Origin of the sequence: Tistrella mobilis, from assembly GCF_041468085.1 — a bacterium.
Lineage (GTDB): Bacteria > Pseudomonadota > Alphaproteobacteria > Tistrellales > Tistrellaceae > Tistrella > Tistrella mobilis_A.
Genome location: NZ_CP121015.1, coordinates 1 through 57,496 on the forward strand (window position 1 = coordinate 1; position 57,496 = coordinate 57,496).

The following is a 57,496-nucleotide window of genomic DNA, read 5'->3' on the forward strand; positions in this document are numbered from 1 at the left end:
AGCGGGATGCCGGGAAAGAGCCGCCGGGGCGTCAACTCCCCGGCGGCATGGACCGGTGAGACGTGGTAGTCTGGCCGCGGACACACCACCGCCAGCAGATGGGGACGGCCACCCCCGGCCGTCCGGAGACGCATGAAGCGACCGACCAAACGGACGGATACCCAGATCGACCTGTTCGTCGCACTGCCGGGCACCATCCCGACCTACGACCAGCAGGACACGATGGAGCTGCCCTTCTTCTCGCTGGCCAAGCCGACGCCGACGTCGCGCCGGTCGTCGATCGACTACCGGGCGACCGACGGCAATACCGAGATCCACATCAACGTCACGGCGCCCGAAAGCATCGGCGTCGCCACGATCTGGGATGCCGACATCCTGATCTGGGCCGCCAGCCAGCTGCGCGCCGCGCTGGACCGGGGGGAACCGACCTCGCCGACCATCCGGGTCTCGCTCTATGAATTGCTGCGCGGCATCGGCCGGCCGACCGGCGGCGACGAATATCGCCGGATCCTGAAGGCGCTGGAACGGCTGAACGCCACCTTCATCCGCACCAATGTCCGCAGCGGCCGCCGCCGCGACCCCAAGGGCTTCCACTGGCTGGAAAGCTATTCGGCGCCGCTGGATGAAAACGGCCGCTCGCTGGGCATCGAATTCACCATCGCCGACTGGCTGTACAAGGGCATCGTCACCGACCGGCTGGTGCTGAGCATCGACCGGTCCTATTTCCAGCTGTCGGGCGGAATCGAACGCTGGCTCTACCGCCTGATCCGGCGCTATTCCACGGCCAATACCCAGGGCTATGTCCTGCCGCTGCGCTTCCTGCACGAGACCAGCGGCACCACCCAGCGCTATGCCGATTTCGCCAAGGAACTGCGCCGCACCATCGCCCGCCAGCGCCTGCCGGGCTATTGGCTGGATCTGCGCACCCAGGAGGGCGTGGGCGAGGTGCTGTATTTCGTGGCCCGCGACCATCTGGCACCGGCCCTGCCGGCCCCGGAGGTGGAGGCGAACGGCCGCAAGCGCCGCAAGGCACCGGCGCCGGCACCCGAAACCGCCACCGATGCGCTGATGGAAACCACGGTGGAGATCCTGCAGCCCCCGGCCAGACCGCGCCGCAAGCCGGCCGCAGCCCGGCGTGGTGCGGGTGAGGATGGGGCAGGTGAGGGCGGGAGGGGCCAGGGCGGGACGGACCAGGCCGGGACGGGCCAGGCCGGGACAGTCAAGGGACCCGACGCCCCCGAAGCCGGCCGCTCCGCCCCCCGAAGCCGTCGCACGGCCGAGGCCGTTGCCGCACCCGCCGAAGGGGCCGAAACCCCGACAGACCGGCCGCTCACCGCCGATCTGCTCGACCAGGCGGTCACGGCGGCGGCAAAACCCGCGCGCAAGCCGCGCAGCACGACCCGTGGCACCACCGGCACAGGGGCCGGAACCCCGAAAAAACCCGCAACGACACGCAAACCACGTGCAGCCGGCGCAGCCAAGGGGGCGAAACCCCGATAGCCAGGGGCTTTCGCCACGCCGGGCCATACCGGCCGGCGGTGCCGTGTAAGATCTTGTACCTTCGGGATAAATTGCGTGCATCGGTCGCCGCCGCGCGGCGCGCCGCATCGCCGTCATGCACCGCCCGGGCCCTGCACCACACCTCTCACCGCCCGCAACGATGCCGGCCGGAGGGCCTGCCTGCGCGATCGCCATGCCCCTCAACCCCTTGAAGCAAAGGCAGCTTCCGGATATCGGCGGCATGCCGGGGGGCGAAACCCCGATAGCCCGGCGCCGGCTGCCACGACCGCCGCGCGCAGGATGTGGCGACGATACGACCATCATATGCAGTCACCAAAGACCGTTCCGGCGGCGTTCAGGGGCCGAAACCCCGATAGCCATCGGCCCGATATCCGGCATTCGGGGGCCGAAACCCCGGGAATCGGGGGTGGGGCAGGGGGGCGAACGGGGGCCGAAACCCCGGCAATTCCGCCGCGTCGGGGGGTAAAACCCCGTGTCGCGGGCCGATGGCCGCCCGTGGCGCCCCTCATCGCCCGAGCGGTGTGCCGGCCGCCGGACGGGTGAAACCTCTCTGTGGCCGCATTTTTTTTGCCGGGGGCCAAAACCCCGAGTCCGGTGCCACCGCGCCGGCGCCGCCCGCAGCGCGGCAAAAAACCGCCCCCGCACGGGCCGATTCGGGGTTTCGGCCCCCGGGGGCCATGGCCCCCCCCGTCCGGCCCGCCGACCTGCCCCCCGCGGGAGTCGGGCAGGAATCCAAGGCTCCCGCGCAAGGCCATCGGGCCGGGATCTCATACCCCCGCCATCAGACGCCTGACCACCCCGTGCCGGGGCGTTTCAAATGCAGCGAAGACTCCAGGGGCCGAAACCCCGATTCCTCTGGGGGCCGAAACCCCGATGGTTATTTGCGGAAATCATGTATTCGGGGCTTGACAGACGCGGGAAGGCATCCGGACTCGGCTTGACTCCAGGCTTTCGGGTGCGTTTCTCTTGTTGCTGACCGGAGTTGGACCGGTTTTCTCATGCGCGCCGTGAGTCTTCAGGGATGCCCCGGCATCCGGATGATTCCACATCAGGACCGTGCGGCCGCATATCACTGACGGGAGATCTGCCGATCATGACCCCGAAATGAGATAGTCCCGTTTACGAAGCCGCTTTGGGCGACACCGCAAACGGGACCGACCTCGACTGACAGACTGGCTCTCGCCGCCCTATCAGCACCGTGACAAGTCTGATTCTAGGCGGAATAGCTGCTGTTTTCAAGCGCTGACAAGGCGTTGACGGTCTTCCTTTGCCTGTCGTCCGGATGTGACACCGCGGATCACCAGATCCGGCCGGGAGTGTTTTGTCGTGTCCGACATGTCTGAACCGACCCGCCTCGGCTGGCTGCACAGGGTGCAGCGAGGCCGGGAGACGGATGTTTACGGCCTGGCCCTTGCCGCCAGCCTGAGCGTGCTTGCCGATGACGACCATATCGTGCGGGCCAGCCTGCGCGAGCTGGCCGAAACCGCCCGCATCAGCCCCAAAACCGCCGGCGACCGGCTGCAACGCCTGGCCGAAGACGGCCTGCTGACGCTGGTCGAAACCGGCGCCACCGGCGGCCATCAGCCGCGGCGCTTCTATCGGCTCGCCATGGCCGCGGGACTGGCGGCCGCCCGCGGGGTATCATGCCCCCACCCGCCTGCAACAACGCCGGCCGTGTCGGCGCCGAAGCCCACGGCACTGGCGGCAGATCCGGCGCCGATCGTCGATCCGATGATCCGCCTGGTCAGCCGCATTCAGCAGGCCGCCGCGGCCCCGGGCTGGAAGCGCGTCAAGGCCGCGGCCGCGGTGGCCGCCGCCGTGGAGACCGCCGGCCTTGCCGCCGTCGAGGCCTTTGCCGACCGTCTGGGCCAGGGCCCGAAGCGCCCGGCCTATGACATCGCGGTCGCGCTCTCGCAGCTGGCCGAGCCTGGATCGGCGACCGCGCCGCAGACCCCGGCCGATACCTGCGCCCCAGGCGGCGAGGCGGAGGCCGAGGCCGCCCCGCCCGCCCCGCCCGCCCCGCCCGCCCCGCCCGCACCTTCCGCACCGCCGCTGCCCGCCGCCTATCGGGCCGAAGCCGAAAGCCTGGTGGTCCTGGCCGGGCTCGACCCCGCGCGCCGGCGCACGCTGGATGCGCTGGTGACCGCAAGCGGCCGGCCGGCCCCCTGCTGGGGCCTGCGCGACGCCACGGTCACGGCCATCGGCCGGGCGCTGGCAGAGGCCGATGCCGGCCGCCTGACCATCCCCGCCGCCGCGGCCACCCTCCGCCACGACCTGCGCCCCAGACCCGCCTGTCAGGCCACCCTGGCGCCCATAGGACTCACCAGGAACAGGACTCTTCCTTCAAGACCTTATCCGGATCCGGATCCGGAACCCGACTGGATGAAACTGGCAGGAATGACCGGCCCCATCCGTGGTCGGCCAGCCATCGAAGGCTGGATCCCGGGATAAGGCCGATGGCTGTGACACCGGCCTTATCCTCCGGCCGGCCGCCCCGATATGCACGCGTCGGAGGACGCAATATCCTTGGGGTTGTTTATGTAAATCAATTTGAAATTTATGCGCTTGGTACCCTTACCGGCCTGCCCTAGACTGCCCGTGTCGGCCGCTTTTCCGGCGTGCCGGTCAGGCAAGGGCGATCCGCGCCCCGCCAATCACGGAGGAGTAGAGGCATGTCGGCTGGCCCGATCGAACGAACCGTCATCATCCGCCACAAATCCACCGGCCGCCTGCTCGGCCTCTCGACCCTTGAGGTTGCGCCCGGCCAGATGGTGTCGCTGATCGGCCTCACCGACGAGGATGGTGTGCGCAACAGGGCAGAGGTGATCTGGAAGCTGGTCGGCGAGCCGCCGATCTCGCAGGAACTGGCCCTGATCAACGAAACCGCCGGGGCCTATGTCGGTGTCGACCCCACGGTACACGACACCCATGAGATCCACACCCTCAACGCCGTGGCCATCGGCCTTGTCGCCGGGGAGGAGCCGCCCGCCTTCCTGATGGAGGTCAGCAGAACCGGCCAGCTGTTCAGCCTGGGCCACACCCAGTATCTCAACCTGCGCCGGCTGGGCGCGGTGACCGCGGTCTGGGCACCGATGGCCAGCCCGGCCGAGGAGGTCGAGGCGGAATTCGAGTGGGAGATCATCGCGATCGACTGACCGCGATCTGCCGGCGGCCTGATGCCCGGCACTCACGCCGCCGGCGGCACCTCATCCCCCCACAGCTCGGGCCGGGCGATCACCCGGGCGCGGAAGGCGGCTTCCGCCGCCGGCGTCAGCTGCCGGTCGGTATAGGTCTGATAATAGATCGGCAGCAGCGACAGGCGGACCGACATCGGCTCGCGGACGTCGAGGGCGTAATAGCCCATCTGGATGAAATAGAAATTCCGCGCCCGGATCTCGGCCTGCCCGGCATCGAAGCCGTGGTGGGCATACATGTCGACCAGGGCTTTGAGACGGGTCTGGTCGGCCGCGCGGATCGTATCCTGGATGGCCGGCATGCCGCGCGCCCAGTCGCGCACCGCGAAATCGAGCCTGGGGTCGAACCGCTCCGGATCCAGCCAGACCTCGAACAGCGCCAGGATGCAGGCTTCCAGCGTCGGGCCTGCCGTGGCCGCGCGCAGGATCGCATCGGTGTTCTTCAGGTTCCAGACCTCCAGCATCGCCTCCAGCAGCGCCGCCCGATCCTGGAAATGCCAGTAGAAGCTGCCGCGGGTCACCCCCAGCCCGTCGGCCAGCCGCGTGATGCGCACGGCATCGACCCCGCTTTCCACCAGCATCTGCAGCGCCTTTTCAAGCCAGTCCGCCCGGCTCAGGCGCGGCGCGCGTGCGTCGTCTTCGGGCATGCTCACCTGCTCGATCAGCCGGCGGTTCGTCATTGACGTCTCCATACAGGTCTGTATTGTTCAAGACATAAGTGTACGGTGTCGGGCGCTCTCTGGCCAGAGTCTCCATAACGAAGACGTGGCTCCACAACGAAGACGTGACACCACAGCAAAGACGGCAACCGGGGGGAAGGGAGAGATGACGGTGCAGGTGAAATCGCCACCCAGGGTGATGCGGTTCGACGGGTTGCGCTTCGAGCCCCGCTTCGCCTTCCCCGAGATGGCCCGCGTGGTGGAAGTGGCGGGGGCGGAAGACGGCAGCGCGCTTGCCGGCGGCTTCGCGCGCTTCTCCGGCGCCCGGATCGCGTGGCAGCTGCGGTATGACGAGCTGATCCTGGTGCTCGACGGCCGGCTTGTGGTCGAAACCGCGGACGGCCGGCTGGAGGCCGGGCCCATGGATACGATCTGGCTGCCGGCCGGCACCGATCTGGTCTACAGCTCGGAAAACGCGCTGGTCTGGTACTGCCTGCAGCCGGCCGGCTGGTCGCGGGAGATGGATGCGGCGGGGGGCCGGGCATGACCGCCATCACCCTGCTGCCCGAGAACGACCGCACGAACGGCTGGAGCGCCGATCTGCCGCCGCGCCGGCCGAAGCCGCCGCTCGGCCGCGACGTCACCGCCGATGTCGTGGTGATCGGGGCCGGTTTCGCCGGGCTCGGCGCCGCGCGCCGGCTGGCGGAGCTCAGGCCCGATGCGAAGATCGTGGTGCTGGAAGCGGGCCAGCTGGGCGAGGGCGCCTCGGGCCGCAATTCCGGCTTTGCGATCGACCTGCCGCATAATGTCGGCTCGTCGCTGGAAGAACTGGCCAAGGGCCTGGCCTATAAACGCCTCGCCCGTGCCGGCATCGCCTCGCTCAAAGACACGATCACCCGCCACGGCATCGATTGCGACTGGAGCGAAGACGGCAAATACCACACCGCCTCGTCGGATCGCGGCGCGGACGAGGTGCTGCGGCCGACGGTGGCGGAACTCGTCCGGCTGGGCGAGCCTCATGAATGGCTGGACCGCGCGGCGACCGCCCGCCGCCTCGGCACCCGCCATTTCGCCGCCGCGGTCTTCACCCCCGGCACGGTGCTGGTCAATCCGGCGGCGCTGACTCGCGGTTTGGGCGACAACTTGCCCGAGAATGTCGACCTTTATGAAGGCACCCCGGTTGTAGATGCCGAATTCGGCACGACCGTGGTGCTGAAAACGCCCGGCGGCAGCCTGCGCGCGCCCAAGGCCATTCTGGCGGTGAACGGGCTGGCGATGCGGTTCGGCTTCTGGAAAGGCCGGCTGCTCAACTTTGCCGCCCATGCCAGCCTGACCCGGCGGCTGACTGTGGCCGAACAGGCGGCGCTGGGCGATATCCGGCCCTGGGGATCAACCCCCGCCAATGCCTTCGCCGGCATCACCATGCGCTACACCAACGACCGGCGGATCCTGATCCGGCAGAACATCCACTACTGCCCGGGTATGCGTCAGCCCGATGCCCGCCGCACGCAGATCCGCACCAACCATCAACGCCTGTTCGACCAGCGTTTCCCGATGCTGAAGGGCGTGCAGATGGAACATACCTGGACCGGCTTCATCTGCCTGTCGCGCAACGGCGCCCCCGGTTTCGGCCGGGTGGCCCCCAATGTCTGGAGCGCGGTCTGCCAGAATGCGGTCGGCATCGCCAAGGGCACGATCGGCGGCCGGCTGGCGGCCGCCATGGCGCTGGGCGAGGACGAGCCGCTGATCGCGGACATGGTGAGCCTCGGCACCCCGAGCCGCTTGCCGCCGCGCCCCTTCCTCGACATCGGCGTGCGGTCGCGCTTCGCGCTCGAAATCTTCGCCAATCGTCACGAGGCCTGAGGCTGTGATTGCCTGCGCGCCCTGGACGATTCGTCTTTACAAGACCTGCGCCGTCGATCACCGGAAATTCGCGGCAGATCCAGGCCTTCTGACAGTCTTCACGCGGACAGGAACCTGGATCCCCGCCTTCGCGGGGATGACGGTATAGAGGATGTACACAGGTTGTCCGGTGCAGAAGCTGACAGGGGCGGGGGTTGAGAACATAGAACGGGTGCCGGATCTTGAATCGGATACTGTCGATGTCCTGAACGGCCACCGATGTTCTTTGCGCAACACTCACCACCGTCATCCAGGACGTCGGCAGGTGCGGGGCGGGAGAGGGGAGCCCGAGACCGGCAGTCGACGGCGTTGACCATCCACACAAAGACGATCCGCAACAGGATCGCATCCATGTGATCAGGGAGGATACCCGCATGACCATCAGGACGATGCTGGCCGGCGGCGCATTGCTGGCGCTGGCCGCGACCGGGCTTGCCGCAGCCCCGGCCCGGGCGGTGACGCTGAAGCTTGCGACCGATTCCGGGGCCAAGGGCTCGGATGCCGGCAATGCGATCGAGGCCTGGGCCGAAAAGATCAGGGCCGGCACGAAGGGTGAGCTCGATGTCCAGGTCTTCTACCAGAACGAACTGGGCGGCCAGCAGGAAGTCTTCGACCTGCTGATGGCCGGCGATGTCGACCTGATGCTGAACTGGCCGATGACCTCTTACGATCAGCGGATTTCGCTGATCTACACGCCCTATATGTTCACCGACTGGCCCGAGGCGCTGAAGGCCTATGGGCCGGGCGGCTGGCTCCACGCGGCCCTGGGCGACATCTATGGCGATATCGGGCTGCGCTTCCTGGGCGCCTGGCCCGAGGGCTTCAACGGCGTCGCCACCCGCGGCGGCCATGCCACCACGATCGAGGCCGCGAAGGCGTTCAAGGTGCGGGTGCCGCCGGTGTCGCCCTTCACCGAGACCGTGGCGGCGATGGGCTATCAGACCGCGACCGTCGATTGGGGGGAGCTGTATTCCGCCATCCAGACCGGCGTGGTCGATGGCGAGGCGGCCAATGTCATCTTCTACGACGTCACCTATTTCGGCGATGTGCTGACCGATTACGTCCACACCCGCCAGCAGTTCCTGACCGGCATCCTGACCGCGAACGAGGAAAGCTGGCAGGAGCTGACGCCGGCACAGCAGACCGTGGTGGCAGAGGCCGCGCGTCAGGTGATGGTGGCGCAGTTCGACGCGGCTAAGGCGGCGGACGAGGCCCATGTGGCCGCGTGGAAAAAGCTGGGCCATACCTATGTCGAACCCTCGGCCGAAGAGCTGGCGGCCCTGACCAAAGCGGTACGCGCCGCCGTCTGGCCGGGCATGGAAAAGGTGCTGGGGCCCGAGCTGATGGCCCGGGTGCGCGCGCAGACCGGCAACTGACCGGCGGCCCATCCCGCCCCTCTCGCCCCGTCCCGCCCGCCATCTTTGGGGGTTGTGCCCGTGATCACCTTCCTCGCTGCGCTGGACGGGGCCTTTGCCCGCGTCCTCAACCTGCTCGTGCTGATCACCAGCCTTGTCGTCACCGCCGCCCTGGTGCTGCTGGTGACGGCACGGGCCGGGTTCGACCTGCCGCTCACCGGCATGCACGAGGCCAGCATGCTGGCCGCCATGTGGCTCTACATGGCCGGCGCCACACTCGCCACCCGCAATGGCCGCCATCTGACGGTCGATTTTCTGGCGACCGGCCTGACCGGCCGGCGGGCGCGGGCGATCCACGGGCTGATCATCGCCGCGATCACCGCCGTGGTGGCGGGGTTCTTCTGTTTCTGGGTGTGGAAGATGTTCGCCTGGGGCATGAAGCGCCCGCAGACCATCCCGGTGCTGGGCCTGCCGCTCTGGCTGGCCCAGGCACCGCTGGCGCTGGCCGCCGTCACCGCCGTGCTCTATGCGCTGCGCGACATGGCGCGCGCCGTCTGCATCTTGGGCCGGCCGGGCGAGGGGGGCTGACATGGATGCGCTCGCAGCCCTTCTGCTCCTTCTGGTCCTGCTCGGCATCGGCCTGCCGGTGGCCTGGTCCTTCGCGGCGGTGGTGGCGGCGCTCGCCGTCATCTACGACGCCAATTTCAACACCCTGATGCTGCAGGGCTTCCGCTCGCTCGACGGGGTCATTCTGCTCGCCCTGCCGCTTTTCGTGCTGGCGGGCTATCTGATGCAGTCGGGCGGCATCGCCGACCGGCTGGTCGCCTTCATCGAACTGCTGGTCGGCCGCCGCCGCGGCGGCATGGGCAGCGCCATGGTGGTGACCTCGGGCGTGTTCGGCGCGATGGCGGGCACGGCGACCGCGGCGGTCGCGGCCATCGGCACGCTGATGATCGACCCGATGGAAAAGCGCGGCTATTCCCGCGGCTATGCCGCGGCCCTGCTCGGCATTTCGTCGCTGCTGGGCATTCTGATCCCGCCCTCGATCACCATGATTCTGTTCGCGGTGGCGACCCAGCAATCGGTCGCGGCCTGTTTCGCGGCCTCGATCGTGCCGGGGCTGCTGTTGATGGTGGGGTTGATCCTGTTCAACCGCAGCCAGATCGGCCGCCATATCCACGAGATCCGCAGCGATTGCCGGCAAAGCCCGGCCGAAAAGCTGGGCGTGTCGGTCCGCGCCCTGCCGGCGCTGTCGATGCCGGCGATCATCATCGGCGGCATCTATGGCGGGCTGTTCACGCCCACCGAAGCCGCGGCCTTCGCGGTGCTGGCCGCCGTGCTGATCGGTCTTTTCGTTTATCGCGACATGACGCCGGCAAAGCTCCGCCAGGCGACCATCGATGCGGCCGAGACCACCGGATCGATCATCATCATCCTGCTCTTCTCGTTCATCATCGGCCGGATGCTGGTCGCCGGCCGGGTGCCGCAGGATCTGGCGGCGCTGGTCGCCGCGGTGGTGTCGGATCCGGTGATGATCATGATCCTGGTGAACGTTTTCCTGATCCTGGTCGGCGCGCTGATCGACGACGTCTCGATCACCGTGGTGATCGCACCGCTGCTGCTGCCGCTGATGGTCTCGGTCGATGTCCACCCGGTGCATTTCGCCGCCATCGTCGGCACCTCGGTGGTGATCGGCGCCAACAGCCCGCCGATGGCGCCGCTGCTGTTCATGGCCTGCCGGATCGGCGGGGTTTCGGCCCAGCACGCCGTGGGGCCGGCGCTCAGGATGATGGCCTGGGTGGCCCTGCCGGTGCTGCTGCTGACCAGCTTCATCCCCGCCCTGTCGCTCAGCCTGCCGCGCTGGCTGGGGCTGCTCTGAACGGCGGTTCCGCGCCGCTCAGGCAGCATCACCCGCCGCCCCGCCATCGCGCTCCAGCCGCTGCTTCAGCGCCATCATCACCCGATGTGCGGTTCGCAGCTCGTCCAGGGTCAAGCCCTCGGCCAGGGCGTCGATCTGCGGGTCGTAGAGGCGGAGCGCCTCGTCATAGACCGCGCGGCCGCGGGGGGTGAGAACCACCAGCTGCGCGCGTTTGTGATGGGGGTTGGGCGCGAAGGCGACGATGCCCTCTTTCGCCAGATCATTGACGATCCGCTGCACGTTCTGGCGATTGGCGCCCAGATCGCGGGCCAGCCAGGCCACCGGCTGGGGCCGGTCGGCATAGACGATCGCGCCTAGAATCTGCCAGCGCGCGCTGGTCAGCCCCAGCGGCGCCACCAGCCGGTCGCCCCAGGCGAGCGTCAGATTGTTCACCCGGAACAAAGCCAGGATCAGATCGGTCAGGGCCGTGGCCCTGGCGGCATGCTGGTCATCGGACATGCGTCATCCTGCGAGCTGATTGACACTCTGCGCATTAATTGACATCATGATGTCAATTAGTCATGTAGATGACGCTAGCGCGTCTGCCCATCCCGGGCAAGCCCCGGATGCCGGCGGCGCCGATGGGGAGACCCTGTCCCGATGAAGGCCGCCCTGATGAAATCTGCCGCACTGGCACGCCGCATCCACCCGATCGCCGGCACCATCGCCCTGCTGACCATCGCAAGCTTCTGGCTGGCCACGGTCGCCGCCGAAATCTGGGGCAGCGCCGCCACCGTCGCCCTGGTCAAGACCGCCATCCCCTGGGGGTTCCTGCTGCTGGTGCCGGCCCTGGCGGTAACCGGCGGGTCGGGTATGGCGCTTGCGAAGGGGGGGCAGGCCGGAGGAGGGCTGGTGGCGCGCAAGCGCAGGCGCATGGCGATCATCGCCGCCAACGGCATGCTGGTGCTGATCCCCTCGGCCCTGTTCCTGGCCGCCCGGGCCGGGGCGGGGCGGTTCGACACCGGCTTCGTGCTCGTCCAGGCGATCGAGCTGATCGCCGGGGCGGTCAACCTCACCCTGCTCTGCCTCAACCTGCGGGACGGGATCCGGATGGCGCGGGGGCGGAAAGCCCTGCCGTCTGGTTGACTATGGCGGGCAGCCATCGCATATGGCGATCGGGGTGGGAACGGCACAGGGATGCGGCGATGGCTCCGGCAGTGGCTGCCCGGCGTGAGGGCGATACGTTTCAGGCACGCATCTTCTGGTTGCATGCCGCCCTCCTGCTCGACCCGGAGAGCGGGGTGAGCCGCGTGGGTTTCGAAACCGGGCCCAAAAGTTTCGACGATATCCGGATCGTCTATGATCCGGCGCGGTGTCCGAACGATCATTACGGCAAGCCAGTGCTGCGCGAGCACATCCAGTGCAAATGGCATGTGACGCAAGGAAGCTACGGCTATGCCGATCTCGTCGACCCGGCCTTCATCAATGCGAGCACGCGATCATTCCTGCAACGCGCCCATGACGCCCGGCGTATGGTCGGCTCTGAAGGCATCGGTGCCCCCGAAGACGTCGGTATCCGCTTCAAGCTGCTCAGCAACTGGATGCTCGAAAGGACCGATCCGCTGCGCGATCTGGTGAGCCAGCGCTCCGGCGGCATCCGGCGGGAGACGCTCTACAGCTCCCGCACCGACAACAGCCGGTTCGGCAGGGTCCGCAAGGCCTGGCGGGAGCATCTGAAAATCAAAGAAGATGAGCTGTGGTGTCTGGCGCAGACGCTCGCCTTCGGGTACGACCCCCGAAGCCTCGACGAACTTCGCGGCGATCTGGACGAGCGGTTCGCCCGGGTCGGGCTGCGCCGGATCCCGGCCAACGAGAACGCCTTCCCTTATGATGATCTGGTCTTCCAATGGCTGGCCCAGGGACGCCGCGATTTCGATCGCGCCGGCTTTCGCGAGGCCTGCGCGCGCGAGGATCTGTTGCGCCCGGCCCAGGGCGGGCGATCGGTCTATGGCGTGAAATCCTTCGAACACGACTTCGACCGGCTTGAGGAACACTGTCATGCGGTTCTCGACCTCGTGCCGGCCTTCGACGCGCGGTATATCCGGCAGGACGATGACTGGAGATCCACTCTCTACCCCAGGCTCAAGACCTTCCTGAGCGATGCGGCCAGGGCGGAGCCGCGGCTGAGGCTGGCGCTGGACGCCCACACCACCCTGGCCTTCGCGGCGGGATCGATCATTCACGTCAAGGCGGGGCGCGAGGTGGAACTGGAGCAGCGGGTCGCCGGCCGGCAGATCTGGGCCGCCGATGACCAGGCACCCGATCCGGCCTGGCCGACATTTGCGACCGAGACGGTGGAGCTTCGTCCGGATCAGCCCGATATCGCGGTCGCGCTGGGCCTGACGCACGATGTTGCGGCAGACATGCGTGCCTATGTCGAGGCCAGCCTGCCCCAGGTGGGGCGATTGCTGATCCTTCGGCCGACGACAGGGCCGGGCAGGCAGTCGGTTGCCTGTGGTCGTCACGCGGCCGGGCTGGCCGATGCCGCGACGGATGCGGTTCGTGCCGCAAGGGCCGGCGGCGGCGGGCTCGTCCATCTGTTCATTGCAGCACCCAACGCCTTCACCTTCTTTCTGGGCCAGCGCCGCACGGCGCTCGGCACCGTGCGGCTCTACGAGTTCGATTTCGATGGTGACGGCAACCGATCCTACATGCCGGCGCTGACATTGCCCCTGTCGTCCGCACCCTCTGCCGGCGATCCCGCCAGCGCCTCCAGCGCCATGCGGCGATAGGTGGCGACCAGGCGGTCGCCTTCCTCTGGGGGAACGGCGATGGCAAGCCGCATGGTCGCCTCGCCCAGATGCATCACCAGGAAGGCGGTGGCCTCCACCGCGGCCGGGTCGGCCCCGGGGCGGATGCGGCGGATGGTGTCGGCCAGAAGGCGGGCGTTCAGCCGGCTTTCCTCGATTTCCATCTCGCGCAGCAGCTTGTCGGCCTGCATGCCCGACCAGATGTCCGAAATCACCGGATCGGCCCGGAACAGGCCGTAATATTCATCGATCAGCGCGCCGAAGGCCGCGAGCAGGCCGGCTTCGTCGGCGACGGGTTCCAGCCCGGCGCGGATGCAGGCCCGGCTCTCTTCATTGCAGCGCATCGCCAGCATCCGGATGATCGCCGCCTTGTCGGGAAAGAACTGGTAAAGCGAGCCGATCGGCACACCCGCGCGTTCGGCCACCTGCGCCATGCGCAGCCCGTCGGTGCCGTCGGCGGCGATGATGTCCCGCGCGGCCAGAAGCATGCGCTCCACCCGCTCGCGGCTGCGCTGCTGGGTGGGCATGCGCCGTGGCGCGGCGCGGTCTGCCGTGGTCGTCACCGGGTTCCGCTCTCCCTCTGATTTTCCGGCTTGACCCAGAATACGAGTCTGGCTCATGTTTTTCAATATGAGAGTTACTCATGTTTTGGGGAGAGGCGACCATGACCACGAGCGGGATGACGCATGAGGGGATCGTCGCGGACCGGCGGCCGGTGCTGGTGACCGGCGGTACCGGCAAGACCGGGCGGCGGGTGGCGGCGGGGCTGCGGGCGCGGGGCTGGCCGGTGCGGATCGCCGCGCGCAGCGTGGTACCCGCCGCAGATGCGGTGCGGCTGGACTGGGCGGACCGGGCCGGCTGGCCGGCGGCGCTGGACGGCGTGGGCGCGGTCTACATCGCCTATGCGCCCGATCTGGCGGTGCCGGGGGCGGTGGACGACATCACCGCCTTCGCCGCGGCGGCGCGGGCGGCGGGTGTCGGCCGGATCGTGATGCTGTCGGGCCGCGGCGAGCCGGGGGCCGAGGCCGCGGAGCGTGCGCTGGCTGCGGCGGGGCAGGAGGGGGCCGGCCGGGATGGGGCGGGCTTCGCGTGGACGGTGCTGCGCGCCAGCTGGTTTGTGCAGAATTTCACCGAAGGCCTGCTGGCCCAGGCCCTGGCGGCGGGGGAACTGGCCCTGCCGGTGGGCGATGTGCCCGAACCCTTCATCGATGCCGACGACATCGCAGAGGTCGCGGTGAAGGCGCTGACCGAAGACGGGCTGGGCGGCCGCATCCTGGAACTGACCGGCCCCCGATCGCTGAGCTTCGCCGCGGCCATGGCCGACATCACCCGTCTGACCGGCCGGCCGATCCGCTATCGCCGGATCCCGCTGGTCGATTTCCTGGCCGGGCTTCAGGCCCAGGGCGTGCCCGACGACATGCGCGACTTCCTGGCCTGGCTGTTCACCACGCTGTTCGACGGCCGCAACAGCGCCACAACCCCCACCGTCGCCGAGGTTCTGGGCCGGCCGGCGCGGGATATCACCGACCGAGCTGCTGCCGGATGGCCCTGAGCGTCGCCCGGCCATAGGGCGGTTTCAGCCCGGCCAGTTTCGCGATGTCGAGCCGCGACTGGCGATAGATCGCGCGGGCATGGCTGAAGGTGCGGAACCCGTCCCGGCCGTGATAGGCGCCCATGCCCGAGGGACCGATGCCGCCGAAGGGCAGGTCTTCCTGGCCGATATGGAAGATCACATCGTCCAGCGTCACACCGCCTGAGACGGTGCGGTCGAGCACGCGCCGGCGTTCGGCCGCATCGCTGCCGAAATAATAGAGGCCAAGCGGCCGGTCGCGGCGGTTGACCTCGGCGATCGCGCCGTCGATATCGCCATAGCGGCGGAGCGGCAGGATCGGGCCGAAGATCTCTTCCCGCATCAGGATCATGTCGTCGGTGACGTCGCGGACGATATGCAGCGGCATCTTACGGCTGTTGGTGGCAGTGAAATCCTCGCCCGCCGGGTTCACCGTCTCGATCCGTGCGCCCTTGGCCCGGGCATCCTCCAGCCAGTCGGTCAGGCGCTGGTGATGGCGGTCGTTGATGATGGCGGTGTAATCGGGGTTGTCGATCAGGCGCGGATACATCGTGGCCGCCGCCCGCTTCAGCCCCTCGACCACCTGGTCCTCGCGGTCTTCGGGCACCAGCATGTAATCGGGGGCGAGGCAGGTCTGGCCGGCATTCATCATCTTGCCGATCACCACCCGTTCGGTGCTGCGGGCGATATCCGCCGACGCCCCCAGGATCACCGGCGATTTGCCGCCCAGTTCCAGCGTCACCGGCGTCAGATTGCCGGCGGCGGCATGCAGGACCTCGCGGGCGATGCCGGTGGCGCCGGTGAACAGCAGGTGGTCGAAGGGCAGGGCGGCGAAGGCCCGGCCGGTCTCGGGCCCGCCCGACATGAAAGCCAGCTCGTCGGCGGCGAAATAGCGCGGGCAGAGCGCGTCGAACAGGGCGGCGGTGCGCGGGGTGAATTCGCTGGTCTTGACCATCGCCCGGTTGCCGGCGGCCAGCACCCCCGCCAGCGGTGCCATCACCAGATTGACCGGATAGTTCCAGGGCGCGATCACCCCCACCACGCCCTTGGGCTGGTATTCGACCCGACCGCTGCCGCCCAGCAGGCCGAGCGGAAAGGTCACCTGCCGCCGTTCCGGCCGCATCCAGCGCGCCAGATGGCGGCGCGCGTGGCGCAGGGCCATGACCGAGGCCATAATGTCGGTCATCATCGACTGCTCGCGGCTGCGATGGCCGAAATCCTCGCTCATCGCCGCACAGAAGGCGTCGGCATTGTCGGTCACCAGCGCGATGGCGCGCGTCAGCCGGTCGCGGCGGATATCGGCCGCGACCGGCAGGGCGGCCGCGAAGGCCGCTTTCTGCGCCTGGAAGATGGTGGTCGGATCGGACATGGGGGTGGCCTCTCACGGCGGCAGGGGGCTCCATCTTCCCTGATCGCAGACGAAAGGCCAACCCAACCTATGATTGGGGGGTGCCTTGTCCCCTCAGGCGGCACCTCCCGCCAGCTGCGACGACAGCGAGCTGCGCAGGCGGCTGTTCTGGCGGGCGAATTCCTCGTCGAAGGATCGCCGGCTGCCCACCGGGTCTTCGAACCGGCGCAGCGACGGGGCATAGGGCTGGGCGGCGGCGGTGCTTTCGGGGGTGGAGCCGCCGAGCGTGGCTTCGGGCTGGCCATTGCCGTTGGCGCCGCCGCTGGTGCCGGTCTGGCCCGCACTATTGGCCAGGTCGATACTGCCGGCGGCAATGAAATAGCTGCCGAGCACCATATTCGCGACACCGGTGATCGATGCCCACCACTTCGAGTCGATGCCAAAGAAGGTTTTGGTGGCGGCCGTCGCGGCCGCGGTCACCCGCTCGCCCGTGTTGGCGGCCGAGAAGGCGGCGGTGCCGGTCAGATCGGCGAGGGCGATATCGACGCTGGAGACTTCCGAGAGGCCATAGAGCGTGACGCTCCGCGTTCCCTGATAGGCCTTGTAGGCGCCGCCGATGGCCGAGGCCGCCGAGGTCACCACCGAGGCGACGCCGAAGGCGAGCGAGGCGATGTTGAGATTGCGGATGGTCTCGGACCGGTCCCAGCCATTGGCCTCGTCGACCACGGTCATGATCGCGCTGGTCAGGCCCAGTGTGGCGCTGACGAAGCCCAGCCCCGCCCCCACCATGCCGAGTACGGCGAGCGCGCCGATCGAGGCGCCGCCGGTGGGGATCGCCGCCACCACCAGCACGGCGGCCAGCAGGAAGCCCAGGATGGCGAGGCCCAGATTCCAGCCGCTGCTGAGCAGGCCGCTCGGGTCCGACAGGTTCACCGGGTCGCCGCGGCAATAGCCATAGGCGTTGTAGCCGGCGCCGCCGAACACGGCATAGGGGTCGGGGCTGAGGAAGACCATCAGTTCGGGGCAATAGGCCCGCCGCCCCTGGCCCAGATGGTAGAGCCCGGCCATGGCGTCCAGCCGCTCGCCGTTGAAGGCGACGCGGTTGCGATCGATCAGCGGGGTTGCCGCCGTCACCCCGGCCGGGCCGGCGCCGCCATAGGGGGTGTAGATGATGCCGGCCGTCGCGCCGCCGTCACCCACCGATCCGATGACGCCGCCGGTGGTGTCGAGCAGATTTTCACGCAGCTGCGTGACGCCGTCCCGGGTCAGCACCTGGCCGCGGGTGGCCGCGCCCTCGCGCCGATAGCGCAGGGTATTGCTGCCCTGGCGCTCGGCGATCAGCCCCTCTTCGCCGTAATCCAGATGCAGCGGCGGCGCCCCGGGGGCCGTCTGGGTCACCAGCCGGTTTTCGGCATCATAGACATAGCCGCCCGCGGTGGAGCAGGCGACCAGCCGGCCGAAACCGTCCCAGGTGAAGCGCCGGCCGGCGCCGTCATCGGTCATATTGCCGTCGGCATCATAGGAAAGCCGTCGGGTGCCGGCGGGGTTGGTGGTGCGGATCTCGACCAGTTTCGTGGGGTTGGTGGTGGCGAAGATCCGGTCGGCGCGGTTGCTGCTGCCGTCGGTGAAGCTGGTGGTACAGCTGGTGATGTTGTCCAGCGCATCGAAGGTGAAGCTCTGCGCCGCGATCGCGCGGCCCTGGGGATCCCTCGGATATTCGCTGCCGGTGCACGCATAGCCGGTCAGCCGGCCATAGGCGTCGTAGGTGAACCGCTCGTCGGCGATCGTCGCGCCGTTGCCGGCGGTGGTCAGACGCCGCGACAGATTGCCGTTCTTCAGATAGCTGCGGCTCACCCGGCGCTGCAGCGTGCCGTTCAGCGTGAAATCGCGAGAGGCCTCGCGGCCGTAACCGTCGAAGGCAAGGGTGGTGACCAGGGTGCGGCCGCCTTCGGTGATGGTGGAGGCGAGCGGCCGGCCGTGGCTGTCATAGCTTTGGGTGATGGTGCTGCCGCCGCTGGTGATCTTCACCAGCCGGCCGGCGCTGTCATAGCTGCGGGTCTCGGCATCGCCCACCGGCGCCTCCATCCGGGTCAGCCGGCCGCCGGGCGACCAGGTGAAGCGGGTGATGGTATCGGTGCCGTCGGTGTTCACCGTCTGGCTGGTCGGGAATTCATAGCCGTCATACGACCGGTCGCGCCGGGCGCTGGCGTTGGTGCTGCGGGTCAGCCGGCCGCTGGCGGGGGCATAGGCGTAGTCCGAGCTGCTGCCGTCGTCGAGCGTGATCCGGGTCAGTGCCTTCTGCGCCGGATCATAGGTGTAATGACGCCGGGTACCGGCCGGCGTGGTGCGGCTGGCGGGTTCGGGATTGACGCCGTTATAGGCAAGCGTGGTGACACCGTCGCCCAGGCTTTCGGCGACCAGCCGGCCGACGCCGTCATGGCTGCGGGTGCCGAGCCGGGTGCCGTTCACCGTGACGGTGGCATGAAGTTCAGCGGCGCTGCCCGGGGCATAGCCCAGCGTCACGCTGCGTGCCGCCGTGCCGTCGGCGGGGGTGGTGGTGCTGCCGGTCATCCGGTCGAAGGCGTCGTAGCTGTAGCGGGTGACGTTGCCGTCGACATCGGTCAGGCTGATGCAGCGGCCGAAGCCGTCATAGCCGCGGGTCAGGGTCTGCAGCCGGTTGCCGGCCGTGTCCACCTGCACCACGCCGGCCGGCTTGTCGAAGCCGTTGAAGCTGGTCACCGTGGTGTTCAGCCCCTGTGTGCCCGTGGTCATGGTGTTGGCGACCCGGTCGCGCACCGACAGGGTCACGCTGCCATCGGGATTGGTGGTGGTGACCAGATCGTTCCAGCCGTTATAGCCATAGCGGCTGACGAGCGACAGCTGTGCCGCCCCCGGCGGCTGGTCGAAGGTGGTTTCGCTCGCCTTGCGGCTCAACCGGTCCCAGGTGGTGGTGCTGATCGGCCGTTCGCCCCCCTGCTGGATCTCGACCGAGGCGACGATGCGGCCCATGCCGTCATAGCGGCTGACATAGGTCTTGCCCAGCGCATCCACCGTGCGCAGCTCGGCCGGTGTCGATGCCACCCCGCTCGACCAGGTGGCGAAACGATAGGTGTACTGGCGGCTTGCCGCCGCAGCGGTATCGGGGGCGGTGGTTTCCGACGTCACCCGGCCGGCGGCGTCGTAGGTATAGCGGATGATGGTGCCGGAACTGGCCTGGGCTTCGATCAGCGCATCGACGGCGGGCAGAAGGCGCCGGGACGAGACGGCCTTGGTGCCGTCATGGCCGGTGATGATGCGGGCCTCGGTCAGCTCGGCGCCGGTGGCGGCATACATGAAGTCGGTGGTGGTGGTCCGCCCGTCCAGCACCGTCACCTGCCGCTGGGGCCGGCCATGGATCAGCGGTTGCGCGCTGTTGCCGATCATGGTCCAGGTGATCGTGGCGCCGCCGCTGACGCTGTCGGTCAGCGGCTGGACATAGCTGCCGCTGCCGCCCAGCCGGGTGATCTGCTGATAGGTGGTCGCAACCTCGCGCGCGGTGCCGCCGCCGGCCGGTACGGCACGTTCCACCGCACGGAAGCGCACGAACAGCCCGTTCGGCTCGGGCGGGCAGCGCCCCGGCGTGCCGCCGACCGGATAGTAGTCATAGGCCAGCTGCAGCCCCGACGGTTCGGTTTTCGACAGCAGGTTGCCGTAGTCGTCGGTCGACATCAGCGTGGTCTCGGTCCGCGAGGCGCCATTGGCGCCGAAGGTCGTGACCGTGCTTTTCGCCAGCTGCAGATTGGCCGGCTGGTTGACGAAATTGGTGTTCGGCAGCTCGTTATAGGTGATGTCGGTGGTCTTGGTGACGCCGGCCTGTTCCTGGTGTTCCCGCGTCATCAGATGGAATTTGTTGTAGGTGGTGGTCACCTTGCTCAACACCGCATTGCCGGCATCCGGATCCACCGTGCTCGCCTCGCACCAGTAGCTGTAGACGCCGGGCACCCGGTACAGATTGTCGGTGCCGGCGACGAAGCCGCCCGAGAAAGGATAGCCGGTGAAATTCGTGGTCGTGCTGTAGCGATAGCGGGTCACCATCGCCGGCAACCCCGCCTCCTGGCGGCCGCCGGCGGGCTGGCGCTCCCAGACGGTGACGGCCGGCAGATAGGTGTTGTTGTAATAGGGCAGGCCACGCTCCAGATAGGTCACCAGCTCCAGCCCGCCCATCGGGGTCTCGATGCGGGTGATGCCGCGCATGCCGTTGGCGAATGTCTGGTAACGGTAGCGGCGCACCTGTTCGGGGGCGGCCGCCGCATCGAAGGGCATGGAAATCTCGGTCAGCTGACCGTTGGCGACGGTGAAGGCCACCGCACTCCGCCGGCCGCCGGTGGCCATGGTGGTGACGCGCGAGATGGTGCCCGAGACATAGCTCGCCTCAAGGAACACGGTGCCGGTCTGCTCGCCGGTCACCCGGGTCAGCCAGCCGCCGGTCGAATAGTCCAGCCGCTGGCTTTCGCCGCTCTCCCAGGTCAGCCGGGTGGTGCGATAGGGGCCGGTGCCGGTGGGCCGCGTCAGGGTTTCGGTCACGCCGTCGGCATACATCACCTCCAGCGTGGCGGTCGCCGTGCGCCGGACCTCGACATTCTTCAGCTTCTTGTCCTGGAAGGTCAGCAGCTGGCCCACCGCCGGCAGCGGGTTCGCCTTGTAGCGTTCGCCCGTCGACAGGCTGAGCACCAGATTGGCGATGTCGAAGCTGGTCACGTTCAGCGACCAGCCGATGCCATAGCCGTCATTGCTGGTCTTGGCCATGGAGAAGGTCAGGGTCAGGTCGCGGGTGCCGGTGGCGCCGCCGCCTTCGGGGCGCAGCGTCACCAGCGTCACCACGGCGCTGTACTGGCCGGTGCGCATGTCCACCCGGCCATCCTGATAGGAACTGAAATTGAAGGCGTTGGAATAGATCTGGTCGGTCATGATCGGGCTCCTCCCCCCGCGGCGCGCAACGACCGGAAAGGGCGGGGCAGGCGCGGGACCGGCCCCGCCCGCCGGGTCAGGCGTTGCCCAGCGTCAGCGTGTTGCCGGAATCGCTGTTGTTGGCCTTCAGCGTGAAGCGGCTGACGCAGCCCAGATTGTCGGTGATCGTCCAGTAGAGATAATTGTCGTAGGTGGGCGTGCAGCTGTGGCTGTCGCAGAGATAGCGCGCCGCCCGCATCAGCCCGGCGCCGTTGGCGAGCGGCACCTGGGTGCCGGCATAGCCGCTGTTCGGCAGGTTGCCGATATCACCCAGCGTCAGCGAGGTGACGGTATAGCGGATCGCCATGCCCAGCCGGGTGGAGCTGTCATGGTTGATTGCCGACGCATAATACAGTTTCGACGTCCAATAGCCGGCATTCGAGAAGGACTCGTCATAGATCTTCAGCGACGAGGGCAGCGTCCAGTAATAGACGTCGACGTCGATATAGTCACCCTTCTGCCATTCGGTGTTGTAGGCGTCGTCGCGCCGATAGGCCATCTCACCCACGGTGATCACATAGGGCCGCTGGGGGGCGATGGTGATCTTGGATTCGAACACCGCCCCGCCGCCATCGTCGAAATGGGTGGTGTAGGTCTTGCCGTCGTCCAGGCGGATGCGGGCCATGAACTGGTAGTTCTGCAACGGGTTGACCCGGCTGTCGCAGCGCAGATAGCGCTTCACGACATCGGCCGCCCGCACCTCGGGCATGGCGGTGGCCTCGGCGCGGTAGCTGCTGCCGCGCAGGCCCTGGTCATAGCGGTTGGCGGTGGTGTCGCAGAACCAGCCGACCGGCAGGCCGGCATTGATGTTGGCGGAATATTCCACCACCGTCACGCTGTTGGTCTCGGACGAACTCAGCGGCGTGGGGACGCCATTGACCAGCTTCTGCACGTTGACGGCCACCACCACCTGCTGATTGCCGTTGGCATAAAGCGCGCTGGTATAGCTTTCGTTACCGCCGATGATGTTGATGGTGAACAGGCTCAGGGACATGCTCATCGGGTGATCTCCTCAGAGCAGCTTGGAGACGAGGGTGAAGCCGATGAACGGATCGGCCAGTTCCTCATGCACGCGCAGATCGTAGCGGTCGGCCAGATCCTCGGGCAGCGGATGGAAGATCGCCAGCAGCATGGCCCGGGTCTCGGGCGTGGTCAGGAAGAAATACTGGTTGGCATGGGGCGCCGAGCGGTAATAGGTCAGCACGGCGCGCCGGATGGCGGCGGAAAACCGCTCGTGGTTCGACGGCCCTTCCGTGGCCGACAGGCGGCAGAGATTGCGCAGGTTCTGCCCGCCATCGGCCAGCGAGATGCGGATCACGCGGTGATCCAGCTTGGGCACGAAACTGCCGCCGCGATTGGTGGCGTAGAGGATGTTCTCGAAGGCGTCGACCTGGGTCAGAAAGGCCGGCGTCTCGAATTCCATCAGATAGCGCTGGCCGTCGAAGACGACCGGCACGGCTTCCAGATTGCGCGACAGCGCGTGGATCCCGCCGACCCACGTCGCACCATGGGCCCTGGCGAACAGATCGTCCGCCAGGCCCGTCCTCATCAGTCGCATCAGTCTCGGCTCCCCTCCGGGTGCGACCATCCATCGGCACGAGCAGGGGCGCGTGCCGGCAGCGGCCCGCCACGGGGTGGCGGGCCCGACATGTCGCTGATTGACGTCTTTGGTTGCATAAGAGGAGCCGCGGTCGCCTCAGTGGACAGGCTAGGCAAATCCCGCACGGCCGTAAATTGAAATATGAGGTTGTTTATAAACTTATTTTAGCGAAATCGGGCCGGTTGTGTGCTCTGCGCCAAACGTTTCTCCAGGCGGAACGTGTTGCATTCTGCAGCTATGCTGCCGGTGCGCCGAAGCGCAGCCCGTCGACCAGCAGGCCCAGCATGCGCTGGACATGCGCGGCGCCGTCCGGGCCCTCTGCGGCGGCAAGATTGCCGATCGCGCACAGAAGATCCCAGGCGGCGACATCGCCGCGGATCGCACCCGCCGCCGCCGCCCTTTCCAGCAGGGTGGTCAGCGCCGGCTCGAAGCGGCTGCGGAAATGGTCGGGCAGGGTGTCGAAGGCGGGGTCGCCCGACCGGAGCGCCACGGCCAGGCCCTTCTTGGTGTTGAGGAACGCGGCATAGCGCCGAAGCCACAGGGCCAGCGCCTCGCCCGGCGGATGGGCGGCAGCCAGGCCTGTGGCCTCGGCTGCGCAGCCGTCGACCTCGCGCCGGAAGACGGCCGCCACCAGATCGGCGCGCTTGGGGAAGCGGCGATAGAGCGTGCCGACGCCGACCCCCGCCCGCGCTGCGATCTCGCGCGCCGGCGCATCGACGCCCGCCGCGGCGAAGACCGCCTTTGCCGCCTCCAGCAGGGCATCTTCGCTGCGCTGCGCATCGGCGCGCAACCGCCGGCCGCTGCCGGTCTCTGCCGTCTCATCCCCGTTCAAACACCTGCCTCCACCAGCGGAACCGGCCCAGGGGCACAGCTTGCCGCTTGATAAACGGAACGCGGTTCCGTATATCTCGATCACAGACGGAACGTGGTTCCGTTTAAGCGGATCACCCTGCCTCTTCCTGTTCTACAGGCGGCGCCGCTGTCCCGCCACGTGCAACCTCACCTCTCCGCTGACCGAAGGTGTCCTGTCATGACCGATCTGATCCGGGCGGCCCGGCATCTGCCGGCGCGCGCGCCCGTGGCCACCCTGTCGGTGGCGCCGCTTCACATCCGGGTTCCCGGCCGGCCGCGGCCGCTGGCGCTGCGCGTCACCCTGCCGGTGCCCACCCTGCCGGTACTGGAAGGGGGGAGCGATCCTCTGCCGGTGGTGCTGCTGTCTCACGGCCATGGGCCGTCGCTCTATCTGTCGTCGCTGGACGGTTATGCGCCGCTGGCGGGCTTCCTCGCCGGGCAGGGTTTCGCGGTGATCCAGCCCACCCATGCCAGCTCACGCGCGGGCGGGCTCGGCGCCGATGCGCCGGGCGCGCCGCTGTTCTGGCGGATGCGGGTGGCCGAGATGACGGCGATCCTCGACCGGCTGGACGAGATTGCGGCCATGATCCCCGGCGCGCCCCCCATCCCCGGCGCTCCCCCACGGCTGGACCGGGACCGTATCGCCGCCATCGGCCATTCCATGGGCGGCCAGACCGTCGGCATGCTGCTGGGGGCGCGCCTGACCGACCCGACCGACCCGGCGGCGCAGGATGTCGGCCTGATCGAGCCGCGGATCCGCGCCGGTGTTCTGCTTGCCGCCCCCGGCCGTGGCGGCGACGCGTTGAGCGCCCATGCCGCCGCCGCCTGGCCGGCGCTGAACCCCGATTTCAGCCACATGACCACGCCCTCGCTGGTGGTCTGCGGCGACCGCGACGACAACCCGCATCTGACCACCATGGGCCCCGCCTGGCATGCCGACCCCTTCCATCTCAGCCCCGGCGCCCGCGCCCTGCTGACGCTGGCCGGCGCCGGCCACGGCCTGGGCGGCATCGCAGGCTATGATGCGAAGGAAACCGACGACGAAGACCCCGACCGCCTGGAAGCCACCCGCCGCCTGACGGCGGCCTGGCTGCGCTCCACCCTCGACCCCACCGACCCGGTATGGGAGCAGGCGGTGGCGGCGCTCCGCGCGCATGCGCCGGGGTTGGGGTGGGTGGAGGGGCGGTGAGGGCTGCACCGAAATGTCGCGCGGCGGAAAAATATTCTTCTGATATGCTTCTTTATGTCGCCGCGATCCGGAGCCTGCCCCATGGACGACGTGACCATCGCCCGCGCCCTTCACGTTCTGGCGGTCCTGCACTGGATCGGCGGATTATGGCTGGTGACCCTGGTGCTGCTGCCGGCGGTGGGGCGGATGGCGGAGCCGGCCCGGCGGCTGGAGGTGTTCGAGGCGATCGAGGGGCGGTTTTCGGGCCAGGCGCGGGTGTCGGTGGTGCTGGCCGGGCTGTCGGGGTTCTGGATGACCTGGCGGATGGATGCCTGGTGGCGCTTCGCCGAGCCCGGCTATTGGTGGATGCATGCCATGGTGGCGCTTTGGGCGGTGTTTGCGGTGATCCTGCTGATCGCCGAGCCGCTGGTGCTGCATGCCTGGTTCCACCGTGCCGCCGCCAGCCGGCCCGAGGCGGTGTACCGGCTGGTGCTGCGCGCCCATCGGCTGCTGGCGGCGGTGGCCGCGGTGACGGTGGCGGGCGCCGTGGCCGGCGCCCATGGCATGCTGTTCTGATCGGCGCGGGGGCGCCGGTCAATCCATCTCGATCACCAGCTTGCCGAAGGGCCCGCGGTCGAGATGGGCGAAGGCCTCGCGGATGGCGTCGGGCCGATAGCGCCGGGCGATGACCGGCTTGAGACCCAGCATGTCGACCGCGCGCACGAAATCTTCCAGGGCCCGCCGGTGGCCGACCGCGATGCCCTGGATCACCGGGGCCTTGGTCAGCAGCGGTTTGACATTGGCCGAGATTTCGGCGCCGTCGAGCACGCCGATCACCGAGATCCGCCCGCCCGGTGCGATGGCACGAAGCGAGGTGCCGAGACCGGCGCCGCCCGCCACTTCCAGCAGGTGGTCGACGCCGCGGCCGCCGGTTGCCGCCACCGCCGCCTCCGCCCAGTCGCCGGCGGTGCGATCGATGCCGTGATCGGCGCCGAGGGCGCGCGCCTGCGCCAGCTTGTCGGCCGAACCCGAGGTGACCAGCACCCGTGCGCCATGCGCCCGCGCGATCTGCAACCCGAACAGCGCCACCCCGCCGGTGCCCTGGACCAGCACGGTGTCGCCGGCGCGGATCCGGCCGTATTCGACCAGCGCCATCCAGGCGGTCAGCCCCGCCACGGGCAGGGTGGCGGCACCGGCATCGTCGAGCGTGGACGGCGCCGCCACCAGCCAGGCCTCGGGCAGCACGGCATGGGTGGCGAGCAGGCCGGGCATCGTGCCGGCCAGCGTGTCGAGCGGCAGCGGCCAGGCCGTGCCGGGCCTGCGGCCGTCGATCCAGTCGGGGATGAACTGGGCGATCACCCGGTCGCCGGTCTTGAAGCGCGAGACGCCGGCGCCGGTGGCCAGCACCCGCCCGGCCATGTCGGATGCGGGGGAGACGGGCAGCCTGAGCGGCAGGCCCATGCCGGTTTCCACCACCATCTTGTCGCGATAATTCAGCGCCACCGCGCCGATCTTCACCAGCACCTCGCCCGGGCCGGGGGCGGGGACGGGCAGGGTTTCGGGCTGGAGGGTGGCGATGTCGTGGGCGCTGACCGTCCAGCGGGTCATGGTGCCGGTCGTCATATCGGCCATGGGGCTGTCTCCATTGCGGGGAGGGGGGAGCCGGCAGGCTAGCCTGGAATTCCGGTCGCCAGTTGCGCCGATATGTCCGAAGATTGGCGCCATGACGGCAACAAAGAGGCTGGGCATGACAGACCGGTTGAGCGGCATCGGCGTGTTCGTGGAGGCGGCGGAGGCGGGCAGTTTCTCGGCGGCGGCCGAGCGGCTGGCCCTGTCGCGTTCGGCGGTGGCCAAGACGGTGGGCCGGCTGGAGGCCCGGCTGGGCGTGCGGCTGTTCCACCGCACCACCCGCGCCCAGGCGCTGACTGAAGACGGCCAGGCCTTCCTGGAGCATTGCCTGCGGGGGCTGGCCGAAATCCGCGCCGGAGAGGCGATGCTCGATCGCGGCCGGCGTGCGGTTTCGGGGCGTCTCAGGGTGTCGCTGCCGGTGCTGTTCGGCCGGCGCTGCGTCGCCCCGATCCTGACCGGGCTTGCCCGCGAGCATCCGGGGCTGGAGCTGGACCTGCATTTCACCGACCGGCTGGTCGATCTGGTCGAGGACGGCATCGATCTTGCCATCCGCAACGGCCCGCTGGAGGATGCGTCGGGGCTGATGGCGCGGCTGGTCGCCCGCCAGCGGATGACGATCGTGGCCTCGCCCGACTATCTGGCCCGGCGCGGCACGCCGGCCGATCTGGCGGCGCTGGCCGATCACGACTGCCTGGTCTATCTGCGCGGCGGCCGGGTGCGCGGCTGGCTGTTTCCGCAGCCCGACGGCAGCGATGCGGTGATCCGCCCGGCCGCGCGGCTGCGTTTCGACGATCTGGAGGCGCTGGCCGATGCGGCGGCGGCGGGGCTTGGCCTGACCTGGCTGCCCTGCTGGCTGGTCCGCGACCGGGTGCGCGCCGGCACGCTGGCCGAAGTGCTGACCGACCGGCCGGCGACCGTGTTCACCAGCCATGCGATCTGGCCGCGCAGCCCCCATACCGACCTGAAGCTGCGGCTGGCCGTCGACCGTCTGGCCGCGCAGCTGCCGGGTGCGGCGGAGCTGTAACGGCGCGGCGAAATGCCGTGCGCCCGGTCTGCACAGGCGACAGCCGTACCGCTTGCGGGTACCATCCGCCGCCTGGCCCGCCGGGCGGCGGGGGAAGCTGAAGAGAGGGGCGGATGCGCGACGACGTCCGGGAGTTCAAGCGGGCGCTGATCCTGAAGGCGGCGGCGGAGCTGTTCTTCACCCAGGGCTATGCCCGCACCAGGCTGGACGATCTGGCGGTGCGGCTGCAGATGTCCAAGGCCTCGATCTACGATCATTTCTCGGGCAAGGCCGAGATCCTGTCGACGATCTGCGAAGCCTCGGTCGAGGCGTCGTTGAACGTGGTCCGGCGGGTGGCGGGTGCCGGGCTGGACCCGGTGGCGCAGATCGGCGCGGTGGCCCATGGCTTCACCGGGGTGGTGATCGACAACCATCAGCAGATCGCCATCCATGCCCGCGAATTCGCCCATCTGCCCGAGGCGGGGCAGGAGCGGATCATCGCCACCCAGCGCGCCTTCGATGCGCTGCTGGTCGAGATGCTGGAGGCCGGCCGCGCGGCCGGCCGGCTGACGGTGGCCGACCCCCGGGTGACCGCGCTCGCACTCGCCGGCATGATCATCTGGGTCCATAACTGGTACCGCCCCGACGGCCGGCTGACCCGCGCACGCATTGCCGAAGGCATGGTCCGCAACGCGCTCGCCATGGTCGGCGCCGAGGCCGAGGCCGGGGCGGTGCTGGAACGGCTACGCTTTTCCGGCCTGGTCTGAGGGTGGGGAGCCGTCCGGCGCAGCCGGCGGCGGGGCCGGCCAGGCCGCGGCTGCGGCCCTGAGCGTCACCAGCCGGGCGCGCAGCCCGTCGAGACGGGCGACGGCATCGGCGATCGAGGTGGTGGCCAGGCAGTCCAGATCATCGTCGATCGCGGCCATGGTCTCGGCCGCGGCGGCCGCGGTGGCCGTATCGCCACGGACAAGTGCCGCCTGCCGCAGCTCGAATGCCTCCAGGCGTTGCCGTTTCAGATCGCGTTCGATGGTGGCTGCATCGGTCATGGCCCTGTGTCCCTCTCCCCGGAGTTCGGGCACCCGTCAACGTGTGCGGGTGGCCCTGACGGTTTCGGCCAGCACCCGCAATCCGTTGGCCTGATCGGCCAGTTCGGTGAAGCGGATGGCCGGGCCGTCGGCGGTGGCGGCGGCCACCGCCGCATCCATGGCGCGCGCCGTGCCGTCGAGCAGCAGCACCCAGCCGGCGAGCAGGCGCCGGTCCTGCTCCAGCGCCGTCTCCTGGTCGGGGGTGAGGCCCGAGGCCGTCTGGGCGCTGGTGTCGGGAGCGACGCGGGATCGTTCGAACACCCGGAACATGGCCGGTGTCGCCCCGCGCAGACCGGTCAGGATATCCTTCATGACCGGGTGCGCCGCCGCCAGTTCGGCCCGGAAGCGGTTGCGGGCATCGGCCGCGACAAGGCTGCCGAAGATCGGTTCGGCGATGCCGATCGCCCCGGCCAGGGCATCCTTGGTGGCCGGTGCGGCGACAGTACCGGCGGGGCCGAAGCCTGCGGTCAGGATGCCGCCCGCGGTGACCAGATCGCGCAGGATCCCGGCCGCGCGGCCGGCGAGCGCGTCGGCGGCTTCGCCATTGGCCAGCCCCAGAAGCGCGGCGTTGTAGCCGCCAAGGGCGGAGAGCGTGGCGCGCAACCCGGCAGTATAGGGGCCGTCGACGCCGTCCACATAATAGGCGGCCTTGTCGGGATCGAAGGGCTCGATGATGCCGGGCGTCCGGGTCTGGCGCAGGATCAGCCGCCGCTCGGCGATGGCGAAGGCATCGAGCACGGCATCGCCCTGGCGCTGCTGGGCGGCATAGGCTTCGGAATAGGCGGCGAATTCTGCAACCCCGCGCGTGCCGCCGCAGGCGGCCAGCAGGAGCAGCAACGGTAACAGGACGAGGATGGAACGCTGCCGGGCCATTCTGGCCTCCTTTCTGGCCGGATGACCATCAGTATACGCGAAAATGCCAGCATATGTTCACGCATTCGCATAAAAACCCCCGCCCGCGGCGATGCCGGGGGCGGGGTGGGATGCGATGGCGGGTTGGGGGCGGTTCAGCGGCCGGTGAAGGCCGGGGCGCGCTTTTCCACGAAATGGCTGACACCCTCGCGGAAATCCTCGCTTTCGAAGCTCTCCACCATCAGCCGGTTGGCCTCGTCCCAGGCGGTGGACAGGTTCTGGAACATCGCCCGGTAGACCTGGCCCTTCATCACGCCGATCGAGCGCGGCGAAGAGGTGGTGACCAGTTCGCGGGCATAGGTCTTCACGGCATCCAGGAAGCCTTCGGCCGGCAGGCTGCGCACCAGGCCCAGGCGCTCGGCCTCGTCCGTGCCGACCAGCCGGCCCGAGAACAGCAGTTCCAGCGCGTTCATGTTGCCGATCAGCCGCGGCAGCATCCAGGAACTGCCGTGTTCGGCGATCAGCCCGCGGCGGGCGAAGGCGGTGGTGAGCTTCGCACCCTCGGCCATGAAGCGCAGATCGGTGAACAGCACCATGCACAGGCCGATACCGGCGACCGGGCCGTTGATCGCCGCGATCACCGGGGTCTTCAGCTTCAGCATATAGCTGAATTTCTGGTCGAAATTATCGTCCGACACCGCCTCGGCCGCGTGCGGCTCCCGCGTGCCCTGGGTTTCCGCTGCGCCTGAAAGCAGGCCCATATCGGCGCCGGCGCAGAAGCCGCGCCCGGCGCCGGTGACGATGATCGCGCGCACCGCCTCGTCGGCCTCGGCGCGGAGCATGGCGTCGTGCATCTCGTCTTCCATCGCCTGGGTCCAGGCGTTGAGGCGATCCGGGCGGTTGAGGGTGATGACCGCAAGCGGTCCGTCGACCTCGTAGAGGATGTCGGTATAAGCCTGGGCATTCATCTGGGGGAGAACCTTCTTGAGACGGGTTCCGTGGCCGTTCATGCCCGGATCGAACAATGTTCACCAGATCATCTGATCGGGCGAGCCAAATAGATCAGGGCATGGGAACAGCGTTTGGAACGGGATTTGATCTGGCGGCGCCGAGTTTTTTCTTGGCAGGATCGTCTGCAACGGTTCTCGAAGTCTACGGGAGTGGCCGGGGCGGTCAAGCCTCTGCCTGCGGGTGCAGGCGGATGGTCGTTACCGTCGCGGCATCGACCGCAGCCCGGCTGTAGGGCATGGGCAGGGTGGCGGCCCGCGCCCAGCCTTCGGCATGGTCGGCCAGATGGGGGCTGGCCGGATCGCCCGACTGGCCGGGGCCGTTGATGAAGCGCGCCGCATCCCAATTGCCGACATCGATCACCATGCGGAACGACGCGCCGATCACCAGCCGCCCGTCTGCGGGGCGATAGGTGGTGTTCATCACCGTCATGCCCGACCCGCCCACCGGCAGCGGGCCGATCTCCGGGAAGCCCTGCATGCCCGCCTCGACCAGCGGGTGGACGAAGAGCGCATGGTGGAACCGCCCCCAATCCCAGCCGGCCGGATCGGCGCCGAAGCGGCGGCGGCAGTCGGCGACGGCCTGGCCCAGCGTCGGCAGCAGACAGGCGCGGGCGGCCGGGTCGGTGTCCAGCCGGTCGAGCAGGGTTTCGGCATCGCCCGGCTCCAGCATCCGGCGCAGCACCGGATCATCGGTCATGCGGTCGAGCAGCGCCGGGCGCAGATGATGCGTCCACCAGATCTCGAACAGCGCCGCCGCCGGTGTGTTCAGCCGCAGATGATGGTCCCAGCCGGCGAGCAGGGCCAGGCCGTCCTGAACCTCGCCGGCGGCTGCGGTGTCGGGCGCCGGCAGATGGCCGCAGACCCGTGCGGCCGGGATTGAGAACACATCGCCCTGCAACGCTTCGGCGGCGGCCGGATCGTGCGGCGGGCCATCGGCCAGCACCGCCTTGATCCGGTCGGCGCGGAAGGGTTCCAGCCATTCGAAGCCGAAACCCCGGTTGCGCAACGGCCCGTCCGGCAGGTTCATCTCGTTGGCGGTGGCGATGAAGCCGCGGGGCGGGTCGATCTCGCGCGGCAGGCCGGCCGGGTCGTGGAAGCCGGTCCAGTCGTATCGCCCGTCGCCCGGCACCGGCAGCAGCCCGTCCGAGGCCGGGCGCCGCGGCAGTTTTGCGCCCACGATCCAGGCGATCCGCCCGTCGATATCGGCATAGACATGGTTGGTGGAGGGCACCGACCAGTGGCCGAGGGCGGCGGCATAGGCTTCCGGTGACCGCGCCCGCATGCAGCCGAGCCCGGCCAGATAGGGGGCTGCCCCGGGTTCCGACCAGACGGTGCGCACCGCAAAGGCGCGGCGGCGGTCCGTATCGCGGAAGATGACCGGGCCATGGACGGTGAAGTGCAGCGCCAGTTTCTGCGCCGGGCAGCCCTTCACCGGGATGCTCTCTTCCACCACCGTCATCGGCACATAACCGTCGCCGTGGCGGTAGAGCAGCGGGTCCTGCGCGGCCGTCTCGCAGACGAACAGATCCTCCTGATCGGCGGGGAAGATGGTCAGCGCGAAGGCGGCATGGCCGTTATGGCCCAGCGAGATGCCGGGAATGGCGGGCTCGCCCGCACCGATCACGTCGAGGCCGGGGGCGGTGAGGTGGACCGCATAGCGCAACGACGGCAGGGCGTAATGGCGATGCGGGTCGCTGGCGAGCAGGGCGCGGCCGGTGGCCGTGCGCCCCGGCGCCACCACCCAGTTGTTGGAGCCTTCGGCCGCCGCCATCGCCGCCATCACCCGCCCCTCGGCATCGACGCGGGACCAGCGTGGCGCGTCGTTGAGGCCGGCGGCGAGCCGGGCGGGCTCGAAACTGACCGGGGCGGTGGCGAGCAGGAAATCATCCAGCACCCGGGCGCCGATATCCTCGGGGTCGAGGCCGTCGGGCACCCGGATCTCGTGCGCGGGCGCGATCGAGCGGCGGACGAGGTCCAGCGCCAGCGCCGCGGCGTCGTCTGCGTCCCGGCCCTGCTCACGGGCCAGGGCACGGGCACGCCCCAGAAGGCGGGCGCGCATCACTTCCGATGTCAGATTGCGCACCAGGGCATGGCTGCGGATGCGGACCACATCCTCGGGCGCCCAGCGCGCCGGCCGGGTGCCCATGGCGTGGAATTCGGGCGCGAGCAGCCCGGGATCGGCCTCGGTCAGCGCGATCCAGGCATTGATGCCGCGGGTGAAGGCGGCAACGATCCCCTCCAGCCCCGGCACCCCATAGGCCGCCCATTCCGCCGCCATGTCGCCACGATAGAGAAACAGCCGCGCGGCGCGGTCCTGCGCCAGATAGCCCGGCCCGAAATCGGCCGAGAGCAGCCCCAGCCCGCGCTTGCGCCAGAGATCGATCTGCCACAGCCGGTCGCGGGCGGCGTTGAACCCCTGCAGCAGAAACAGATCCGCCTCCGACCCCGCCCGCAGATGGGCCAGCCCGTGGCCATCGATCCGGATCTCGGCAGGGCCGTCGAGACCGGCCAGGATGATATCGTCGGGCATGCGATCGGCGGCCATGGGGCGAAGGATCCTCGCAGTCGGGTGGGGGAAGAAGGCGGGTGACGGGAAGGCGAGTGACGGGACAGGGGCGCATGAAGCGGGGGGTGGCGTCAACTGGTCGCCATCAATTAAGAATGAGACGCATTGTCATAGTCCATCCCGCCCGCTAGACTGGCGTCAGCCAGCCGCCAGTTTCATTCACCGCAGATCACCGATCAGGGGGGCGGGGAGGGGTGGCGACGCGCGCGCTCTCGATATCCAGGCTGTATGGACATGAACGCGATCGTCTGCGGGCGATCGCGCGGCGGATCCTGGGCGATCCGGTCACGGCCGAGGATCTGGTGCAGCAGGCCTTCGTCAACCTGCTGGGTCGCAGCGCCCATGCCGATCCGCCGCCGGTGAGCCAGGCCTATATCACCGCGGCGGTGCGCCATCTGACCCTCAATCATCTGCGCAATACGAAACGCCGGGGCGAGGTGGCGCTGGACGATGTGGCGCTGGCCGCGATCCCGGCGCCGGTCGCGAGCCCCGAGGATACCGTCATCCACCGGGCGGAGCTGCGGCGGCTGCTGAAGGCGATCGAGGCCCTGCCCCGGCGGCGGCGGCAGGTCTTCGTGCTGAGCCGGCTGGCGGGGTTGAGCTATATGGAGATTGCAGAGCGCATGGGCATCTCGCGCAACACGGTGATCTCGCAGATCGCCTCGGCCATGGTCGATCTCGACCGGGCGCTCGGCTGATGGCGGCCGCCATGGAGGGCGATGATCGGGCCGAGGCGATGCGCTGGTTCCTGGTGCTGAACGAGGAACCGGTGAGTGCCGCCGATCGCGCCGCCTTCGCCCGCTGGCTGGCCGGCGGGGAGGGCCGGGTGGCCGCCTATGCCCGGGCGGAAGAATTATGGGACCGTTACGGCGCGGTGAAACCGGCCTGGCAGCGGATGCAGGCCCGCCGTCGGGTCAACCGTCGGGCGGTGCTGACCGGCGGCGCGGCCCTGATCGCCGGCGCCGCCACATCGCAGCTGCTGGCCCCCGGCCGGCTGCTGGCCGACGAGACCACCGGCACCGGCGAGCGGCGCAGCCTGACGCTGGCCGATGGCAGCCGGGTGGAACTCGGCGGCCGGTCGGCACTCTCCACCCGTTTCGACGCCAGCCATCGCCTGGTCATGCTGGAGGATGGCGAGGCCTGGTTTCATCCCGCGGCCGATCCGCGGCCGTTCATGCTGCGCACCGGCCAGGGCCTGATCATCGCCGGAAGCGACCCCTTCGACGTGAAATGCCGGAACGGCCTGACCATCGCCGCCGCCCTCGACGGCCCCCTGCGGCTGCGCCCGGCCCGCGGCGCACCGGCCGATCTGGCGGCGGGGCACCGACTGGCTTTCGACATCCGTGCCGCCGGGGACCCCCATCCCTGCCGGGCGGCGGAGGTGCTGGCCTGGCGCCGCGACCGGATCGTGTTCGAAGACGAAAGCCTGGCCGCGGTGGTGGAGGATCTGGAGCGTTACCGCCCGGGCCGGATCGTGCTTGCCGGCGCAGGGGTGGCGGATCTGAAGGTGACCGCCGTCTTCGACCTGACCCGGCCGGAGCGTGCGCTCGACATTCTGGCCGAGACGCTGGCGCTCAGGATCCGCCGCCTGGCCGGGCTCGCCCTGGTCACCCGGGCGGGCTGAAAAAAAGCGCGCTCCCGCAAAAAAAAGCACAGGCCGGATCATAACCCCCCGCGTCCCGGGTGTCTGGATCATGAGGGCCGCCCGATGGCGGCCGATCATGGGACATGACCGACAGGGAAGGACGGCCGGGAATGCCGGATCATATGACGAGACGGTACCATATGGCGGGGCGTGGGGCGGTGACGCTGGTGTTCCTGATGACCGGCGCCGTGCTGCCGCTGGCGCCGGCACCGGTCGCCGCGCAGGTGTCGGCGGTGCGCGACTATGCGATTGCCGCCCAGCCGCTGGCTGCGGCGCTGGTCCGCTTCTCGGAAACCAGCGGCCGGCAGGTGGTGGCCGATGGCGAACTGCTGCGCGGCCGCACCACCGGCGGCGTCACCGGCAGCTATGCCGATGATGCCGCCCTGGTCCGGCTGCTGGCCGGCACGGGTCTCACCTGGCGGTTCAGCGGCGAGGCGGTGATCATCCAGGCGGCGCCCGAGAGCAGTGAGGCGCGGCAGCTGCAGCCATTGGTGGTAACCAGCGCCGTTCCCGCATCCGACAAGCCCTATGAGACCGCGGCGCCGGTGGCGCATATCGGGGGCGACACCATCCAGCGCTTCCGGGGCAGCAGCCCTGCCGACATCTTCCGCGGCGTGCCGGGCGTGATGTCGGGCGAGGCGCGCAACGGCGCCGGGTCGATCGACGTCAACATCCGCGGCATGCAGGGCATGGGCCGGGTGGCGACCACCATCGACGGGGCCGAGAATGTGGTCACCGTCTATCAGGGGTATCAGGGCGTCTCGAACCGCACCTTCGTCGATCCGGATCTGCTGGCAGAGGTGGACATCACCAAGGGCTCCGACGTCTCGTCGTTCGGAACCGCCGGCACGGTCGCCATGCGCACGCTGTCGGCCGCGGATATCGTGGATGAGGGGGAGGAATTCGGCGTCCGGCTGAAGGGCGGGTTCGGCACGAACACCTCCTCGCCCAAGGCGGGTGATACATCGGGCTATGCCTGGCCGTCGAATTCGCCGGCGGCCCCCACCGCCAGCCCGACGGGGCTGGACCGTCCGGGCTGGGCGGAGCCGACCAGCGGCTCGGGCAGCGCGGTTGCCGCCTATCGCGATGCCGATATCGACCTGCTTGCGGCCTATGCCTATCGCAAACAGGGCAATTATCATGCGGGCAGCCATGGGGCGGCCGCCACCGTCACCAATCTGGGGCCCGGCGAATACTGCACCAGCTGGGGCAGTTGCAGCCAGGTCGACGACCGTTACGAGAATGGCGGCATCGCCAATTACCGCGCCGGCGAAGAGGTGCTGAACACCGAGCTTGAGACCACCTCGTGGCTGGGCAAGGCGGGGCTGCGCTTCAGCGACGGCCATGCCGTGCAGCTGGGCTATACCAAATTCCGCAGCGAGGCCGGCGACCGCATCGCCTCGCGGCTGACCGGTGAGACTTCGCAGGCGGTCCAGCTGGGCCAGACCGCCGGCACCTGGCTGGATACCGGCACCGTCAATTATCGCTGGAAGCCCGAGGGCGAGCCGCTGGTCGATCTGAAGGCCAATCTCTACTGGTCGCATCTGGAACTGCGCAACCCCCTCCGCACCGGCTGGCGGCCACCCCAGCCGGGGGATTTCCGCGCCGGCTCCGACACCGATATGTGGGGGGCGGAGATCACCAATGTCAGCCGGGTGGCGACCGGCTTCGGCGACACCACCTTCACCTATGGCGTGTCCTATCGCGGCGAGGATACCGGGCCGAGCGACGGCACCCGCGAGGCGGAAACCTGGCTGGACTATCGCGATGCAAAACGCGAGGAGGCGGCCGGGTTCGTCAAGGCCGCGTGGGAGGCAACCGACTGGCTGACGGTGAATGGCGGCCTGCGCTATATGCATTTCCGGACCCGGGATCGCAACGACCCCTATCTCGAACGCGGCTATGACTATGACGCCCGCTTCAGCGATGGCGGCTTCAGCCCCTCGCTCGGCGTGACCGTGGAGCCCGTGGACGGCACTCAGTTCTATGTGAATTATTCGAATGTGATGCGGGCGCCGAGCCTGATCGAATCGGCCTCGGCCTTCACCATGGGTGTCAATCCCGACGTCACGCCGGAACGGTCGCGGAACTGGGAGCTGGGCGTCAATCAGCACCTGCGCGGCGTGCTGGACCCGGCCGACGATGCCATGGTCAAGCTCAGCTACTTCAACTGGGACGTGACCGACTACATCGCCCGCGAGTGGTATTATAATACCCAGCACAACTACTGGAGCATGCATATCTACAATATGGACCGGGCGAAATTCGAAGGCCTCGAACTCTCCGGCCGCTATCGCCAGGCCGGGTTCACCGCGGAGTTTTCGGCAAATTATTATCTGAACGTCGAATTCTGCCGCACGGCCGACAGCTGCGTCGACACGTCGCTTTATGGCGACTATTCCACCAACCATGTGCCGCCGGAGTATTCGGCCGATCTCACCCTCTCGCAGCTGCTGTTCGACGACATGCTGACGCTGGGCGGACGCGTGTCGCATATCGGCCCGCGGGCCATCGGCCATGGCGATCCCACGGCCCAGGGCGCGTCGCAGTTCATTTCTCAGGTGAACTGGAAGCCCTATACCCTGGTCGACCTGTTCGCGGATGTGGAGATCAACGAGAACCTGACCACCAGCCTGTCGGTGATGAACCTCACCGACCGCTATTACGTCGACCCGCTGGGGCTGGTGAACCAGCCGGGGCCGGGCCGGACGCTTTACATGTCGGCGACCGTGAAGTTCTGACAGGCAAGGCGGAAGGCAGGAGGCGGCTCTTGGGGCCGGCGCCGATCCGGTGCATGATGGGCCGATCCGCCTTCAACGCACCCGACCGACCGCCGGCCCCTGCGCACCGATGCCGAAACCCGCCACCGACGCCGAAACCTTCCGCTGCCTGTTGCGCCGTCCGGTGGACGATCCGGCGGTGCAGGCGCTGATCCGCGTCGCCCCGGAAGGGCTGGAGCGGGTGGACTGGACCGGCGTCGTCCGGTTGCAGCGCCACGGGGTGGCGGTGATGTTCAAGACCGCCCCCTGGGTCACGGGCGACGACGGCGAGACGCTGCATGTCGAGGCGATCCATTTTTATGGCCCCGGCCATGAAGGATCGCCCGGCTTTGCCGGCAGCCTTCCGGCCGGGCTCGCCTTCGGGGCCGAGGAAGCGGCGATCCGCGCCGGCCTGGGGGAGATCCGCAACCAGGGCGGCGGCATCTTCAGCCGCACACTGCGTCGCACCCTGCCGCGCTGGATCTCGTTCGATTTCGGACCGGATATCCTGCACCTCCAGTTCAGCGGCGCGGGCGGGCTGGAACTGGTGACGATCTATGTGCCGCTGCCGGGCGTGTGACCGGCCCGCGAACCCCAAGCCCCGGTAAAACCCCCGGGAGGTTCGCGCGGATCGCCTTTTTGCGGATCGCCTTTTTTCCGGCATCGGAGTCAGGGTATTCAAGAGGGGGTGGGTCGCACCCTTGCCGGCGCCACCATGAGGCGGATGTGGTTCAGGCTGTCCCGGTCCTCGACATCGGCGGCAGACAGTTGCATGCGCGGGTATCTGTGGACAAGCCGATGGCGTGATCGTTCTGGCACCATCCTTCCTGGTGTTTTGCCGTCGCCTTCATCGCGCTGACCGCACGACTTCGCCCTGGTGCGGACCGGCAGCCGGCCGAGTGGGCGGCGCGGTCCGCGGCGCCGGGCCGGATCGTCATCGACAATGCGAAGAAGATCCTGATCGCCCTGCCGCTCTGCAATGATCTCCACGACTGGTTCGGGGGCGAGATCGCCGAGGACGAAGTCGTCCTCGGCATCCATGCGTTTCAGTCTGCGCAGCCGCATTGGTCGCGGCGGCGGCTGCAACGGCCGGGCGATCTCTGACGACTTCGCGGCGCCCTCCGATCCCGGCTTCCGGTCATGGCCGGACCGGGCTATGCTGGGGCATTCCATCAGCGACAAGGCCAGCTGACGACATGTGGATGATGTGGGGCACCCGTCGAATTAGCTGCCCGGCCTGACCGTTCAGGCCGGGACAATCGCGTGCGCCATTCTGTCAGCCATCCGCCGTCGGCCGTTTTGCGGGGCATCTCTCGCGGGGGCCGGGGCCGTGTCCGGAGTTTTCCGACCCATGTCGTCCATACCAGTCCTGCATCTGCTCTCGGGCAAGATCGCGGCCGGCAAATCCACGCTTGCCGCCCGCCTTGCCGCTGCCCCCGCCACCGTGCTGGTCGCCGAAGACGCCTGGCTTGCCCGGCTCTACGGCCCTGAAATGGCCAGCGTCGCCGATTATGTGCGCTATTCCGCCCGGCTGCGTGCGGCGATGGGGCCGCATGTCACCGACCTGCTCCGCGCCGGCCTGTCGGTGGTGCTGGATTTTCCGGCCAACACGCTTGCCAATCGGGCCTGGATGCGCGGGATCTTCGAGGCCGCCGGTGCCGACCATCGCCTGCATCTGATCGACCTGCCCGATGAGATCTGCCGGGCCCGGCTGCGGCAGCGCAATGCCGCAGGCGGCCACGATTTCGCCGCCACCGATGCCCAGTTCGATCAGATCACCGCCCATTTTGTCCCCCCGGCAGCTGAGGAGGGGTTCCGGGTGGTGGTGCATGCGGGGCGGCCCGGCTTTGAAACCGGTCGTCGCGACGACGTCTGGCTCTGACGGAAAACCGCCGCGACCTGCAGGCCGCGGCGGTGACCAATCGTCGGAAGTCGCGGGCGGGGCAGCCGTTACGGCTGCTGTTCGGCCGCATCCTCGCGCATTTCGAACCACATCGCGTTCAGCACGGCGAAGGCGCAGGCGAGCGGCAGGCCGAGCAGCCAGGCGAAGTACCACATGGGGTTGTCTCCTTCGTGATGCTTGCGATCAGTAGTAGTGGCCGGCTTCCTCGCGGATCGCCTCTTCCTCCACCCGGCCCCACATGATGCGGTAGGCCCAGGCGGTATAGGCCAGGATCAGCGGCAGGAAGATCACGGTCACGACCAGCATGATGAACAGGGTCAGGTGCGAGGACGACGCATCCCAGACCGTCAGGCTGGAGCGCGGGTCGATGGAGGAGGGCAGGATGAAGGGGAACATGGAAAGCCCGACCGTCGAGATCACCCCGAAGATCGACAGCCCCGAGGCGATGATCGACAGGCCCCGGATCCGGGCGCGCAGTGCCACCAGGGTGACGGCGGCCCCGGCGAAGCCCAGCACCGGCGCGATCAGCATCCAGGGGTTGTTGGCGTAGTTCACGAACCAGGCGCCGTCGCCATGGACGACGTCTTTCAGCAGCGGGTTCGACGGGCCGTCGGCCGCCATCGGTGCCGCCAGCGCATAGCCGTCCACCCAATTGGCCAGCGCCAGCCCGCCAAGGGCGAAGAGGGCGATGGTGGCGACGGCGGCGACGGTGCCGAAATTCCGCGCCCGCTCACCCACCGCGCCGCCGGCCTTCAGGGTCAGCCAGACCGCGCCGTGCATGGCGAGCATGGCCACCGACATCAGCCCGCAGAGCAGGGCGAAGGGGTTGAGCAGGCCGAAGAAGCTGCCCTCATAGAAGGCGCGCAGCGTGTCGTCCAGCCGGAAGGGCACGCCCTGCAGCACATTGCCGATCGCGACACCGAAGATCAGCGCCGGCACGAAACCGCCCACGAACAGGGCCCAATCCCAGGCGCTGCGCCAGCCGGGCTCGATCCGCTTGGAGCGGTATTTGAACGCCACCGGCCGCAGGATCAGGGCCGCCAGCACCACGAACATGGCGAGGTAGAAGCCCGAGAACGACACCGCATAAAGCGGCGGCCAGGCCGCGAAGATGGCGCCGCCGCCCAGGATGAACCAGACCTGGTTGCCTTCCCAGACCGGGCCCACGGTGTTGATGGCGACGCGGCGTTCGACGTCGTTTTTTGCCACGAAGGGCAGCAGCAGGCCGACGCCCATGTCGAAGCCGTCGGTGGCGGCGAAGCCGATCAGCAGGATGCCGAGCAGCCCCCACCAGATCAGGCGCAGCGTGCCGTAGTCGATAAGCTCATGCAGGATCATGGCTGGTCACTCCGCCGGGAAGGGCCGGGCGGCGCCACCTGCGGCAGGCAGATGCGTCGCGGACGGGGGCGGGACGGGGTCGTGATCGGGCTGCGGCCCCTTGCGGATGGCGCGGAGCATCAGCCCCATCTCGATCACGAACAGCACGCTGTAGAACAGGGTGAACCCGGCGATCGTCAGCAGCAGCTCACCCGCACCCAGGCTGGAGACCGCCATGGCCGTGGGCAGCACGCCTTCGATGATCCAGGGCTGACGGCCGACTTCGGCCACGATCCAGCCCATTTCGGCCGCGATCCAGGGCAGCGGGATCGCCAGCACCGCGATCTTCAGCAGCCAGCGCTGTTCCCCCAGCCGGTTGCGGGCCGACTGCCAGAAGAACACGCCGGTCAGCAGGATGAAGAAGAAGCCGAGCCCGACCATGATCCGGAAGGACCAGAACAATGTCGGCACATGGGGCACCAGATCCCAGGCGGCCTGGTCGATCTGGGCATCGGTTGCAAGGCGCGGGTCGTCGACATAGCGCATCAGCAGCAGGGCATGGCCCATATTGCCACCATTGGCCTCGAAGGCCTCGCGCACCTCGGGGCCGACCGCATCGATGCTGCGGGCGGCGCGGATCTTCTGCAGCGCGTCATAGGCGATGATGCCGCTGCGGATCCTCTCCTTGCCCTTGTCGACCAGATCGTTGATGCCGGGCACTTCGGTATCGAGCGAGCGGGTGGCGATCAGGCCCAGCGCATAGGGGATGGTGATCACGTGATGGGTTTCGCGCCCCGCCTGATCGGGGAAGCCCAGCGCCGTGAAGCCGGCCGGTGCGGCTTCCGTCTCCCACATGCCTTCCATCGCCGCCAGCTTCATGCGCTGGTGTTCGGTCGCCATATAGCCGCTCTCGTCGCCCAGCACCACCACCGACAGCGAGGACAGAAGGCCGAACGAGGCCGCCACCGCCATGGAGCGTTTGGCCAGCAGCACGTGCCGTCCCTTCAGCATGTACCAGGCCGAGACGCCGAGCACGAAGATCGAGGCGGTCACATAGCCGGCCGAAACCGTGTGCACGAATTTGGCCTGGGCGACCGGGTTGAACAGCACGTCGAAGAAGTTGTCGACCTCCATCCGCATGGTCGCGGGGTTGAAGGCGGCGCCCACCGGGTTCTGCATCCAGCCATTGGCGATCAGGATCCAGAGCGCCGAGAAGTTCGACCCGATCGCCACCGCCCAGGTGGCGCAGAGGTGCTGAACCTTCGTCATCCGGTCCCAGCCGAAGAAGAACAGGCCGACGAAGGTGGCTTCCAGGAAGAAGGCCATCAGCCCCTCGATCGCCAGCGGCGCGCCGAAGATGTCGCCGACATAGTGGCTGTAATAGCTCCAGTTCATGCCGAACTGGAACTCCATGGTGATGCCGGTCGCCACGCCCAGCACGAAGTTGATGCCGAACAGCGTGCCCCAGAATTTGGTCATCTGGCGCCAGATCGCGCGGCCGGTCATCACATAGACCGTCTCCATGATCGCGATCACCACCGACAGGCCCAGGGTCAAGGGCACGAAGAGGAAGTGATAGAGGGCCGTCAGGGCGAATTGCAGCCGTGACAGCGATACGACGTCCAGTTCCATTCGAACAACTCCCGCCGGCCGGACCGGCATTATCCTTGGCCGCATCCCCGGCGACGGACGATACCGCCCGGGGCGGGCGGCTGCCGTCAGTCCGGGCGGAGCCTGTCGAGCGCTGCCCGGAACGCCGTCTCACCACGCCGGAGGTCGCCGGTGATCCGCCCGTCTTCCATGATCAGAAGCCGGTCGGCCAGGGCGGCCTCCCGCCGCAGATGCGTGACGACGAGTATCGTCTGCGTCTGCGGCATTTCCTTGACCGTTGTCAAAACCTCCGCGGCGGTCCGGGCGTCGAGCCCGTCGGTCGGCTCGTCGAGCAGCAGCAGCGGCGCATCACGCAGGAAGATGCGCGCCAGCGCCATCCGCCGCCGCTGCCCGGAAGACAGCCCTTCTCCGCCCTCTCCCAGGCGCTGGCCAAGCCCCGCCGGATGGTCGCGGACCAGCTGCCCCAGCCCCGCGCGGTCGAGTGCGGCCAGCATGCGGTCTGATGTCGCAGCCGGGTCGGCGAGCAGAAGATTGCCGGCCAGATCATCGGCGAACAGCTCGGTCGCCTGGCCGAGCAGGCTGTGCGGCAGCGCCCGGATCCGGCCCCGATCGGGCCGGCGTTCGCCGGCGATCAGCTCGACCAGGGTCGATTTGCCGGCGCCGCTCGGCCCCAGCAGCGCCACCCGCTCGCCGCGGGCGAGCGCAAGCGACAGCCCGTCGAACAGCGGCGCCGCCGCGCCGTCATGGGCGAAGTGCAGATCCTCGATCACCAGCGCCAAGGGCACCGGCGGCGGATCGGCAGCCGGCGGCGGTGGTGCGCCGCCTGTCCTGAGGGCGCGGGGCTTCAGCATGGGCAGCAGCCGGCGCGCCGCGATGACCGTGCGGCCCAGGTCGAGCACGCCGCGGCGGAGCGCCGCGAAAGGCTCCATCAGCGCCAGCGCCACCAGCACCACCAGCGCCGCCTGCGGCACCGTCGCGATGCCGGTCTGGACCAGCCCGCCCGCCGCGGCAAGGCTGCCCGCCAGCAGCACGGCGCTCGCCGCGCCGAAACCGCCGGCGGCGGCGGTGTCCAGCCGGTTCAGCCGGTCGTCGGCCAGGGCCAGCCGGTCTTCGGCCGCGGCGGCATGGTCGCGCGCCGCCGTGATGCGACCGGTCATCAGATGGTCGGTCTGGCCCGCCACCAGATCGACCGTGCGCATGCGCAGGGCCTCCAGCGCCGCCGCGCGCCGCCGGGCCGGCCGGTCGGCGGCCCGGGCCAGCGCCAGCGGCAGGGCGATGCCGGTCACCGCCACGCCCAGCCCCACCCCCAGCCCGAGCAGCGGATCGATCAGCGCCAGCGCCAGCGCCGCCAGCGCCGCGGTGATCACCGCCGCGGCCGCCGGCAGCAGCACCCTCAGGTAAAGATTGTCGAGCGCATCCACCTCCACCGTCAGCCGGTGGAGCAGCCGCGCCGGCCGGGCCTTCAGCGCCCGGGCGCGATCGGGGCGCGCATGGGCGCGGAACAGCCGTTCGCGCAGCTCCGCCAGCAGGCCCAGCGTCGCATCATGGGTCACCAGCCGCTCGCCATAGCGGCCGCCGGTGCGCAGCAGCGCCAGCATGCGGATGCCCGCCGCCGGCCGGAACACGTCAAAGGTGAGTGCAGTGGCAGCCGCACTGCCTGCGGCTGCAGTTGCGGTGATGAACCAGCCCGAGAGCCCAAGCAGCGCCACCCCCGCCAGCACGGTCAGCGCCGCCAGTGCGATGCCGGCGAGCAGCGGTTTGCGGCGCATGCGGAAGAACAGCGCCGCGGTGGCGGCGAGCGTCGCCATCCTGCCCTGTCCGCCCGGTCTCCGGCGCCGGCTCATGACCGCGGCTCCAGCCGGATCACCCGGTCGAGTGCCGCGGCCAGATCGGGATCGTGGGTCGCCACCACCAGTGTGCGGCCGGCGGTGGCCTCGATCAGCGCGGCGCGTACCCGGGCGGCGGTGTCGCCGTCCAGATGCGCGGTCGGCTCGTCGGCGAGCACGATATCGGCGGCGGGGTCGGCGATCGCCCGCGCGATCGCCAGCCGCACCGCCTCGCCGCCCGAGAGCCCGAACCCGGCCTCGCCCACCTGGCGTGCCGGGTCCACCCCCGGCAGCAGCCGGGCGAGCGGCGGGCCTGCCGCCAGATCGCGGCCGAAGCGGACATTCGCCGCCAGGCTGCCGGCGATCATATGCGGCCGATGGCCGATCCAGGCGATCCGCCGGCGCAGATCCGCCCGGGTCGATGCATCGAGCGGCGTACCGCCGATGGTGATCCGCCCGCCATCTGGCAGGGCCAGTCCGGCGATCAGCGCCAGCAGGGTGGATTTGCCCGAACCCGAGGGGCCGAACAGCGCCACCCGCTCACCGGGCGCCACCTCCAGGCCGAACCCCGCGGGGATCCCCCGGCCGCTTGCCGGATGGGCGAAGGTCAGATCCCTGAGCGACAGCGCGGGCGGGCCGGAAAGGTCGACGACCCCCGGCGCCTGGTCCGTGGCGGCCGGTGCCGCCCCCAGCGCGGTCAGCGCGTCATGCGCGGCCTCGCCCGAGGCGCGGTCGTGCCAGACCGCCGCCAGCTCGCGCAGCGGCTCGAAAAACGCCGGGGCCAGCAGCAGCACGAACAGGCCCTGGGCCAGCCCCATCCGCCCGCCCCAGGCGCCGAAACTCAGATCCCCCAGCAGGTGGAAGCCGACATAGACCGCAACCATCGCCACCCCCAGCGCCGAGAACAGCTCCAGCACCGCCGAGGACAGAAAGGCGATGCGCAGCACCGCCATGGTCCGCTGCCGCACGCCTTCGGCCGCGACCCTCAGGCGCCGCGCGGTCACGTCCACGGCATCCAGCGCCCGGATGGTGGCAAGCCCGCGCAGCCGGTCCATCAGCACCGCGTTCATGGTGCCGAGTTCGGCCAGCTGCGCCTCGCTCGCCGCCTTGGCGCGGATGCCGACCAGGGCCATGAAGAGCGGGATCAGCGGCGCCGCCACCAGCAGGATCAGCGCCGCCGCCCAGGACACCGAGGCCACAGCCGCCAGAAGCACAAAAGGAACGGTCACAACTTTCAGCTGTACCGGCTGGTAGCGGTGCAGCCAGGGCAGCACGGCTTCGGCCTGTTCCGCCACCACCGATGCCGCCGCCCCCGATGCGGCCCGGTCCGGGTCCAGCGGATCGCGGGCGGCCAGCGCCGCCAGCGCCCGGCGGCGCAACCGCCCCACCTCCGCCCGTGCGGCCCGGAACGCCATCCGGCTGCCCAGCGCCTCCAGCCCCGCCCGCAGCAGCCCCAGGGCCAGCACGGCGATGGCGGCGGGCAGCACCACCGCCGTTTCGGCGTCCATGGCCAGCCGCCCCAGCGCATCGGCAATGATCCAGGCCATGGGCAGCCAGACCAGCGCGGCGGCCAGCTGCACCAAACTTCCGGTGGTCGTGGCTCGGGGGGAATGTCTCGTCCGGTTTCGCATGTCCGCCTCGTGGAATCCTTAAGGTGAAGGGCACCACAGATTGACGCGACATGGAAGGGGGCATGGCTGCGACCTCATGCCCCGGCAGGCGGGAAGATGCAGACGGAGAGAAGAAGGGGCGAAGGGGAGGCGGATCGTCGCAGCTCTGAAATATATATTTAAGAGTCATCTTTCAGCGCCGATACTCCTCCCCACGAACCCGCCTTGCCGAAGGGATGATGCCATGACCCGCCCCGATCCCGCCACCGCCCCCGAAGAGGTGCCGGCGGCCGACATCGGCACCGACGCCCTGATCGACCATATCCTGGTCTGCTATCACGACGCCCATCGCCGCGACCTGCCAGAGCTGATCCTGCTGGCCGGGAAGGTGGCGCGGGTTCACGCCGGCAACCCGGCCCTGCCGCAGGGCCTCGCCGAGCTGCTGCGCGAGACCGCGGGCCTTCTGGAAATGCACATGAAAAAAGAGGAACTGATCCTCTTCCCCGCCATGCGCCGCGCCCCTTCGGCCCTGGTTGCGCAACCCATACGTGTCATGCGCGAAGAACACGACGATCATGGCGAGCAGATCCGCCGCCTGGAAACCATGACCGACGGCTTCACCCCACCCCCCGGCGCCTGCCGCTCCTGGACCGCCCTCTATCTGGGCCTCAGCCATTTCGTCGCGGAGCTGATGGACCACATCCATCTGGAAAACAATATACTCTTCCCGCGTTTCGAAGCCGAAGGCTGACATTCGAACCGCCGTGGTGGCCGTGTTGGTCTTCGATGGTGCTGCACCTGCCGACGCGTGCTATTCCTCCCCCCGCGCCAGCGCCGCCGCCACGGCCCGGATATCCGCATCCGACAACCCGCTGGCGGCGCGGGTCATCACCTCGGCGCGGGGGCCGCCGCCGCGGGTGCCGGCGCGCCAGAGCTGGAGCTGGGTGGCGAGATAGCCGGCATTCTGGCCGGCGAGGCGGGGGATGCCGGGTTTGGGATCGGCGCCGCCCGCGCCGTGGCAGGCGCTGCAGGCGGGTACGCGCGCCTCAGGCATGCCGTCGGCGATGATCGCGGTGCCGCGGGCCGGCTCTGCCGGATCGGCAGGGGCGGCGGGGTCCGGCTCCGGTTGCCGGCCCGCGTAATGGCGGGCGAGGCGCGCGATCATGTCGTCGTCGAGGCCGGCGGTTGCGACCTGCATGATGCCGCTGGCCCGGCGGCCGTCGCGGAAATCGGTGAGGGTGGCCGCCAGATAATCGGCGCGCTGACCGCCGATCACCGGCACCGCGCCGCCATGGGAACCGCCGTCGACGCCGTGGCAGGCGACACAGCCCGCCCGGGCGGGCAGGCTGCCGCCCGCATCCGCCGTGGCGGCGCGGCCGGAAAGCCGGGCGTAGTCGGGCCCCGCCATCTGCGGCAGGGCGCGCAGGAAGGCGACCATCGCCCAGACCTCGTCGTCGCGCGCGGGTGCGGGCCAGGCGGGCATGCCGCTGAACTTGACGCCGTGGCCGACGATGCGGAACAGCTCCGCCGGGCTCCAGGCATGGGCGGCGTGGCCAAGCCCGGGCGGGCGTGGGGTCATGTTGAAGGGCAGGGGCCCTGCGGGTGCGCCCGGGGCGCCATGGCAGAAGCGGCAGGCGGTGTCGAAATGGCCCGCGGCGCGGCGCACCAGCACCGGGTCGTCGACCTCGTCGGGCGGTTCGACGAACAGCGCATCGGTGCGGACGGAATTCTGCATCACCCAGTGCAGGGCCCAGGCGGTGATCCGCCAATGGCCCGAACTGGCGGTGACCGGCATCAGCCCGGCCCAGAGCGCCACCAGCGCCGCGGCGGCGAGCCCGGCCAGGCCGTAGAGCAGGTGGCGGAGACGGATCTTCCGGTTCATGGCGTGGTCCTTCCGTGCCGGGTATCACGGAACGCCCCGGCATCCCGGAACAGCCGCGCCATCAGCGCCACACCGCCGATCAGATAGGCGAGCCCGCCGCCCAGCAGCATGATCACCCCCCCGGCCTGCTGGTCGGCGATCAGCTGCGCCGGATCGACCCCGGTGCCGTGCAGCCCGGCAAGGCCGTGGGTGTAGAGCGGCCGGCCGGCGAAGGCGATCAGCGCACCCAGCAGGGTCATGTGCATCGAGGTCAGCAGCAGGCCGACGGTGCCGAGGGCGGCGCGGCGGGACCGGCCATCCGTCTCACCGCCCGCCAGGCCGTGGCCGAGGCAGGCGGTCCAGACCCAGAGCCCCACCGCCAGAAAGCTTGCCTGTTCGGCGGCATGGGCAAGCGCATCGGTGCGGGCGGCGGCATGCAGCGCCGGCAGATGCCAGCCCCACACCGTGACCAGCTCCGCCGCCGAGGCGATCAGCGGCCCGAAGATCAGGGGATGGCGGTCCGACAGGTCGAAGCGCGTGCCGGCGATGCCGGCGGCGAGCAACGGTGCCACCACCGCCACCAGCCCCATATGCACGGCCATATGGGCGGCGAAATCCTGGTGCGAGGCCCGCATCAGCGGCCCGCCCCAGAGCAGCGCCAGCAGGACGAGCCCGGCGACGACCAGCCCCCGGCGCATCACCGGCAATCCGCGATGAACGCGGCCGGCAGGCCGGTGAAGACCACCGCCACGAAGCTCAGGGCGGCGACCAGAAAGGTGGCCGCCCCCATCTGGCGCATGCGGGAGGCACGGGTCGGGTCGTCATGGGGGGGCGTGTCGGCGGTGAAGCCGGTATGGCGGTGGGCCGCACGGGCGGCCAGCACGATGAAGACCAGCGCCGCCGCCGTGGCGGCCGCAATCACCAGCCGCACGCCGCCCAGATCCCACCCCTTGGCGCAGGCGATGGCGGCCAGGATATAGGCGGTCAGGAAATGCAGCGCCCAGACGGTGGGCGGGGCGAGCAGGGTGACGATGGTGGCGCGGTCGGGGCGGGTCAGCATGGATGGCTCTCCCTCAGCCGCTCGCCAGCGGAAACAGGCCGATCACCGCCATGGTGACGGCAAGGGTGCCGGCGGTGAAATGCCAGTAGAGCGCGACGTTCCGGATGTCGATGTCGTGCAGCGGCGTCATATGGCCGGCGAGGCTGCGCGCCAGGCAATAGAGCTGCATCAGCACGCCCGCCGCCAGGTGCAGCGCGGTCCAGATCACCAGCACCCAGACGGTGGCGTCATAGACATGGACCACGGGGTCGAGCCCGGTGGTCAGGATGGCGGCGGCTCCGGCGGCGATGGAGGCGATGGCGAGCCCGGCACCCGCGATCAGCGCCAGCCGGGCGATTGCCACCCGGCCGGCCCGGTTGGCATGGCGGGCCGCCAGCACCGTCGCCCAGGCGGCAAGCCCGGTTGCCGCCGCGATGCCCGGCCAGGCGAGCCCCGGGCCGGTGGCTTCCGGCGGCGGGAATTCGGCATGGATGGTCCAGTAGAAGAAATAGCCGAAGACCAGGCTGATGAAGGCGGTGGCATCGCCGACCATGGTGATGCACATCGCCCACCACCCCACCGAGCGCGGCCCCGAGGCATAAAGCGGCAGGGTCAGCCCGCGGCCTGCATCCATCATGGCGGCTTCGGGCGGGCGGGCGGTGCCGGTCCAGAGCCAGCCCAGGATGACGCCGATGCCGATGATCCCGCCGGCCGTCGCCAGCCACCACCATTCGAAGGTGGCGGCGATGAAACAGGTGCCGATGAAGACGGCGGCGGCGAGCGGGCGGAAGGAATTGGTCGGCAGGCGCTGCACCTGTTCAGGCGTCGCATCCAGCACGCCGGTGATCAGGGTCTCGCGCCGGCCGGCCGCGGCATCGGGCAGATAGCCGCGGCCCTGATCCATCTCCTCTACCAGCCCCGGCTGATCCCACAGCGGATAACGGCTGGAAATCTGCGGCACCGAGCGCACGCCCCAATTCTCGTCGCTGGTTTCCACCGTCCATTCCAGCGTGCCGGCATTCCAGGGGTTGCGCGGTGCCGGCCGGCCATGGCGCAGGGCGCGGACCACGTCCACAACCACTATAAGTACCCCGATTGCCATTATATAGGCACCAAAGGTAGAGATCAGATTCAGCCAGTCCCAGCCATGGCCGGCGGGATAGGTGAAGACCCGCCGCGGCATGCCGCGCAGTCCGGTGAAATGCATCGGCAGGAAGGTGATGTTGAAGCCGGTGAAGATCAGCCAGAAGGCCCATCTGCCGAGCCGGGCCGACAGCATGCGCTTCGTGGCGAAGGGGAAGAAGTAATAGAGCCCGGCGATCAGCGGCAGCAGCATGCCGCCGATCAGGGTGTAGTGCAGATGGGCGACCACGAAATGGGTGTCGTGGGCCTGCCAGTCGAAGGGGGCCAGCGCCACCATCACCCCGGTCAGCCCGCCGAAGACGAAGACCGCGAGCGCACCGGCCGCGAACAGCATCGGCACCGAAAAGATCACCCGGCCGGTGGCCATGGTGGCGATGAACACGAAGATCTGCACGCCGGTCGGGATCGCCACCGCTTCCGACGCCGCCGAGAAGAAGCCCAGCGACAGCGCCGGCAGGCCGGTGGTGTACATGTGATGGGCCCAGAGCCCGAAGCTGAGAAAGCCGGTGCCGACGGCCGCCAGCACGATCCAGCCATAGCCGGTGATCGGCACCTGAGAGAAGGTCGGCACGATCATCGCCATCAGCGCGATCGAGGGCAGGAAGATGATGTAGACCTCCGGATGGCCGAAGATCCAGAACAGATGCTGCCACAGCACCGGGTCGCCGCCGCGATCGGGGTCGAAGAACGGCCAGTCGAACATGCGTTGCAGTTCGAACAGGATGTCGCCGGCGATCAGCGGCGGGAAGGCGAACAGGATCATCCCGGCCACGATCAGCACATACCAGCAATAGAGCGGCATCAGATGGATGCGCATGCCCGGCGGCCGGCATTTCAGCACGCCCACGATCAGTTCCACCGCCGCCGCGATCGAGGCCACCTCGATGAAGGACAGGCCGAGCAGCCAGATATCGGCGCCGATCCCGGCCAGATCCTTGTTGGTGGCCAGCGGCGGATACATGAACCAGCCGCTGGCCGGTGCCGCATCGAAAAAGATCGAGCCGGCGACGAAGGTCCCCCCGATCAGGAAGCACCAGAAGCCGAAGGCCGACAGCCGCGGAAAGGGCAGGTCGCGGGCGGCCAGCATCTGCGGCAGCAGCAGAATGGCCACCGCTTCGAAGATCGGCACGGCGAAGAGGAACATCATCATCGTGCCGTGCAGGGTGAAGGCCTGGTTGTAGAATTCCGGGCTGACCAGATCGTTCTGGGGCACCGCCAGCTGGGCGCGGACGATCAGCGCCAGCACGCCCGCAAACAGGAAGAAGCCGAAGGCGGTGACGATGTACCAGATGCCGACCTCGGTATTGTTCACCGCCGACCAGTAGCGCCAGCCCCGGGGATTGGCCCAGACATGGCGCAGCCGCGCCGCCTGTGCCTCGGCAAGCGTATTGCGGGAGAGATCGTCACTCATTGCAATCCCTCCAGATAGGCGGCAAGGGCCGAAAGATCGTCATCGGCGATCCCGCCATAGGCCGGCATCAGCACGCCGGGCTTGACCGTGGCGGTCGCCCGGATGAAATCGGCGATGTGCCGGGCCGTGTTGGGCAGAATGCCGGCGCCGATACCGTGCCGGCTGCCCAGATGGGTGAGATCGGGGCCGATCGTGCCCCGGGCATCGGTGCCGCGGATGCTGTGGCAGGCGCCGCAGCCCTCATCGTTGAACACCCGGGCCCCGCGCGCCGCCGCACTGCCCGGGGCGGGCGGGGCCGCATCCCGGCCTTCGGCGGCCAGCCAGCGGGCGAAGTCTTCGGCCGGCATCACCTCGGCGGTGAAGGCCATCAGCGTATGGCCGGTGCCGCAGAATTCGGCGCAGGCGCCGCGATAGAGGCCGGGTTTTACCGGCTTCAGCAGCTGGCGGGTCACGCGGCCGGGGATCATGTCGGTCTTGCCGGCGATCGACGGCAGCCAGAAGGAATGGATCACGTCGGGGCTGGTCAGCTCCAGCTCCACCACGGCACCTGCGGGCAGGCGCAGCTCGTTGGCCGAGACCACCGGCGGGCCGTCTTCCGGCAGATAGGTCACCCGCCACCAGAACTGTTCGCCCTGCACCCGGATCTTCAGGTCGCCGCCGCCCGCGCGCAGTTCCGGCATCAGCCGGAGGCCATGGGTCAGCAGCAGGGTCAGCACGAGGGTGGGGAAGACGGCGCCGGCGCCGATGATGAACCATTGCGCCCGCTTCTGGCTGACCGGCGGCCCCTTGCGTCGGGCCGTGGCGATGGCGGTGGCCATCACGCCGGTCCAGATCACGGCGGCGCCGGCCAGCATGATCCAGAACAGCGTTGCCACCCGGTCGGCCGCCTCGCCGGCGGGATCGAGCGTCGATTGCATGCCTGAGCAGCCGGCGAGTGCGGCGCCCGTGGCGGCGATGGCCCAGCCCCGCGCGGATCTGCGGGCGGCCGGGGCGGCCGGGGCGCGTCGTCCGAGCGTCACGGCGGTCAGCCTCCCTCGTCGCCGCCGCCGGCGGGCGGCAGGGCATAGGCGATGATCGCATCCCCGGCTTTGGTGCCGAGCGAGCCATGGCCGCCGGCCACGACCAGCAGATATTGCCGGCCGTCGGGCCCCCGATAGGACATCGGCGTCGCCTGGCCGCCGGCCGGCAGCCGGTCTTCCCAAAGCCTGCGGCCGGTCGCCATGTCGAAGGCGCGGACGTAATAATCGATGGTGCCGCTCATGAAGGCGACGCCGCCGGCGGTGATCAGCGGCCCGCCCAGATCGGGCACGCCCATTTCGAAGGGCAGCGGCACCGGGGCGCGGTCGCGGACCGTGCCGTTCAGATGCATCCAGGCGATGTCGCCGGTGCGCAGATCCGCCGCGGCGACATAGCCCCAGGGCGGCGCCTGGCAGGGCAGGCCCAGAACGGGGGAGAGCATCGGGCCGATATCGACCGCGAAGGGCGCGCCGAAATTCTCGTTGAGCCCGGGCTCGCCGTCGGAAACATAGCGCCGCTCGTCATCCGTGCGCCGGATCAGCCGGATGACGAAGGCGAGGTAAGAGGGGGTGGCGAAGACCACCTGACGTTCCGGATCGACCGCGACGCCGCCCCAGTTGAACACGCCGAAATTGCCCGGATAGACCAGCGTGCCCCGTTCCGAGGGCGGGGTATAGGCGCCCCGATAGTCCAGGCTGCGATAGCGGATCCGGCAGGCGAGCTGATCGAACATGGTGGCGCCCCACATGTCGGATTCGGCCAGCGGCGGCGGCCGGAACGACAGGGCGGAGGCGGGCTGGGTGGGGGCGGCGTGGTCGCCTTCGGCGGCACCCTGCGGTGCGGGTTCTTCGGTCACCGGCAGCACCGGTTCACCGGTGCGGCGGTCGAGCACGAAGAGATCGCCCTGTTTGGTGGGCTGAACCAGCGCCGGAACGGGGCCGCCGGGCAGGTCGAGGGCGGGCATGTCCAGATCCACCAGTGTCGGCTGGGCCGGCACGTCGCGGTCCCAGAGATCGTGATGCACGGTCTGGAACACCCAGCGCACCCGGCCGCTCGCCAGATCCAGCGCGGTGACGGAAGACGAGAAGCGTTCGGCGGCCTCTGACCGCGCCCCGCCCCACTGGTCGGGCGGCTGGTTGCCGATCGGCAGATAGACCAGCCCCAGCTCTTCATCGGCGGACGCCACCGACCAGACATTGGGCGAATTGGCGGTATAGCTGGCGCCGTCCGGCAGGGGGGCGGTCGCCTCGGGATTGCCGGTGTCGAAATTCCACACCAGCGCGCCGGTCTCGACGTCATAGGCCCTGACCACGCCCGAGGGCTCGGCCACGGACACGTTGTCGTTCACGGCACCGCCGATGATCAGCAGATCGCGGGTCACCACCGGCGGCGAGGTGGAATAATAGAAGCCCGGCTCGACATTGGGCATGCCGCGCCAGAGGTCGATCTGGCCGTTCTGGCCGAACCCGGTGCAGACCCGGCCGGTGGCCGCATCCAGCGCGATGAGCCGGGCATCGGCCGTGGGCATGAAGATCCGCCGCGTGCAAAGCGTCGCGGGATCCGCGCCCTCGCGGGCATGGTACGACACGCCCCGGCAGGTGAGGTGCTGGCGGTTGATGTTGTCGGGCACCCGGGGGTCGAAGCGCCAGCGCTCCCGGCCGGTGCCGGCATCCAGCGCGATGACGTAATTATGCGGCGTGCACAGATAAAGCGTGTCGTCGACCTTGAGCGGCGTGACCTGATAGGTGGTCTCGACCGGATCGCCCGGCCGGCGCATATCGCCGGTGTGATAGGTCCAGGCGACCTCCAGCCGGTCGACATTGCGGGGGGTGATCTCGCCGAGCGGGCTGTAGCGCTGACCGGCGGCGGTGCGGCCATAGGCGTGCCAATCACCCGCAGGAACGCCTTCGCCCGCCGGGACGCCGCCGTAATCAGGTGCGAGCTCCGCCACCCGCTCCATGGCAAGCCTGCCCGAAATGCCGTGAGAGGGGGTGGCCATCGCGATCCCCGCCACCACCACCGCCAGCACCAGCGATGCCGCCAGCGGCAGACCGCCGGGGGCAAGGCTGCGCGTGCCCAGCCGCCGGGTGATCCAGGGCATCCAGAGCCAGAGGCCCAGCACCACGATCACATCGCCGCGCGGCGCCAGCTGCCACCAGTCGAAGCCCACTTCGACCAGCGCCCAGACCAGCGTGCCGGCCATGATCGCCGCATAGACATGCAGCGCGGCCGTCCGCCGCCGGTACAGCAGCCAGGCGGTGACCAGAAAGCCCAGCCCGGCCGCGAGGTAATACCACGACCCGCCCAACCCCACGAGCCAGCCCCCGGCGCCGATCAGCCCCAGCGCGATCAGCAGGAACAGGATCGCGGTGGCGGTGATCAGCCGGGACCGCGTGCGTGTCTGAGGCGTCGGCTCGGCCATGGGGTTCCCTCCGTGTCGAACTGCCGGCGCCGGATCAACGCGGGCAGGGGGCGAAGGTTCCATGTCATGGGCCGTCAGGGGGAGGCGCACATCGCGATCTGCCGCCGCCCGATCCCGGGAGCCGCAACCAGCCTGAGCAGCGTTTCTCCGCCCCGGTTCCGCCGCGGCCGCGCGTCATGGATCCGGAGGGATGGCAGGGGGGCAGGTCAGCGCCTGTGCGCGACGGCGGGGATGACGGTGCACATGTCGCACAGGATGTCGGCCGGTGGAGATCCTGACATGAGCGCCGATCCCTGGCCCGGAGACTGTCGGTGTCATGAACAACCGCCGATGGTCCATGCACAACGCTCACCACGGCCAGCCCCGCGAAGGGCAGCTGTCAGCCCAGACGCCGAACGCCCTGAACCCGGCCCTGACCGGGCATTCCCCCTGATGGCTGACGGCACGGCTCCCGCCAGGGGATCACCGCCCGATCCTGTAGGGGCCGACCTGGATCCCGGCCTTCGCCGGGATGACGGGATTTTCTTTCAGGGACAATGGGTCGGGTCTGATTGTGCATCAGGCGGCGGGGCGACGGAAGCGAAGGCTCCCGTTGCTGGGGGGCGCGGTTTCGGTCTGCGCGCCCGTAAGGGTGCGACCGGAAGGGACCGGCGTCTGGTCCCAGGCACTTGGTTTCAATCCACGCACCCGCAAGGGTGCGACCGGTGTGGCATGATGCCCATTGTCAGACTCAAGAGCTTCAATCCACGCACCCGCAAGGGTGCGACGCGCGGCAGAATCCGCATCCCGTCGTCGCACGAGTGTTTCAATCCACGCACCCGCAAGGGTGCGACTCGGCCAGCGCCACCTCAGCCTCTGCCGATGCCCGTTTCAATCCACGCACCCGCAAGGGTGCGACCGCCCTCACCGGCCCCGCTTCCGCGCCGGCGCGGTTTCAATCCACGCACCCGCAAGGGTGCGACTCCAGGCCGCACCAGGCCGCCAGACGGGCCTGTGTTTCAATCCACGCACCCGCAAGGGTGCGACGTGCCGGCACCGGAAGCTGACCCGGTCGACGTCAAGTTTCAATCCACGCACCCGCAAGGGTGCGACTGGTGAGATCAACCATTGCGCTACCTTCCGAACGGTTTCAATCCACGCACCCGCAAGGGTGCGACTCTTTAACGGCTCCGACCCTGGGGCAGCTGTACCACGGTTTCAATCCACGCACCCGCAAGGGTGCGACCCGGCCAGTTATGTGGCGCAGACGCGGGTGTTGGCGGTTTCAATCCACGCACCCGCAAGGGTGCGACCGCTCGGGCGTCGCCAGTGCGTGGAGCGACAGCGTTTCAATCCACGCACCCGCAAGGGTGCGACGCTCCCGGGTGCCGCAAGGCACGCGCTACCGTGGGTTTCAATCCACGCACCCGCAAGGGTGCGACCGCGCAGCACTGCGGCTGACGGTGCCCGTGCTGCGTTTCAATCCACGCACCCGCAAGGGTGCGACGGGCTTGAGCAATGCTCTAGACCGGTCGCTTGCGTTTCAATCCACGCACCCGCAAGGGTGCGACTCACCCCCTCTTAATAGCCTGAATCCGCAGCCGGAAAAAGGCGATCTGCGCGAACCTCCGCTGGAGGCCATGCCAAAGTATGAACAAGAATAAATCGTGAAATTTAAGTCATTGAAAAAAGCCAGAAATTTTTTCCGCGAACCTCCCGGGGTTTTTACGGGAGCTTGGGGTTCGCGGGCGAGGCGGGGCGGGTTCTGGGGCGGTATTGGCGGTGAGAAGATCCCGTAGAGACGCCTCGTGGTTTCTGTCCGGGTCTATGGTCGCGCAGTGCTGCACAAACCCTCTGCCGTCCGTCCGGCGTGAGGGCTGACGGTTGCCTTTTGTGGGGATGACGGATCGGCCTGCCCCACAGCCCTTGCCCCGCGCCGTCCTCTCCCTTAATTTCCAAAGACCGGCTTGGAATAACGCTTTGGCATGATCCCGAAAGGGCGAGGACGCGGGTGACCGACCCCTTGAGAGACCCTTCCCTGAGACAGGCAACGGGCACGGCCGACCGGCTGCTGACCCTGATCAAGACCGGCGGGCCCGAGACCGCCGCGGCGCTGGGCCGTGCGCTGGGCACCACGGGGGAGAATGCCCGCCAGCAGCTGGTCAAGCTGGCGGCCGAGGGGCTGGTGGAGGCGCGGGCGGAGATCCGCGGCGTCGGCCGCCCGGCCCAGATCTGGCACCTCACCGATCGCGGCCAGGCCCGGTTTCCCGATGCCCATGCCGAGCTGACCGTGGCCCTGATCCGCCATGTCCGCGACCTGCTCGGCGAAGAGGCGCTCGACCGGCTGATCACCGCGCGCGAGGCCGAAACCCGCGCGGCCTATGACGCGGCGCTGGCCGACGCGGCCGATCCGGAGACCCGCCTCCAGGCGCTCGCCCGCCAGCGCAGCGCCGAAGGCTATATGGCCGAGGTCCAGCCCGCCCCCGACGGCGATGGCTGGCTGCTGATCGAAAACCACTGCCCGATCTGCGCCGCCGCCACGGCCTGCCAGGGCTTCTGCCGCGCCGAACTTGCCGTCTTCCGCACGGTGCTGGGGCCGGGATGCACGGTCACGCGCGAAGATCATATCCCGGCCGGCGGGCGGCGGTGCAGCTATCGAGTGCGGGTGGTGGCGGGCACCACCCGGTGAGCCGCCGGAGGGAACGACCTGGTGGAAATGCTATCTCTCTGATAATATTCTGGAAAATCCTCCCGGAGGCGGCGTTACATAACCTGTTATGCAGATCAGTGGGAGCCGACGGAAACGGCCCCTTTCACCGGCTGCTTGACAATGGGTTGGAAGGAGGGGAGTTCGAGGTCATGACCATTTGCTCCGGTCATGGAAACTCTAGTGCACCATCGCTGCTAAAAATCACCACGTTTGAGGTCATGACCATTTGCTCCGGTCATGGAAACCCCGCAACCCGGTCTCCCCGGGTTATCGGC

The 57,496-nt window shown here is 69.0% G+C and carries 47 protein-coding genes and 1 CRISPR repeat array; of the genes, 22 read left to right on the top strand and 25 right to left on the bottom strand.

Translation table 11 applies throughout. The features are described 5' to 3' along the window. Positions 1-132: 132 nt before the first annotated feature. From P7L68_RS03055 to P7L68_RS03065, 3 genes are all read left to right on the top strand, one after another. Entirely contained in the window at positions 133-1,500 is a 1,368-nt protein-coding gene (locus tag P7L68_RS03055; protein ID WP_371999638.1) for a replication initiator protein A, read from the top strand. Between the two features lie 1,356 nt (positions 1,501-2,856). Then, on the top strand, positions 2,857-3,972 hold the full coding sequence (locus P7L68_RS03060) for a winged helix-turn-helix domain-containing protein (RefSeq protein WP_371999987.1): 1,116 nt from the start codon (positions 2,857-2,859) through the stop codon (positions 3,970-3,972). 221 nt (positions 3,973-4,193) lie between these two features. Continuing rightward, entirely contained in the window at positions 4,194-4,676 is a 483-nt protein-coding gene (locus tag P7L68_RS03065; protein WP_371999640.1) for a hypothetical protein, read from the top strand. Between the two features lie 32 nt (positions 4,677-4,708). On the opposite strand, the gene P7L68_RS03070 is transcribed toward P7L68_RS03065, so the two are convergent. Then, a complete protein-coding gene (locus tag P7L68_RS03070; protein ID WP_371999641.1) occupies positions 4,709-5,395 on the bottom strand; it encodes a TetR/AcrR family transcriptional regulator in 687 nt (228 codons plus the stop codon). Between P7L68_RS03070 and P7L68_RS03075 the strand changes: the two genes are divergently transcribed. The 5 genes from P7L68_RS03075 (at position 5,361) to P7L68_RS03095 (ending at position 10,510) form a co-directional block, all read left to right on the top strand. Next, positions 5,361-5,921: a hypothetical protein gene (locus P7L68_RS03075; protein ID WP_371999643.1), complete on the top strand. Its 561-nt coding sequence runs from the start codon at positions 5,361-5,363 to the stop codon at positions 5,919-5,921. The genes P7L68_RS03070 and P7L68_RS03075 overlap by 35 nt on opposite strands. Further along, positions 5,918-7,237: an NAD(P)/FAD-dependent oxidoreductase gene (locus P7L68_RS03080; protein WP_371999645.1), complete on the top strand. Its 1,320-nt coding sequence runs from the start codon at positions 5,918-5,920 to the stop codon at positions 7,235-7,237. Before P7L68_RS03075 ends, P7L68_RS03080 begins: the two co-directional genes overlap by 4 nt. A gap of 413 nt (positions 7,238-7,650) precedes the next feature. Beyond that, positions 7,651-8,652 carry a TRAP transporter substrate-binding protein DctP gene (gene dctP, locus P7L68_RS03085; RefSeq protein WP_371999647.1) on the top strand — a complete coding sequence of 334 codons (1,002 nt, stop codon included), beginning with the start codon at positions 7,651-7,653 and terminating at the stop codon, positions 8,650-8,652. A gap of 60 nt (positions 8,653-8,712) precedes the next feature. Then, entirely contained in the window at positions 8,713-9,219 is a 507-nt protein-coding gene (locus P7L68_RS03090) for a TRAP transporter small permease (protein ID WP_371999648.1), read from the top strand. Between the two features lies 1 nt (position 9,220). After that, entirely contained in the window at positions 9,221-10,510 is a 1,290-nt protein-coding gene (locus tag P7L68_RS03095; RefSeq protein WP_371999650.1) for a TRAP transporter large permease, read from the top strand. A gap of 18 nt (positions 10,511-10,528) precedes the next feature. Here the strand turns inward: P7L68_RS03095 and P7L68_RS03100 are convergent, their stop codons facing one another. Next, positions 10,529-11,008: a MarR family winged helix-turn-helix transcriptional regulator gene (locus P7L68_RS03100; protein ID WP_371999651.1), complete on the bottom strand. Its 480-nt coding sequence runs from the start codon at positions 11,006-11,008 to the stop codon at positions 10,529-10,531. A gap of 141 nt (positions 11,009-11,149) precedes the next feature. Between P7L68_RS03100 and P7L68_RS03105 the strand changes: the two genes are divergently transcribed. Together P7L68_RS03105 and P7L68_RS03110 are read left to right on the top strand one after the other, a co-directional pair. After that, positions 11,150-11,635, top strand: coding sequence for a hypothetical protein (locus P7L68_RS03105; protein ID WP_371999652.1), 486 nt, complete (start codon positions 11,150-11,152; stop codon positions 11,633-11,635). A gap of 59 nt (positions 11,636-11,694) precedes the next feature. Beyond that, the gene (locus P7L68_RS03110; protein ID WP_371999653.1) at positions 11,695-13,281 is read left to right on the top strand and encodes an SAVED domain-containing protein; all 1,587 of its coding nucleotides are present in this window, start codon (positions 11,695-11,697) and stop codon (positions 13,279-13,281) included. Here P7L68_RS03110 and P7L68_RS03115 read toward each other — a convergent pair. Beyond that, positions 13,197-13,862 (bottom strand): TetR/AcrR family transcriptional regulator, encoded by a 666-nt coding sequence (locus P7L68_RS03115; protein WP_371999654.1) that lies wholly within the window; start codon positions 13,860-13,862, stop codon positions 13,197-13,199. The genes P7L68_RS03110 and P7L68_RS03115 overlap by 85 nt on opposite strands. A 101-nt stretch (positions 13,863-13,963) precedes the next feature. On the opposite strand from P7L68_RS03115, the gene P7L68_RS03120 reads away from it, so the two are divergent. Next, entirely contained in the window at positions 13,964-14,851 is an 888-nt protein-coding gene (locus tag P7L68_RS03120) for an NAD(P)H-binding protein (protein WP_371999655.1), read from the top strand. Here the strand turns inward: P7L68_RS03120 and P7L68_RS03125 are convergent. From P7L68_RS03125 to P7L68_RS03145, 5 genes are all read right to left on the bottom strand, one after another. Then, positions 14,820-16,238, bottom strand: a complete 1,419-nt coding sequence (locus P7L68_RS03125; protein WP_371999657.1) for a coniferyl aldehyde dehydrogenase — start codon at positions 16,236-16,238, stop codon at positions 14,820-14,822. The two genes, P7L68_RS03120 and P7L68_RS03125, sit on opposite strands and share 32 nt — an antisense overlap. 93 nt (positions 16,239-16,331) lie before the next feature. Beyond that, entirely contained in the window at positions 16,332-21,164 is a 4,833-nt protein-coding gene (locus P7L68_RS03130) for an RHS repeat-associated core domain-containing protein (protein WP_371999658.1), read from the bottom strand. 76 nt (positions 21,165-21,240) lie between these two features. Beyond that, positions 21,241-22,203, bottom strand: coding sequence for a hypothetical protein (locus P7L68_RS03135; RefSeq protein ID WP_371999660.1), 963 nt, complete (start codon positions 22,201-22,203; stop codon positions 21,241-21,243). 12 nt (positions 22,204-22,215) lie between these two features. After that, entirely contained in the window at positions 22,216-22,761 is a 546-nt protein-coding gene (locus tag P7L68_RS03140) for a hypothetical protein (RefSeq protein ID WP_371999662.1), read from the bottom strand. Positions 22,762-23,038: 277 nt separating this feature from the next. Next, on the bottom strand, positions 23,039-23,635 hold the full coding sequence (locus tag P7L68_RS03145) for a TetR/AcrR family transcriptional regulator (RefSeq protein WP_371999664.1): 597 nt from the start codon (positions 23,633-23,635) through the stop codon (positions 23,039-23,041). A 198-nt stretch (positions 23,636-23,833) separates the two neighbouring features. Here P7L68_RS03145 and P7L68_RS03150 point away from each other — a divergent pair, with 198 nt between their 5' ends. Next, complete coding sequence (locus tag P7L68_RS03150) at positions 23,834-24,844, top strand: alpha/beta hydrolase family protein (protein ID WP_371999666.1); 1,011 nt, start codon at positions 23,834-23,836, stop codon at positions 24,842-24,844. An 81-nt stretch (positions 24,845-24,925) separates the two neighbouring features. Beyond that, complete coding sequence (locus P7L68_RS03155; protein WP_371999667.1) at positions 24,926-25,399, top strand: hypothetical protein; 474 nt, start codon at positions 24,926-24,928, stop codon at positions 25,397-25,399. 18 nt (positions 25,400-25,417) lie between these two features. Here P7L68_RS03155 and P7L68_RS03160 read toward each other — a convergent pair whose 3' ends face one another. After that, positions 25,418-26,446: an NAD(P)-dependent alcohol dehydrogenase gene (locus P7L68_RS03160; protein WP_371999989.1), complete on the bottom strand. Its 1,029-nt coding sequence runs from the start codon at positions 26,444-26,446 to the stop codon at positions 25,418-25,420. 124 nt (positions 26,447-26,570) lie between these two features. On the opposite strand from P7L68_RS03160, the gene P7L68_RS03165 reads away from it, so the two are divergent. Both P7L68_RS03165 and P7L68_RS03170 read left to right on the top strand, forming a co-directional pair. Next, positions 26,571-27,476: a LysR family transcriptional regulator gene (locus P7L68_RS03165; RefSeq protein WP_371999990.1), complete on the top strand. Its 906-nt coding sequence runs from the start codon at positions 26,571-26,573 to the stop codon at positions 27,474-27,476. A gap of 113 nt (positions 27,477-27,589) precedes the next feature. Next, positions 27,590-28,222: a TetR/AcrR family transcriptional regulator gene (locus tag P7L68_RS03170; RefSeq protein ID WP_371999669.1), complete on the top strand. Its 633-nt coding sequence runs from the start codon at positions 27,590-27,592 to the stop codon at positions 28,220-28,222. Here the strand turns inward: P7L68_RS03170 and P7L68_RS03175 are convergent. The 4 genes from P7L68_RS03175 to P7L68_RS03190 all read right to left on the bottom strand — a co-directional run bounded on the left by P7L68_RS03175 (position 28,199) and on the right by P7L68_RS03190 (position 32,947). Further along, a complete protein-coding gene (locus P7L68_RS03175) occupies positions 28,199-28,501 on the bottom strand; it encodes a hypothetical protein (protein ID WP_371999671.1) in 303 nt (100 codons plus the stop codon). The two genes, P7L68_RS03170 and P7L68_RS03175, sit on opposite strands and share 24 nt — an antisense overlap. 36 nt (positions 28,502-28,537) lie before the next feature. Next, positions 28,538-29,413, bottom strand: a complete 876-nt coding sequence (locus P7L68_RS03180) for a hypothetical protein (RefSeq protein ID WP_371999673.1) — start codon at positions 29,411-29,413, stop codon at positions 28,538-28,540. 134 nt (positions 29,414-29,547) lie between these two features. After that, positions 29,548-30,360: an enoyl-CoA hydratase-related protein gene (locus tag P7L68_RS03185; RefSeq protein WP_371999675.1), complete on the bottom strand. Its 813-nt coding sequence runs from the start codon at positions 30,358-30,360 to the stop codon at positions 29,548-29,550. Positions 30,361-30,565: 205 nt separating this feature from the next. Then, positions 30,566-32,947, bottom strand: coding sequence for a penicillin acylase family protein (locus P7L68_RS03190; protein ID WP_371999676.1), 2,382 nt, complete (start codon positions 32,945-32,947; stop codon positions 30,566-30,568). A 215-nt stretch (positions 32,948-33,162) separates the two neighbouring features. Between P7L68_RS03190 and P7L68_RS03195 the strand changes: the two genes are divergently transcribed. From P7L68_RS03195 to P7L68_RS03210, 4 genes are all read left to right on the top strand, one after another. Further along, on the top strand, positions 33,163-33,666 hold the full coding sequence (locus P7L68_RS03195; RefSeq protein ID WP_371999679.1) for an RNA polymerase sigma factor: 504 nt from the start codon (positions 33,163-33,165) through the stop codon (positions 33,664-33,666). After that, on the top strand, positions 33,666-34,592 hold the full coding sequence (locus P7L68_RS03200) for a FecR domain-containing protein (protein WP_371999681.1): 927 nt from the start codon (positions 33,666-33,668) through the stop codon (positions 34,590-34,592). The genes P7L68_RS03195 and P7L68_RS03200 overlap by 1 nt, the downstream gene beginning before the upstream one ends. A 143-nt stretch (positions 34,593-34,735) precedes the next feature. Continuing rightward, on the top strand, positions 34,736-37,354 hold the full coding sequence (locus P7L68_RS03205) for a TonB-dependent receptor domain-containing protein (protein ID WP_371999683.1): 2,619 nt from the start codon (positions 34,736-34,738) through the stop codon (positions 37,352-37,354). A gap of 109 nt (positions 37,355-37,463) precedes the next feature. Further along, positions 37,464-37,952: a hypothetical protein gene (locus tag P7L68_RS03210; RefSeq protein WP_371999685.1), complete on the top strand. Its 489-nt coding sequence runs from the start codon at positions 37,464-37,466 to the stop codon at positions 37,950-37,952. Between the two features lie 98 nt (positions 37,953-38,050). Here P7L68_RS03210 and P7L68_RS03215 read toward each other — a convergent pair whose 3' ends face one another. Then, positions 38,051-38,413 carry a hypothetical protein gene (locus tag P7L68_RS03215; protein WP_371999687.1) on the bottom strand — a complete coding sequence of 121 codons (363 nt, stop codon included), beginning with the start codon at positions 38,411-38,413 and terminating at the stop codon, positions 38,051-38,053. Between the two features lie 310 nt (positions 38,414-38,723). On the opposite strand from P7L68_RS03215, the gene P7L68_RS03220 reads away from it, so the two are divergent. After that, the gene (locus P7L68_RS03220; protein ID WP_371999689.1) at positions 38,724-39,254 is read left to right on the top strand and encodes an AAA family ATPase; all 531 of its coding nucleotides are present in this window, start codon (positions 38,724-38,726) and stop codon (positions 39,252-39,254) included. 68 nt (positions 39,255-39,322) lie between these two features. Here the strand turns inward: P7L68_RS03220 and cydX are convergent, their stop codons facing one another. From cydX to cydD, 5 genes are all read right to left on the bottom strand, one after another. Beyond that, positions 39,323-39,430 carry a cytochrome bd-I oxidase subunit CydX gene (gene cydX / locus P7L68_RS03225; RefSeq protein ID WP_371999690.1) on the bottom strand — a complete coding sequence of 36 codons (108 nt, stop codon included), beginning with the start codon at positions 39,428-39,430 and terminating at the stop codon, positions 39,323-39,325. Positions 39,431-39,458: 28 nt separating this feature from the next. Further along, positions 39,459-40,613, bottom strand: a complete 1,155-nt coding sequence (cydB, locus tag P7L68_RS03230; RefSeq protein WP_371999692.1) for a cytochrome d ubiquinol oxidase subunit II — start codon at positions 40,611-40,613, stop codon at positions 39,459-39,461. Positions 40,614-40,619: 6 nt separating this feature from the next. After that, positions 40,620-42,224, bottom strand: a complete 1,605-nt coding sequence (locus P7L68_RS03235; RefSeq protein ID WP_371999694.1) for a cytochrome ubiquinol oxidase subunit I — start codon at positions 42,222-42,224, stop codon at positions 40,620-40,622. 86 nt (positions 42,225-42,310) lie between these two features. Then, the gene (locus P7L68_RS03240; RefSeq protein WP_371999696.1) at positions 42,311-44,011 is read right to left on the bottom strand and encodes an amino acid ABC transporter ATP-binding/permease protein; all 1,701 of its coding nucleotides are present in this window, start codon (positions 44,009-44,011) and stop codon (positions 42,311-42,313) included. A gap of 32 nt (positions 44,012-44,043) precedes the next feature. Continuing rightward, entirely contained in the window at positions 44,044-45,660 is a 1,617-nt protein-coding gene (gene cydD, locus P7L68_RS03245; RefSeq protein WP_371999698.1) for a thiol reductant ABC exporter subunit CydD, read from the bottom strand. Between the two features lie 223 nt (positions 45,661-45,883). Between cydD and P7L68_RS03250 the strand changes: the two genes are divergently transcribed. After that, positions 45,884-46,390 carry a hemerythrin domain-containing protein gene (locus P7L68_RS03250; RefSeq protein WP_371999699.1) on the top strand — a complete coding sequence of 169 codons (507 nt, stop codon included), beginning with the start codon at positions 45,884-45,886 and terminating at the stop codon, positions 46,388-46,390. 60 nt (positions 46,391-46,450) lie between these two features. Here P7L68_RS03250 and P7L68_RS03255 read toward each other — a convergent pair whose 3' ends face one another. From P7L68_RS03255 to P7L68_RS03280, 6 genes are read right to left on the bottom strand one after another with little or no spacing between them, the layout of a single operon-like run. Next, positions 46,451-47,521: a c-type cytochrome gene (locus P7L68_RS03255; protein ID WP_371999701.1), complete on the bottom strand. Its 1,071-nt coding sequence runs from the start codon at positions 47,519-47,521 to the stop codon at positions 46,451-46,453. After that, complete coding sequence (locus tag P7L68_RS03260) at positions 47,518-48,198, bottom strand: cytochrome c oxidase assembly protein (RefSeq protein WP_371999702.1); 681 nt, start codon at positions 48,196-48,198, stop codon at positions 47,518-47,520. Before P7L68_RS03260 ends, P7L68_RS03255 begins: the two co-directional genes overlap by 4 nt. Next, positions 48,198-48,560 carry a transmembrane prediction gene (locus tag P7L68_RS03265; RefSeq protein WP_371999704.1) on the bottom strand — a complete coding sequence of 121 codons (363 nt, stop codon included), beginning with the start codon at positions 48,558-48,560 and terminating at the stop codon, positions 48,198-48,200. The genes P7L68_RS03260 and P7L68_RS03265 overlap by 1 nt, the downstream gene beginning before the upstream one ends. Positions 48,561-48,573: 13 nt before the next feature. Beyond that, positions 48,574-51,093 carry a cytochrome c oxidase subunit I gene (gene ctaD / locus P7L68_RS03270; RefSeq protein ID WP_371999705.1) on the bottom strand — a complete coding sequence of 840 codons (2,520 nt, stop codon included), beginning with the start codon at positions 51,091-51,093 and terminating at the stop codon, positions 48,574-48,576. Beyond that, positions 51,090-52,112, bottom strand: coding sequence for a c-type cytochrome (locus P7L68_RS03275; RefSeq protein ID WP_371999707.1), 1,023 nt, complete (start codon positions 52,110-52,112; stop codon positions 51,090-51,092). The genes ctaD and P7L68_RS03275 overlap by 4 nt, the downstream gene beginning before the upstream one ends. Positions 52,113-52,117: 5 nt before the next feature. Beyond that, the gene (locus P7L68_RS03280; protein WP_371999709.1) at positions 52,118-54,532 is read right to left on the bottom strand and encodes a glucose/quinate/shikimate family membrane-bound PQQ-dependent dehydrogenase; all 2,415 of its coding nucleotides are present in this window, start codon (positions 54,530-54,532) and stop codon (positions 52,118-52,120) included. A gap of 607 nt (positions 54,533-55,139) precedes the next feature. Beyond that, positions 55,140-56,082: direct repeats of the CRISPR family, unit length 31 nt; unit sequence GTTTCAATCCACGCACCCGCAAGGGTGCGAC. A gap of 452 nt (positions 56,083-56,534) precedes the next feature. Here P7L68_RS03280 and P7L68_RS03285 point away from each other — a divergent pair. Then, positions 56,535-57,200, top strand: a complete 666-nt coding sequence (locus P7L68_RS03285; RefSeq protein ID WP_371999711.1) for a helix-turn-helix transcriptional regulator — start codon at positions 56,535-56,537, stop codon at positions 57,198-57,200. The last annotated feature ends 296 nt before the right edge of the window (positions 57,201-57,496 follow it).

Bases quoted from the DNA above. Each gene is read 5' to 3' on its own strand.
- dctP (WP_371999647.1), top strand. From the start codon at position 7,651: ATGACCATCAGGACGATGCTGGCCGGCGGCGCATTGCTGGCGCTGGCC.
- P7L68_RS03205 (WP_371999683.1), top strand. From the start codon at position 34,736: ATGACGAGACGGTACCATATGGCGGGGCGTGGGGCGGTGACGCTGGTG.
- P7L68_RS03175 (WP_371999671.1), bottom strand. From the start codon at position 28,501: ATGACCGATGCAGCCACCATCGAACGCGATCTGAAACGGCAACGCCTG.
- P7L68_RS03165 (WP_371999990.1), top strand. From the start codon at position 26,571: ATGACAGACCGGTTGAGCGGCATCGGCGTGTTCGTGGAGGCGGCGGAG.
- P7L68_RS03155 (WP_371999667.1), top strand. From the start codon at position 24,926: ATGGACGACGTGACCATCGCCCGCGCCCTTCACGTTCTGGCGGTCCTG.
- P7L68_RS03160 (WP_371999989.1), bottom strand. From the start codon at position 26,446: ATGACGACCGGCACCATGACCCGCTGGACGGTCAGCGCCCACGACATC.
- P7L68_RS03255 (WP_371999701.1), bottom strand. From the start codon at position 47,521: ATGAACCGGAAGATCCGTCTCCGCCACCTGCTCTACGGCCTGGCCGGG.
- P7L68_RS03060 (WP_371999987.1), top strand. From the start codon at position 2,857: ATGTCTGAACCGACCCGCCTCGGCTGGCTGCACAGGGTGCAGCGAGGC.
- P7L68_RS03130 (WP_371999658.1), bottom strand. From the start codon at position 21,164: ATGACCGACCAGATCTATTCCAACGCCTTCAATTTCAGTTCCTATCAG.
- ctaD (WP_371999705.1), bottom strand. From the start codon at position 51,093: ATGAGTGACGATCTCTCCCGCAATACGCTTGCCGAGGCACAGGCGGCG.
- cydB (WP_371999692.1), bottom strand. From the start codon at position 40,613: ATGATCCTGCATGAGCTTATCGACTACGGCACGCTGCGCCTGATCTGG.
- P7L68_RS03210 (WP_371999685.1), top strand. From the start codon at position 37,464: ATGCCGAAACCCGCCACCGACGCCGAAACCTTCCGCTGCCTGTTGCGC.
- P7L68_RS03215 (WP_371999687.1), bottom strand. From the start codon at position 38,413: ATGGATGCCGAGGACGACTTCGTCCTCGGCGATCTCGCCCCCGAACCA.
- P7L68_RS03190 (WP_371999676.1), bottom strand. From the start codon at position 32,947: ATGGCCGCCGATCGCATGCCCGACGATATCATCCTGGCCGGTCTCGAC.
- P7L68_RS03080 (WP_371999645.1), top strand. From the start codon at position 5,918: ATGACCGCCATCACCCTGCTGCCCGAGAACGACCGCACGAACGGCTGG.
- P7L68_RS03095 (WP_371999650.1), top strand. From the start codon at position 9,221: ATGGATGCGCTCGCAGCCCTTCTGCTCCTTCTGGTCCTGCTCGGCATC.
- P7L68_RS03125 (WP_371999657.1), bottom strand. From the start codon at position 16,238: ATGTCCGATCCGACCACCATCTTCCAGGCGCAGAAAGCGGCCTTCGCG.
- P7L68_RS03240 (WP_371999696.1), bottom strand. From the start codon at position 44,011: ATGGCGACGCTCGCCGCCACCGCGGCGCTGTTCTTCCGCATGCGCCGC.
- P7L68_RS03265 (WP_371999704.1), bottom strand. From the start codon at position 48,560: ATGCTGACCCGCCCCGACCGCGCCACCATCGTCACCCTGCTCGCCCCG.
- P7L68_RS03140 (WP_371999662.1), bottom strand. From the start codon at position 22,761: ATGCGACTGATGAGGACGGGCCTGGCGGACGATCTGTTCGCCAGGGCC.
- P7L68_RS03185 (WP_371999675.1), bottom strand. From the start codon at position 30,360: ATGAATGCCCAGGCTTATACCGACATCCTCTACGAGGTCGACGGACCG.
- P7L68_RS03220 (WP_371999689.1), top strand. From the start codon at position 38,724: ATGTCGTCCATACCAGTCCTGCATCTGCTCTCGGGCAAGATCGCGGCC.
- P7L68_RS03110 (WP_371999653.1), top strand. From the start codon at position 11,695: ATGGCTCCGGCAGTGGCTGCCCGGCGTGAGGGCGATACGTTTCAGGCA.
- P7L68_RS03250 (WP_371999699.1), top strand. From the start codon at position 45,884: ATGACCCGCCCCGATCCCGCCACCGCCCCCGAAGAGGTGCCGGCGGCC.
- P7L68_RS03180 (WP_371999673.1), bottom strand. From the start codon at position 29,413: ATGGCCCGGCAGCGTTCCATCCTCGTCCTGTTACCGTTGCTGCTCCTG.
- P7L68_RS03280 (WP_371999709.1), bottom strand. From the start codon at position 54,532: ATGGCCGAGCCGACGCCTCAGACACGCACGCGGTCCCGGCTGATCACC.
- P7L68_RS03070 (WP_371999641.1), bottom strand. From the start codon at position 5,395: ATGACGAACCGCCGGCTGATCGAGCAGGTGAGCATGCCCGAAGACGAC.
- P7L68_RS03075 (WP_371999643.1), top strand. From the start codon at position 5,361: ATGCTCACCTGCTCGATCAGCCGGCGGTTCGTCATTGACGTCTCCATA.
- P7L68_RS03065 (WP_371999640.1), top strand. From the start codon at position 4,194: ATGTCGGCTGGCCCGATCGAACGAACCGTCATCATCCGCCACAAATCC.
- cydD (WP_371999698.1), bottom strand. From the start codon at position 45,660: ATGCGAAACCGGACGAGACATTCCCCCCGAGCCACGACCACCGGAAGT.
- P7L68_RS03055 (WP_371999638.1), top strand. From the start codon at position 133: ATGAAGCGACCGACCAAACGGACGGATACCCAGATCGACCTGTTCGTC.
- P7L68_RS03170 (WP_371999669.1), top strand. From the start codon at position 27,590: ATGCGCGACGACGTCCGGGAGTTCAAGCGGGCGCTGATCCTGAAGGCG.
- P7L68_RS03100 (WP_371999651.1), bottom strand. From the start codon at position 11,008: ATGTCCGATGACCAGCATGCCGCCAGGGCCACGGCCCTGACCGATCTG.
- P7L68_RS03260 (WP_371999702.1), bottom strand. From the start codon at position 48,198: ATGCGCCGGGGGCTGGTCGTCGCCGGGCTCGTCCTGCTGGCGCTGCTC.
- P7L68_RS03120 (WP_371999655.1), top strand. From the start codon at position 13,964: ATGACCACGAGCGGGATGACGCATGAGGGGATCGTCGCGGACCGGCGG.
- P7L68_RS03150 (WP_371999666.1), top strand. From the start codon at position 23,834: ATGACCGATCTGATCCGGGCGGCCCGGCATCTGCCGGCGCGCGCGCCC.
- P7L68_RS03135 (WP_371999660.1), bottom strand. From the start codon at position 22,203: ATGAGCATGTCCCTGAGCCTGTTCACCATCAACATCATCGGCGGTAAC.
- P7L68_RS03235 (WP_371999694.1), bottom strand. From the start codon at position 42,224: ATGGAACTGGACGTCGTATCGCTGTCACGGCTGCAATTCGCCCTGACG.
- P7L68_RS03105 (WP_371999652.1), top strand. From the start codon at position 11,150: ATGAAGGCCGCCCTGATGAAATCTGCCGCACTGGCACGCCGCATCCAC.
- cydX (WP_371999690.1), bottom strand. From the start codon at position 39,430: ATGTGGTACTTCGCCTGGCTGCTCGGCCTGCCGCTCGCCTGCGCCTTC.
- P7L68_RS03200 (WP_371999681.1), top strand. From the start codon at position 33,666: ATGGCGGCCGCCATGGAGGGCGATGATCGGGCCGAGGCGATGCGCTGG.